Source organism: Candidatus Atribacteria bacterium, from assembly GCA_011056645.1.
GTDB lineage: Bacteria > Atribacterota > Phoenicimicrobiia > Phoenicimicrobiales > Phoenicimicrobiaceae > Sediminicultor > Sediminicultor quartus.
In genome coordinates, this window is the sequence record DSEL01000184.1 from 1 (window position 1) to 57,671 (window position 57,671).

Annotated in this window: 51 protein-coding genes and 1 tRNA gene (1 of these 52 running past the window's edge); 9 read left to right on the forward strand and 43 right to left on the reverse strand. The window is 39.0% G+C overall.

The features are described 5' to 3' along the window. Positions 1–339: 339 nt before the first annotated feature. The 5 genes from ENO17_08170 to ENO17_08190 all read left to right on the forward strand — a co-directional run bounded on the left by ENO17_08170 (position 340) and on the right by ENO17_08190 (position 2,483). On the forward strand, positions 340–567 hold the full coding sequence (locus tag ENO17_08170; GenBank protein ID HER25007.1) for a DUF1659 domain-containing protein: 228 nt from the start codon (positions 340–342) through the stop codon (positions 565–567). A 201-nt stretch (positions 568–768) separates the two neighbouring features. Then, the gene (locus ENO17_08175) at positions 769–1,041 is read left to right on the forward strand and encodes a DUF2922 domain-containing protein (GenBank protein ID HER25008.1); all 273 of its coding nucleotides are present in this window, start codon (positions 769–771) and stop codon (positions 1,039–1,041) included. A gap of 169 nt (positions 1,042–1,210) precedes the next feature. After that, positions 1,211–1,591: a hypothetical protein gene (locus ENO17_08180; GenBank protein HER25009.1), complete on the forward strand. Its 381-nt coding sequence runs from the start codon at positions 1,211–1,213 to the stop codon at positions 1,589–1,591. A 166-nt stretch (positions 1,592–1,757) separates the two neighbouring features. Beyond that, positions 1,758–2,132: a DUF882 domain-containing protein gene (locus ENO17_08185; GenBank protein HER25010.1), complete on the forward strand. Its 375-nt coding sequence runs from the start codon at positions 1,758–1,760 to the stop codon at positions 2,130–2,132. A gap of 87 nt (positions 2,133–2,219) precedes the next feature. Then, entirely contained in the window at positions 2,220–2,483 is a 264-nt protein-coding gene (locus tag ENO17_08190) for a hypothetical protein (GenBank protein ID HER25011.1), read from the forward strand. 173 nt (positions 2,484–2,656) lie between these two features. On the opposite strand, the gene ENO17_08195 is transcribed toward ENO17_08190, so the two are convergent. The 4 genes from ENO17_08195 to ENO17_08210 all read right to left on the reverse strand — a co-directional run bounded on the left by ENO17_08195 (position 2,657) and on the right by ENO17_08210 (position 6,332). Continuing rightward, a tRNA-Ser gene (locus ENO17_08195) sits at positions 2,657–2,744 on the reverse strand. A 199-nt stretch (positions 2,745–2,943) separates the two neighbouring features. Then, positions 2,944–4,215 (reverse strand): serine--tRNA ligase, encoded by a 1,272-nt coding sequence (locus ENO17_08200; protein ID HER25012.1) that lies wholly within the window; start codon positions 4,213–4,215, stop codon positions 2,944–2,946. 100 nt (positions 4,216–4,315) lie between these two features. Then, positions 4,316–5,776, reverse strand: a complete 1,461-nt coding sequence (locus ENO17_08205; GenBank protein ID HER25013.1) for an RtcB family protein — start codon at positions 5,774–5,776, stop codon at positions 4,316–4,318. 130 nt (positions 5,777–5,906) lie between these two features. Further along, on the reverse strand, positions 5,907–6,332 hold the full coding sequence (locus tag ENO17_08210; GenBank protein ID HER25014.1) for an archease: 426 nt from the start codon (positions 6,330–6,332) through the stop codon (positions 5,907–5,909). A gap of 548 nt (positions 6,333–6,880) precedes the next feature. Here ENO17_08210 and ENO17_08215 point away from each other — a divergent pair. From ENO17_08215 to ENO17_08230, 4 genes are all read left to right on the forward strand, one after another. After that, positions 6,881–9,649: a hypothetical protein gene (locus ENO17_08215; protein HER25015.1), complete on the forward strand. Its 2,769-nt coding sequence runs from the start codon at positions 6,881–6,883 to the stop codon at positions 9,647–9,649. A gap of 15 nt (positions 9,650–9,664) precedes the next feature. After that, positions 9,665–10,477 carry an outer membrane lipoprotein-sorting protein gene (locus ENO17_08220; GenBank protein ID HER25016.1) on the forward strand — a complete coding sequence of 271 codons (813 nt, stop codon included), beginning with the start codon at positions 9,665–9,667 and terminating at the stop codon, positions 10,475–10,477. 274 nt (positions 10,478–10,751) lie between these two features. Continuing rightward, entirely contained in the window at positions 10,752–11,996 is a 1,245-nt protein-coding gene (locus ENO17_08225; GenBank protein HER25017.1) for a hypothetical protein, read from the forward strand. Then, positions 11,996–12,583, forward strand: coding sequence for a TetR/AcrR family transcriptional regulator (locus tag ENO17_08230; GenBank protein HER25018.1), 588 nt, complete (start codon positions 11,996–11,998; stop codon positions 12,581–12,583). Before ENO17_08225 ends, ENO17_08230 begins: the two co-directional genes overlap by 1 nt. 27 nt (positions 12,584–12,610) lie before the next feature. Here the strand turns inward: ENO17_08230 and ENO17_08235 are convergent, their stop codons facing one another. The 39 genes from ENO17_08235 to ENO17_08425 form a co-directional block, all read right to left on the reverse strand. Beyond that, positions 12,611–13,465, reverse strand: coding sequence for an ABC transporter permease (locus tag ENO17_08235; GenBank protein HER25019.1), 855 nt, complete (start codon positions 13,463–13,465; stop codon positions 12,611–12,613). Then, positions 13,462–14,316 carry an ABC transporter permease gene (locus ENO17_08240; GenBank protein HER25020.1) on the reverse strand — a complete coding sequence of 285 codons (855 nt, stop codon included), beginning with the start codon at positions 14,314–14,316 and terminating at the stop codon, positions 13,462–13,464. Before ENO17_08240 ends, ENO17_08235 begins: the two co-directional genes overlap by 4 nt. Beyond that, the gene (locus tag ENO17_08245; protein HER25021.1) at positions 14,303–15,418 is read right to left on the reverse strand and encodes an ABC transporter ATP-binding protein; all 1,116 of its coding nucleotides are present in this window, start codon (positions 15,416–15,418) and stop codon (positions 14,303–14,305) included. Before ENO17_08245 ends, ENO17_08240 begins: the two co-directional genes overlap by 14 nt. A 74-nt stretch (positions 15,419–15,492) precedes the next feature. After that, positions 15,493–16,563 (reverse strand): extracellular solute-binding protein, encoded by a 1,071-nt coding sequence (locus ENO17_08250; GenBank protein ID HER25022.1) that lies wholly within the window; start codon positions 16,561–16,563, stop codon positions 15,493–15,495. Between the two features lie 243 nt (positions 16,564–16,806). Further along, entirely contained in the window at positions 16,807–17,751 is a 945-nt protein-coding gene (locus ENO17_08255; protein HER25023.1) for a hypothetical protein, read from the reverse strand. 103 nt (positions 17,752–17,854) lie between these two features. Next, on the reverse strand, positions 17,855–19,573 hold the full coding sequence (locus ENO17_08260; GenBank protein HER25024.1) for an ABC transporter permease subunit: 1,719 nt from the start codon (positions 19,571–19,573) through the stop codon (positions 17,855–17,857). Between the two features lie 13 nt (positions 19,574–19,586). Beyond that, complete coding sequence (locus ENO17_08265) at positions 19,587–20,657, reverse strand: ABC transporter ATP-binding protein (protein HER25025.1); 1,071 nt, start codon at positions 20,655–20,657, stop codon at positions 19,587–19,589. 79 nt (positions 20,658–20,736) lie between these two features. After that, positions 20,737–21,771: an ABC transporter substrate-binding protein gene (locus ENO17_08270; protein ID HER25026.1), complete on the reverse strand. Its 1,035-nt coding sequence runs from the start codon at positions 21,769–21,771 to the stop codon at positions 20,737–20,739. Between the two features lie 471 nt (positions 21,772–22,242). Then, complete coding sequence (locus ENO17_08275; GenBank protein HER25027.1) at positions 22,243–23,448, reverse strand: transaldolase; 1,206 nt, start codon at positions 23,446–23,448, stop codon at positions 22,243–22,245. Positions 23,449–23,473: 25 nt separating this feature from the next. After that, positions 23,474–23,923, reverse strand: coding sequence for a ribose 5-phosphate isomerase B (gene rpiB, locus ENO17_08280; GenBank protein ID HER25028.1), 450 nt, complete (start codon positions 23,921–23,923; stop codon positions 23,474–23,476). 17 nt (positions 23,924–23,940) lie between these two features. Next, positions 23,941–24,897, reverse strand: a complete 957-nt coding sequence (locus tag ENO17_08285) for a transketolase (protein ID HER25029.1) — start codon at positions 24,895–24,897, stop codon at positions 23,941–23,943. Further along, positions 24,894–25,709, reverse strand: coding sequence for a transketolase (locus ENO17_08290; protein HER25030.1), 816 nt, complete (start codon positions 25,707–25,709; stop codon positions 24,894–24,896). The genes ENO17_08285 and ENO17_08290 overlap by 4 nt, the downstream gene beginning before the upstream one ends. Positions 25,710–25,777: 68 nt before the next feature. Then, complete coding sequence (locus ENO17_08295) at positions 25,778–26,878, reverse strand: histidinol-phosphate aminotransferase family protein (protein ID HER25031.1); 1,101 nt, start codon at positions 26,876–26,878, stop codon at positions 25,778–25,780. A gap of 91 nt (positions 26,879–26,969) precedes the next feature. Next, positions 26,970–27,734, reverse strand: a complete 765-nt coding sequence (locus ENO17_08300; protein ID HER25032.1) for a GntR family transcriptional regulator — start codon at positions 27,732–27,734, stop codon at positions 26,970–26,972. 307 nt (positions 27,735–28,041) lie between these two features. Then, positions 28,042–29,364, reverse strand: a complete 1,323-nt coding sequence (locus tag ENO17_08305) for a TRAP transporter large permease subunit (protein HER25033.1) — start codon at positions 29,362–29,364, stop codon at positions 28,042–28,044. Beyond that, on the reverse strand, positions 29,357–29,872 hold the full coding sequence (locus ENO17_08310; protein ID HER25034.1) for a TRAP transporter small permease subunit: 516 nt from the start codon (positions 29,870–29,872) through the stop codon (positions 29,357–29,359). Before ENO17_08310 ends, ENO17_08305 begins: the two co-directional genes overlap by 8 nt. A gap of 134 nt (positions 29,873–30,006) precedes the next feature. After that, positions 30,007–31,023, reverse strand: a complete 1,017-nt coding sequence (locus ENO17_08315) for a C4-dicarboxylate ABC transporter (GenBank protein ID HER25035.1) — start codon at positions 31,021–31,023, stop codon at positions 30,007–30,009. A 412-nt stretch (positions 31,024–31,435) separates the two neighbouring features. Next, positions 31,436–32,776, reverse strand: a complete 1,341-nt coding sequence (locus tag ENO17_08320) for a TldD/PmbA family protein (protein HER25036.1) — start codon at positions 32,774–32,776, stop codon at positions 31,436–31,438. Then, positions 32,773–34,209, reverse strand: coding sequence for a TldD/PmbA family protein (locus tag ENO17_08325; GenBank protein ID HER25037.1), 1,437 nt, complete (start codon positions 34,207–34,209; stop codon positions 32,773–32,775). The genes ENO17_08320 and ENO17_08325 overlap by 4 nt, the downstream gene beginning before the upstream one ends. A gap of 136 nt (positions 34,210–34,345) precedes the next feature. Further along, entirely contained in the window at positions 34,346–36,151 is a 1,806-nt protein-coding gene (locus ENO17_08330) for a DegV family protein (protein HER25038.1), read from the reverse strand. 54 nt (positions 36,152–36,205) lie between these two features. Then, positions 36,206–37,015, reverse strand: coding sequence for a transposase (locus tag ENO17_08335; GenBank protein ID HER25039.1), 810 nt, complete (start codon positions 37,013–37,015; stop codon positions 36,206–36,208). Between the two features lie 103 nt (positions 37,016–37,118). After that, on the reverse strand, positions 37,119–40,439 hold the full coding sequence (locus tag ENO17_08340; protein HER25040.1) for a hypothetical protein: 3,321 nt from the start codon (positions 40,437–40,439) through the stop codon (positions 37,119–37,121). Continuing rightward, a complete protein-coding gene (locus ENO17_08345; protein HER25041.1) occupies positions 40,432–43,524 on the reverse strand; it encodes a PD-(D/E)XK nuclease family protein in 3,093 nt (1,030 codons plus the stop codon). The genes ENO17_08340 and ENO17_08345 overlap by 8 nt, the downstream gene beginning before the upstream one ends. 49 nt (positions 43,525–43,573) lie before the next feature. Next, positions 43,574–44,047 carry a Cys-tRNA(Pro) deacylase gene (gene ybaK / locus ENO17_08350; GenBank protein ID HER25042.1) on the reverse strand — a complete coding sequence of 158 codons (474 nt, stop codon included), beginning with the start codon at positions 44,045–44,047 and terminating at the stop codon, positions 43,574–43,576. A 2-nt stretch (positions 44,048–44,049) separates the two neighbouring features. Continuing rightward, positions 44,050–44,598 carry an NAD(P)H nitroreductase gene (locus ENO17_08355; GenBank protein HER25043.1) on the reverse strand — a complete coding sequence of 183 codons (549 nt, stop codon included), beginning with the start codon at positions 44,596–44,598 and terminating at the stop codon, positions 44,050–44,052. A 56-nt stretch (positions 44,599–44,654) separates the two neighbouring features. Then, positions 44,655–46,670, reverse strand: a complete 2,016-nt coding sequence (locus ENO17_08360; protein ID HER25044.1) for a hypothetical protein — start codon at positions 46,668–46,670, stop codon at positions 44,655–44,657. Positions 46,671–46,695: 25 nt separating this feature from the next. Beyond that, entirely contained in the window at positions 46,696–47,400 is a 705-nt protein-coding gene (locus tag ENO17_08365) for a DUF4230 domain-containing protein (GenBank protein HER25045.1), read from the reverse strand. A 60-nt stretch (positions 47,401–47,460) separates the two neighbouring features. Further along, a complete protein-coding gene (locus ENO17_08370) occupies positions 47,461–49,518 on the reverse strand; it encodes an ABC transporter ATP-binding protein (protein ID HER25046.1) in 2,058 nt (685 codons plus the stop codon). A gap of 2 nt (positions 49,519–49,520) precedes the next feature. Next, a complete protein-coding gene (locus tag ENO17_08375; GenBank protein HER25047.1) occupies positions 49,521–51,251 on the reverse strand; it encodes an ABC transporter ATP-binding protein in 1,731 nt (576 codons plus the stop codon). Between the two features lie 110 nt (positions 51,252–51,361). Further along, the gene (locus ENO17_08380; GenBank protein ID HER25048.1) at positions 51,362–52,090 is read right to left on the reverse strand and encodes a tetratricopeptide repeat protein; all 729 of its coding nucleotides are present in this window, start codon (positions 52,088–52,090) and stop codon (positions 51,362–51,364) included. A 166-nt stretch (positions 52,091–52,256) separates the two neighbouring features. After that, positions 52,257–52,499, reverse strand: a complete 243-nt coding sequence (locus tag ENO17_08385; GenBank protein ID HER25049.1) for a NifU family protein — start codon at positions 52,497–52,499, stop codon at positions 52,257–52,259. Positions 52,500–52,560: 61 nt separating this feature from the next. Next, positions 52,561–53,097, reverse strand: a complete 537-nt coding sequence (locus ENO17_08390; protein ID HER25050.1) for a rubrerythrin family protein — start codon at positions 53,095–53,097, stop codon at positions 52,561–52,563. A 141-nt stretch (positions 53,098–53,238) separates the two neighbouring features. Continuing rightward, positions 53,239–54,414: an FprA family A-type flavoprotein gene (locus tag ENO17_08395; GenBank protein HER25051.1), complete on the reverse strand. Its 1,176-nt coding sequence runs from the start codon at positions 54,412–54,414 to the stop codon at positions 53,239–53,241. A gap of 2 nt (positions 54,415–54,416) precedes the next feature. Beyond that, a complete protein-coding gene (locus tag ENO17_08400; protein ID HER25052.1) occupies positions 54,417–55,133 on the reverse strand; it encodes a High molecular weight rubredoxin in 717 nt (238 codons plus the stop codon). A gap of 88 nt (positions 55,134–55,221) precedes the next feature. Next, complete coding sequence (locus tag ENO17_08405) at positions 55,222–55,608, reverse strand: desulfoferrodoxin (protein ID HER25053.1); 387 nt, start codon at positions 55,606–55,608, stop codon at positions 55,222–55,224. Next, positions 55,601–56,020 carry an Rrf2 family transcriptional regulator gene (locus tag ENO17_08410; GenBank protein HER25054.1) on the reverse strand — a complete coding sequence of 140 codons (420 nt, stop codon included), beginning with the start codon at positions 56,018–56,020 and terminating at the stop codon, positions 55,601–55,603. The genes ENO17_08405 and ENO17_08410 overlap by 8 nt, the downstream gene beginning before the upstream one ends. Positions 56,021–56,223: 203 nt before the next feature. Beyond that, positions 56,224–56,805 carry a hypothetical protein gene (locus tag ENO17_08415; GenBank protein ID HER25055.1) on the reverse strand — a complete coding sequence of 194 codons (582 nt, stop codon included), beginning with the start codon at positions 56,803–56,805 and terminating at the stop codon, positions 56,224–56,226. A gap of 133 nt (positions 56,806–56,938) precedes the next feature. Further along, positions 56,939–57,403 carry a hypothetical protein gene (locus tag ENO17_08420; GenBank protein HER25056.1) on the reverse strand — a complete coding sequence of 155 codons (465 nt, stop codon included), beginning with the start codon at positions 57,401–57,403 and terminating at the stop codon, positions 56,939–56,941. Between the two features lie 102 nt (positions 57,404–57,505). Then, positions 57,506–57,671, reverse strand: partial view of a hypothetical protein gene (locus ENO17_08425; protein ID HER25057.1) — the final stretch only. Its footprint extends 734 nt past the window's final position; only the last 166 of its 900 coding nucleotides appear in the window; its start codon lies beyond the right edge, outside the window; its stop codon occupies positions 57,506–57,508.

Here is a 57,671-nt window from a genome sequence, read left to right on the forward strand (position 1 = left end):
CCCTTACCCAACAGGCGATAAATTATATTAGAAAGAAAGGAATCAATAAATTAAAAATATTTTGAAATATTTTTAATTTCCTTTTGTAAAATCACCTCCTTTTTGCAATGTATTAGACAGAAAGCAAGTTAGTTGTTAGCCAGAAAAACGAGAAAGAAAAAGAGCAGGCTAATAACTATAAGCTAAAAACAGTAACCAGTGATGAGTAATGAGTGAAGTGCGAGAAAGGTAAAAATCAAAAAAGTAACTAGTCCTCAATTTATAATGACTTATTACTTATCACTTATCACGCTCATTGACCAATAGGTCAATGAGCTAAGAAAGGAGGTGAAAAAAATAATGGCCACAGTCATAACCGTTCCCCGTGACTCCAGCCTGCAGTTCAGATTAGTCGTAGGTACTAACCCGGATAATGGAGCTCCGATCATCCAGAGCAAGACCTTCGGCAGCATCAAAGCGGCTGCCTTAGAGCAAGACGTCTATGATGCAGCGACCGCTTTAGTGGGACTGCAGAAATACAGCGTAGATGAGATCAGATTAGGAAAAGAATCGCAACTTACGGAGTAGTCGTTAGTCTTTAACCAGAAAAGATCAGTAACCAAAATTAAAAATAGCTTAACTAATTTACCTTTTCCACAGGTTCCACAGGAAATGTAGGGGATTGATTCATCGAACCCGTCTTTGCGGGGCGGATGAATCCGCCCCCTACCTAATTGGCTAATCGGTGAATTGGTAAATTGGTTAATCGGAAAGGAGGTGAAAAAATAAATGCCAACCGAATTAGGAGAAGTAACCAGTTATAAGAGACTGTATATGCAGTTTAGAGATAGTGCGGCCAAGACCATCAATCTAACCTTGAATAACCCCAAGAATGTTGAGGAGGGAGACTATGCCGATTTTGCTGCCCAGGATGCTGCTATCCAGGGGGTAATGGATACCATCATCACCAAGAACATCTTCCATAATGACGGGAATGATTTGGTCGCCAAGGTCAATGCAAGGATCCTGGATTATAAGTCTACCGATGTAATGGATGTGTAACTCCTTGGTATAAGGGACAGGATTTCCTGTCTATCCAAAAGTAGGGGCTCGATTCATCGAGCCCGGTATTCCGGGGCGGATGAATCCGCCCCCTACTTAATCGGTCAATTGGTGAATCGGCCAATTGATCAATCAACTATCAACTAAAGATTGAAAGGAGTTTATGATCATGTTAGAAGCTATCTTAAGTAAATATCTATTGAATGCCCTATTATTATCTCTCGTCTCTATTTTCTATAGTTTCTTAAAGAATAAGGTAGGAGAGGACAGAGCCGCCACCATCAAAGAGGCTATTCTTTCCGCCATGCTCTGGGCAGAAGAAGAGTTGGGGATAGGGAATGGAAGTAAGAAATGGGAGATCGCCTGGCAGAAGTTGACCGAGATACTAGCAGATAAGAAGATCAGTTTAAGGAAGTCTGAAGAAAAGGCCGTGAAAACCATGATGAAGGCCAATATAGGAAAGATCAACCGAGAGTCTTATGACCTCCTGCTGAAGAAAAAATTAATCAAGGATAAAACCATAGTTCAGCAGTCACTGTTGGCTAAATAACCTATCGTAGAACGGGCGTCTCTCCTGTCTATTTAAGTTTAGGGGTTTGATTCATAAAACCCGTCTTTGCGGGGCGGATGAATCCGCCCCCTACCTAATTGGCTAATTGGTAAATCGGCCAATTGGCCAATCAATTAACGACGGAAAGGAGTTAGTTTCCATGCAGATGCTAAATGAGATCAATAACATTATTATCGCCCCCTACTTTCACCTATTCGAATTTGCCTGTCCCTGCTGCAGACGGGTGATGCTCCATCCCAAGCTGCTTACTAAATTAGGGGAATTAAGAGGGAGGGTGGCAAGGCCGGTTACTATTACCTCGGGCTATCGCTGTTTTATTCATAACCAAGAGGTAGGAGGGGTAGATAACAGCTACCACTGTATCGGACTGGCAGCAGATATCAAGGTAAGAGATATCAACCTAATCGAACTTTTAGAGATCTGCGAGAAGATAGACTTTGCCGGCATCGGATTCTACGAGAAGAGGCAGTTCATCCATCTGGATGTCCGCCCAACCAAGCGCACCCGCTGGCGGGAATAAATTAGTTGTTAGCATCACCCCTACCTTAATCCTCCTCCACCCCTCAAGAGGGAGGATATTGTAATTGGTAAAAAGGAGAATTGTTATATGGATATAAAAACTTTATTGGATATCATCGCTAATCAGGGATTCCCTATCGCCTTGTCGATACTACTCATCTTTCGCATCGATAAGTTTATGCAGGAAATCGTCATTGCCCAGAAAGAGGGATATCGGCAGATCCTGGATAATACCAAAGAGATACATAATACGATCACCAGTCTGAACCAGCAGAATCGTGAGCATTATTCTCTTCACTTTTCGGAGGTGCAGAAAGAACTCAACGGTATAAAGTTAAGATTAGGGAAATAAAAAAGATGGACTATAAAATTAAAACTCGCCCTACTTTACGCAAGGCGAGTTTTGGAGGTATTAAAATGAAAAAGCTATCTGTTTTGTTACTCGATAGTTTTCAAATTAGGGAAATTATATCATATTCTAAAATAATGTCAAGCTCTTTTAGTAAATTTTTTTAACATTTTTTTTGGCGGAGGGGGTGGGATTTGAACCCACGGATACTTGCGTATCGCCGGTTTTCAAGACCGGTGCATTCGGCCGCTCTGCCACCCCTCCGCTTCCTATTTATTTTTTACTAATAAAGGATAACACCTCTTATCTGGTTGGTCAAGAAAAACTTAGCAAGCATCAGGTTCAATGAATTAAATCCCTACATTAACATGAACAGTTGGGACGCCCTTCCTACTAACAACTATCAACTAATTTAATTGGTCAATCGGCGAATAGGTAAATTGGTCAATTATTTAATTATTTACTATCGAGTTATCTTTTCAACTCCTCCCATATAAGGACGAAGAACATCGGGAATAATTACGCTTCCGTCTTTTTGTTGATAGTTTTCCAAGATGGCAACCAGCGTCCTCCCCACCGCCAAACCAGAACCATTTAAAGTGTGGACAAAATTCACTTTCTCTTTTTCTTTTGAGCGATATCTTATCATCGCTCTCCTGGCTTGAAAATCTTCACAATTACTGCAAGAAGAAATCTCTCTATATCTTCCTTGAGCCGGCAACCACACTTCGACATCATAGGTCTTGGCTGCTGAAAAACCTATATCCCCGGTGCAAAGAACAATGACCCGATAGGGCAGCTCTAATCTTTTTAAGACTTCCTCGGCATTTTTAGTTAAAGACTCCAGCTCATGATAAGAATTTTCCGGCGTACATATTTTTACCAACTCCACTTTGTTAAATTGGTGCTGTCTGATCAAACCCCTTACATCTTTACCATAAGAACCGGCTTCTTTGCGAAAACAAGCCGTATAGGCGGTATAATAAAGAGGCAGGTCATCCTCATTTAAGATCTCCTGCCGATGAAGATTAGTTAAAGGTACTTCGGCAGTAGGCACCAGGTAAAGACCATTTTCACATTTAAATAGATCACTTTCAAACTTGGGCAGCTGTCCGGTGCCGGTCATCGTTTCGGAATTGACTAAAAAAGGAGGGAATATTTCTTGATACCCGTGTTCATTGGTATGAAGGTCGAGCATAAAATTAATAAGTGCTCTTTCCAATTTAGCCCCCATCCCTTTTAATACGGTAAAACGGGCGGAGGCTAAGGCTGCTCCTCTTTCAAAGTCGAGTATATTCAGGGCTTCCCCGATATCCCAATGGGCTAAAGGAGTAAAATCGTATTCCCGCGGCTTTCCCCATTTCCTTATCTCTATATTACTCTTTTCGTCCTCTCCCAATGGCACACTTTGATGAGGAATATTGGGGATTTCCAGTAATATTTTAGCCGTCTTTTCCTCTGTTTCTTTTATCCGGGCATCTAATTCTTTGATCTTTGCCGATACTTCTTTCATGGCTAAAATCTTTTCCTGCGCATCCTTCTTTTCTCTCTTTAATTTTCCGATCTCTTCACTGACCGTATTTCTTTGTTCTTTTAAGGCATCCGCTTCTAATAATAGCTTTCTCCTTTTCTCGTCCAGGTTTAATACTTCTTCTAAATCCATTTTTTCTTTTCTCTTCTTTAATGCTTCTTTTACTTTTTCCGGATTTGAACGGATAAGTTTTATATCTAACATTTTTTCTCCTTCTTTAATCATATTACTAATAATATAGCTATCGTGAGTAGCGTTTAGCGTATAGTGACAGGCGATACGCCTCTCCTACTAACGACTAATTTTATCCCTTAATAACTCCCAATGGCCGCATCCGCACCACTTTTCTGGATATCCCGGTCTGATGCATCACTTCCACCACTTCGTTTACATCTTTATAGGCATCGGACATCTCTTCGACTAGGGTTCCCCGGCTTTCCGCTTTTACAATGATCCCCTTTTCTCTTAATTCCTGCTGAATGTCTCTCCCCCGCGCTTCTTTTTTGGCTTTCATTCTACTCATGATCCTTCCTGCTCCATGACAGGTTGAACCAAAAGTCTCTTCCATGGCTTTTTCGGTCCCTACCAAGCAATAGGAGCAACGTCCCATATCCCCGGGAATTAATACCGGCTGCCCTATCTTCTCATATTTTTTCGGAATATCTGGATGAAACGGGGGGAAAGCCCGGGTAGCACCTTTCCGGTGCACGCACAACTTCATTTTCTTTCCCTCAACATGATGTTCTTCTATTTTGGCAATATTATGAGCTACGTCATAGATGAGCTTTAATCCTAATGTTTCCGGAGTGCTGCTAAAAACTTTGGCAAAAACTTCACGAGTCCAGTGCATGATACATTGACGATTAGCCCAGGCATAATTCGCCGCACCGGCCATAGCAGCATAATAGTTTTTTCCTTCCGGTGAAGATAGAGGTGCACAGGCCAATTGCCGGTCAGGGAGTTGTATTTTATATTTCTGTACAGCTTTTTGCATCGTAGTCAAATAATCGGTACAGACCTGATGCCCTAATCCCCGGGAGCCGCAATGAATCATGACGGTAATCTGGCCTTCTTCCAATCCCAATTCCCGGGCGATTTCCGGTTCATAAACCTGATCGATCACCTGAATCTCCAGGAAATGATTTCCCGAGCCAAGAGTGCCCAATTGAGGTTTCCCTCTTTCCAGGGCATGCTGGCTGACCAGATCGGAATTCGCCCCTTTCATGCACCCTTCTTCTTCGGTAAATAAGAGGTCATCTTCCCAACCAAAACCCCGCTCTATTGCCCACTTAGAACCTTTTCTTAATACATCTCTCATTTCATGAAAGCTTATTTTTATCTTTCCTTGTGAGCCGACACCGGAGGGTATCGCTCTAAATAGTTCATTCACCAGGAGTTCAACTTTCGGTTTTACTTCTTTTAAAGTTAAATTAGTCCTTACTAATCGCACGCCACAACTTATGTCAAAGCCCACTCCTCCGGGGGAGATGACTCCCTCATCATCGGAAGCAGTAGCCGCTACGCCGCCGATACAAAAACCATAGCCCCAGTGGATATCGGGCATGGCCAGTGAACGCCCCACAATCCCCGGAAGACAAGCTGTATTGGCGACTTGCTCCGGAGCCTGATCCTGGCGTATTTTTTCTAATAAATTTGAAGAGGCATAGATCAGTCCGGGGACTCTCATGCCGGCATTATAAGTTTTAGGAATTTCCCAGCGATACGCATCTATCCTGTTTAAAGGTCCGTCCCAAGATTCTTTCATATTAATCATCTCCTTTATATAGACGATTACATAGATTTAAGAATATACTTATAACAAATAAATCATAAATAATAATAAGGTTCTGCTTAAATAAATTTCTATTTTTATAAGAATGTGACCCGAGCTGTATTTAAATATCGAAAATGACCTGGGCTCTCCAGAGTCCGCTTTCCTCATCTTTTTTAATTTCCAAATGATGGTAAGTTGCGGCTTTTATCTCTCTTTTTATTTTATGGCCGAGTTGGTCAATAGTCCTTCCCTTAATTTCTGCCCTGATTTGATTTTGAGATAAATCTTTGATGGTAAACCTATTTAAGATCACCCATTTTGTATCACTTATATATAAAAGTTCGTTAAGCCAGGCGAAGAGCAGGCCTTCCGGATTATCCGCTTCCAGTTTTATTTTATCAGCAAAGTTTTCTTTTAAATTCCTGGTGTCTCCGGCAATAATTTCAAACATTCCCCTGGCAGCATTAATAAAAACTTCTTTTTCGGTTTTCCCGTAGGCTGCTATCCCGATATCTGCTGTATGCTCAAGGATCTCAAATTCTTTCATAGATATTTATTACCTTTTTCACCCCTACCCAAACCCTCTCCCCTCGAACGGGGAAGGCGGGGAAGGGTCTTAACTTGTTGAACTTTTCAAATAAACAAAAAAACTCTCATCGCTTAGTAATATCTACTACTAGGGACGAGAGTTTGATCACGTGGTGCCACCCTGATTCAATAGGAAATTTCCTATCCTTCATTGGCTTATGTTTTAACACATCTTGTAGATGCGTTTCCGGATATTTTAATTTCCCCGGAAATATTAAAAAAGGGCGGAATTCGATAAAGCCCATACTGATTCTCACCAGCCATCAGCTCTCTGGAAATAACCCTTATCTACTTTCCCTTTCAATTTTTTTCTTGTATGGTATTTTGTTACCAATATTATAGGTTTTAATCACTCTTTTTGTCAAGCTTTGTAAAAGAAGGTTTCGAGTATCGAGTTAAGAAAAATAAAAAGAGACAAAAAACTGTTTTCATCTTCTTGACATTCGACTGACCGGTCAGTTAAAATATTAATCGATTAATCATTTCGAGAGGAGCAAAGGCTACACCATGAAAAAAATTGCTGATCTGGTTATAAAATACGCCTGGCTAATAGTGATAATTACGCTTGTTATCACCATTTTGGCAGGTTCACAAATAAATCGGTTAAATATCGAAGATGATATTACCAAATATATGCCGGAGGATGACCCGGAAATTAAGTTTTATCGGGAGGTCGTGGATAAATTCGGCGGTTCACAAGCAGAAACGGCAGTAATCTCTCTGGAATACGATGGACTTTTTCAGGTAGAAAATCTTCGGAGCGTAAAAAACATTATTGATGAATTAGAGGGTATTCCCTATATACAATCCGTCACTTCTTTTTTAAATATGCCTGAAATTATCAGCACTGAATACGGATTAGAAGTCAAGGATCTGGTAGAGATCTTTCCGGAAAACAATGAAGAGGCCGGGAAGCTTAAAGATCGGCTTCTAAACAATAATATGGTGAAGGGCAAATTTATATCTGCAGACGGCAATGTCACCCTATTAATCATAGCATTAAAAGAAGGTTATTCGGCAACAGGAAGCGAGCTAAAAAATAGTTTAATCAAGGTCATTGAACCTATAAAAGGAAAGGCTACAAAAATATATTACTCCGGCCTGCCCTTAATGAGCGCAGAAATATCCCAGAGTTCCCGGAGTACTATGAGTTTAGCTATTGCCGCTATCCTTATCATGCTCTTTGTCCTTTTCTTCTGCTTTCGAAGTGTTCGGGGAGTCGTACTACCCCTTTTTGTCGCTTTATTGTCTTCGGTGTGGGTTTTGGGATTAATCGCTTCTACCGGTAGAAATGTCACCATGGTAGCTGCCATCCTGCCGGTTATCATGATATCTTTGGCCACTGCTTATGGGATACATTTTGTCAGCCGTTATTATGAAGATAGATACCGCTTTGAACCGCTAACAGCAGTTAAATTGGCTTTTCGACATACTTTTTTACCTATAATGATGAGTGCTTTGACCACGATGGCTGGTTTTTTATCTCTTTCCGCTGCCATCGTAAGGCCGATTACCGAATTTGGTATTTTTTCTACCCTGGGAATATTTTTTGCCTTTATACTGGCAACTTTCTTCCTGGGTGCTTTTTATAGACTTTTTCCTCCTCCCAAAATACATAAAAAATTCTCTTCTGATTCTAACGATCTGATCAATAAATTATTGAACCTTATTTTTTATCTGGTTTCAGAAAAAAAGAAGACGGTTATCGTGATTTTATTAGTGGTGGTTTTAGCAGGAATCGGCTTTGCTACCCGGATCATACCCGATTCTTCCATGGAATCAAGATTGGGAGAAAAGAACCAAGTGGTAAAAACCTTGAATTATTTTAAAGAGAAATTTGGCGGGGTCGATACCCTTTATATTTACACGGAAGCTGATAATGTCAAGAACCCTTACGTCCTAAGACAGATAAAAAAAATTGAGGATTACTCGGAACGGCTCCCTTCACTAACGGAACCATCTTCGATCAGCGATTTTTTAATCGACCTTAATGATGCCATGGAAAATAAAAAGATCATCCCTGCCAATTTGGGAAAGATCGATAATCTCTGGTTTTTTGCCCAGAATAATGAATACCTTACTTCTATGGTGGGAGATGGGGATAAAGAAACGCTGGTATCCCTTAAGGCAAAAGAAATGACTTCTGATGCCCTTGATCTATCCATTGCTAAAATACGGGCATTTATAGAAACCATTCCCAAAAATGTAAAAGAGGTCGATCTTCAATCATTAGAAAAAGAAGAAGTCAAAAAATATTTCCCTTATATTGCAGAGGAAATTATTTCTTCCCTTCAGGCTAAAGGCATACAGATAAAAGATGTTGACGGTTTCAAGAACGAACTGATTCAATTGGCTGCTCAACCAAATAGTGAATTTGAAAGAAAAGACCCGGCATTTATTGCTGAAATATTGTCTCTTTCTACTTTAGAAATTGAAGATTTAGGATTGACCAAGGAAGAGATTGCACCTTTACTTTCATCTTATATCCAAGATGAGCAAAGCGCAGACCTCTTTATAGATGAACTGATGAGTCAAATAGGCTTATCAGAAGATGATGCTCTTTATTTACAAGAAATATTGGAAGTTTCTCGGGATATGGCACAGGAAAGAGAAAAAGTAAAAGAGGCACAAATAAGAGCAGAAAAATATTTAGATGCGCCCCTAACCGATGAGGAAAAGGATATCTTGTGGTATTTGAATGATAAAGTGGTTTTTGTACCTGATGATCATGAAGCTTCCAAACTCTCTTTTCGGCTGAGCGGAACACCGGTCATTATGGATCGGGTGAACCGCAGTGTGTTCAGGGGACAGATCAGGAGTATCATCCTGGCCTTTTTGCTGGTGTTTACCATGTTGGTCATTCAATTTAAATCGGTTAAAATCGGATTATTTTCTATGGCCCCTCTTGTTTTAACTATTATCACTACTGGTGGTGCTATGGGCTTCTTTAATATACCCTTGAATTTTTCTACCATGATGGTAGCAAGTATCGCCATAGGAGCAGGGATAGATTATACCATTCACTTTATTTCCCGCTATAAAAATGAAATAAAGCACAAGGATGCAAGAGAGGCACTAAAAATTACTCTGACCGGAACCGGAAGAGCGATCCTCTTTAATTCCATTTCTATTGCAGCCGGGGTTCTTGTACTCAGCTTTTCCAACATTAAGATGATGGCCTCTTTCGGCCAATTGATCGGAAGTGTTATGCTGGTAAGTGTTATATATACTCTATTGCTTCTTCCTATATTGTTGGCTAAAATCGATTTTAAATAAAAAGGAGTGAAAATAGTGAAAATAGTGAAAATAAGAAAATATGGTTTGTTGGTGATTACTGTTTGCTTGCTTGTTTTTGCGTTAAGTATGGTATCTGTGTCCTATGCAGAAGGAGCGGAGGCAGCCCTTAGCCTTAGCGCGGATGAAATTATAGATAAAGTGGAAGAGTACTCCCCTGATTATACTAATCAAAAAACTCTTTCCGAAATGATTCTCCTTGACCAGAAGGGAAATGAAGAAGTCAGAGAGATGGTGATGTTTTCTCAAGAAGGGGAAGAGGGAAAAAGCAGTATACTTGTTAGGTTTCTCTCTCCTAAATCGGCAAAAGGAGTTACGCTTCTAAATATCAATGATGGAGAAAGAATAGAGTTATATATGCCTGCCTTTGGCAAACCCAGGCGAATCGCCGGGGCTATAAAGGGCGAGGAATTTATGGGTACCGGCCTTTCCTATGAAGATATGAGTTTTGATTATAAAGATAAAGACTATGAAAAAACACTTTTGGAAGAAACAGAAGGAGAATACATTGTAGAAGTTTTACCGAGTGGAGAAGATGTGTCTTATGAAAAAATCATTATTCATGTAGATAAAGAAAAGTTTTATGCCAGAAAAGTAGAATTTTACAAAACAAGTAATGAGTTAACCAAAACCTTGACCATCAATAAAATACAAATTGACGATAAAGGTAAGATCACGCCGATGGAGATAGAATTTACAGATATAGCAGAAGGAAATAAAACCAAAATAGTCATCAAAGAAATAGAGTACGATGTCGAATTGTCATCCGATTTCTTTAGTATCAGGACCCTGTCAAAGCCGACACTTTGAGTCAGTTGTTAGTGAATAGTATTTGGCAAATATAGTAACAAGTAATGTGTAATGAGTAAAAAAGAAAAATTCAGGAAATGGAATAAAATAGTATTACCTATTGAGTATTGCGTTAGGGAAATAGTTGCCAAGGTCAAAAATCGTATCTTGTAAAAAAGATAGAATTTAGAAGTTAGGAGTAGGGGTTCGATTCATCGCACCCGCCGCTGTGCTATACTCTATAATATACCCGATATTCAATACGATTAAATAAGATTAAATAAGAGGAGGAAATATGATTCAACAAAATAGGATTTTTTTAACAATTTTAATCATTTTGTTGCTTTCTACTTCTGTATTAGCCGGAAGTTTTTCCGGTACTTTAACTTATTCCGGGCAATATAATTTTGCCCAAGATGAGCTGTCAAATACTCTAAATTTGGACCTTGACTATATTCATAGCCTCACCGACGATATCTTTGTAGAGGGAGATCTGCTCATTAGATATTCTGACAGTTCTTCTACCAATCCTCTGATGATTGTACCCAAGGAACTGTATATTGGCACTTATGACCTTATTATTCCTAATTTAGATTTAAACGCAGGCAGGCTGATTGTAAGCTGGGGTTCATCGGATATGTTTAGCCCTTTGGATAACTTTAATCCTTCGCCTCCCGGGATATCTTTTGCGGATAGATCCTCCAGAAAGAGCGGAGTCTGGGCGGTTGATGCAACTTATTATCTCAATGATATCACCTATCTGCAGGGACTATATCTTCCTCATTTTACTCCCTCATTCATGCCTGCAGGGTATGAAGAACAATTATATCTTTCCATGTTTTCTCCGGGATTTCAGGCACAGGGAATAGAAATAGATTCTATTAATTTAGACCGTAGTCTTCCCAAAAAACCAGCATGGGGAGTGAAACTGGGAAGAAGTTTTTCTACTTTTGATGCAGCGATCAGTTATTATAACGGATATTATCCCTTTGCTTATCCTGCGTCGGTAGAGCTCACTCCCGGAACTTCCGGGACATCTTTGAATTTAGGGTTGGAGTATCCCAAGAGAGATATCTTTGGATTTGAATTCCAGGGAGATTTCCCGGGGATTGAAGGGGCTACTTTAAGAGGGGATTTAGCCTATATCATCCCACAACCCTGGCAAGTACAGGGTGAAGATATGCTAAAAGATCCTTACCTGAAAGCAATAATTGGTGCGGATTATACTACTTCTTTTGACCTCTACCTGAATGTAGCTTTTATTTGGGGATTTATCCTTGAAGAAGGAAAGCAATGTTCCCCTTATATTTTACTAAATGCCGAAAAAGACTTGAAAGATTCCAAGCTCACTCCGAATTATGTAGGAGTAATAAACCTTCAAGACGGAAGCATGATAAATTCTCTCGGTGCCAGTTATGATTTCACCGATGATTTTTCAATGACCCTCTCTTACGTTAAGATTTTTGGGGACCAGGATTCAAAGCTGGGGCAGGTAAAAAGCGCAGAGGGATTATATGTCTCAGCAGAGTGGTGTTTCTAATGGATAGTGAAAAGATGAACAAAAAAGAAAAAATTTTAGAGGCTGCCCGGGATACGTTTTTTAGCAAGAGCTTCTACGAAGCCACCATGGATGATATCGCTCAGCTTTCCGGAATAAAAAAATCTACTATCTATTACTATTTTCCTTCTAAAATAGATTTGGCTTCAGAGCTTTTGGAGCAACATATAAAAAATATTTTTGAAAAGACCAGCGAAATAATTGATACCACCCATAATATTAAACTACGGATTAAAATGATCATAGACTTTTATCTAAAACTTTTAGCAGAAAATTCCAAAATATTTATTATTCTGGAAAGAATTGCTTATGATTTTATGCAAAAAGACCACAGCAAAAAAAAGATAAATAAGCTCTTCGAAAAGTTAAGAGACAAACAGAAGAAATTGAGTGACCTCTTTGGAGACATCATCTTATCTTCCGGTAAAAAAGTAAGCGGAGATCTATTTTTATATTCCCTGGTTGCTGCCCTGGGAAGAGTTATTTTTGAAAATGTGTCTCAAGGAAGAACTCCCAAGAAAGAGGATCTCCTGGCTATCGGCGATATTTTCATCGCCTCAGTAAATTGATACAGAGAACCGTCCCCTGTATCAATTCTATTCTTCTTTGCTTTTGAAATAAAAATTTCCGACGGCAATAATGGAAACAGTTACGATTAAAATAAAAGATATGGCATTGATAACCGGGGTAGACCCATCTCTTACCTGTTGATATAAAATGATAGGCAGGGTGGGTTGAGAGCTAATCAGGAATGTGGTGGTATTAAAATTCTCAAAGGACATCAGGAAGGCTATGGCTGCACCTCCTATAACCGAGGGCTTGAGATACTGAAGGGTAATAAACCAGATAACCGAAAATCGATTGGCGCCAAGATCGGACGCGGCTTCTTCAAGCGTTCTATCAAATTTTCTTAACCTTGCTGAAATAACCATGGTTACGATAGTGGTAATAAAGGAAAACTGACCAAGAACTATAAGCCAGAAACCTGGCCTTAGTATTTTTATATCAATCCCAAAAACATTCTCAATAAATAATCCTACTGTAGTCGAGAATAAAAGTATGGATATACCGAGAATAACTCCCGGAATAACCAAGGGAGCGATCATTAAGAAATATAAAGCACCCTTAAATTTGAAATCTTCCTGTTCAAAGAGAAAAGCAGCCATCGTTCCGACAATAGTTGAAAAGATAGAAACTGAAATTGCTACTTTAAAGGAAGTAGCTATCGCCCTTAAATTCATTTTGTCATAAAATATACCAATTTTTTCAGGCCCTTTCCCAAAAAACCAATCAAAAGTAAACCCTTTCCAGGGCAAAGAGGGGAACATAGAATCATTAAAGGCCAGAATCATGGTGATAACCAGCGGAGCAAATAGAAAAATAAAATAGAAAAGTGCAAAAAGCCTGTAACCCGATAAATAACTTTTAGAATTTGGTAATGTTCTTATCATCTAACTACCTTCCTGAAATCCTGTTTGGTTACTTTCAAGGCAATCCATATTATTAAAGAGGATAAGGCTAACAATAAAAACCCAAAGGCAGCTCCCTGATTCCAATTAAAATAAGTGATGATCTGATTGTATATCTGTTCGGTAAACCATAGAGAGTTCTTGCCCCCCATGAGTTTCGGGGTCAAATAGCTGCCAAGAACCAGCATAAATACAATGATACTTCCGGACATGATGCCAGGCATTGAATAGGGAATAATGATTTCACGCCAGATGGCTATTTTCTTTGCTCCCAGGTCATAGGCTGCTTCGATAAGAGAATCATCAAGACTTTCCATAACCCCTATAATTGGTATAATCATAAAAAGCATGGAGGTATAAACCAGCCCCATTATCATGGTAATATCATTATAGAGCATCTCTGTGGGCTGTTTGAATAAACCGATACCTACCAAAAAATGGTTAAGTACTCCGCTTTCCCGCAAAAGTATCATCCACCCGTAAACTCTGATTAATTCACTAACCCAAAAAGGAACTAAAAGCAAAACCGATAATACTCCCTGTATTCTTAAATTAACAACTTTAGTAATAAAAAAGGCGATAGGAAGCGCAATAATCAGTACAATAAAGGTTACCATTATAGAATACATTGCGGTCCGTACGAAGGTAAGCCAATAAATCGGTTCGGTAAAAAAAGCGCTATAATTTTTAAGGGTAAATCCTGACCTTCCCAAGAATGACATTCTGAGCAACTCAAGATGCGGAAGTACGATCAATAAAAATAACCATAAAAAAACCGGGATAAAGAATATAACAAAACTCCATCTTATTTTAGATATTTTAGAGCTCCTCATATATCTTACCATCCGTTTTATTGAAGCATACCGCAGCTTCAGGATCCCAACCTATTTTTATCTTGTCCTTGGCTTTGATATAATCAAATTGCTTGTTCTGCGGCAGAGAGACAATAAGCTCTTGTTCTGAATTTTCAGGTACGACCAGCAGCTTGCTGTTCGCGCCATCAAAGAGTATTGCCTTGACACTAACATTCAAGACGTTCAGATTACTTTGCCCCATCTTTGGATTAATAATTACCGCCTCCGGCCTGACGTACAATTCGATAAGATCATCATCCTTTTTCAAATCAATAGGCTTGCTTAATTTAAAGCTTTTACCGTCTACGGTATCAGCGAAAAAGTTGCCCTTTTCATCTTTTCTTTGTTTTACAATAAATTTATTATTTTTTCCTACAAATTGAGCAACAAAAGCAGAAGAAGGATTGGCATAAAGGTGTTGAGGGGTATCAAGTTGTTCAAAATGTCCGGTATTCATGACCGCTACATAGTCGCTCATCACCATAGCCTCTGATTGGTCATGGGTTATATATACAAAGGTGGTACCTACTTCCACCTGAAGTTTTTTGAGCTCAATTTTCATATGCTCTCTCAATTTGGCATCAAGAGCTCCCAGGGGTTCATCCAGAAGAAGAGCCGATGGTTCAAGAACCAAGCATCGCGCTATAGCCACTCTTTGTTTTTGTCCGCCGGAAAGTTGAGTAATTTTTTTTAATCCATAATCCGGAAGCCCTACCCTTCCCAACATTGAATTGACTTTTTTTTCGACACTTTTACCTTTTTCCCCTCTCCTTCGAAGGCCAAAAGCAATATTGTCATGAACATTCATCATGGGAAATAAAGCAAGGTTTTGAAAAATAAGGTTTACCGGTCTTTTATTGGCTTCAATTCCCAGCATATTCTTTCCGCCAATTTCGACTGTTCCGCTTGTTGGTTGAAGAAAACCGGCAATCATTCTTAATAAGGTAGTTTTTCCGCAACCAGAAGGTCCCAGTATTGAGAAAAATTTTCCGTCCTCAACATCGAAGGAAACCTTATCCACGGCCGTGAAATGACCAAATTTTTTAGAAATATTTTTTACAGATAGTGCAATCTTCTGCATTGTAGCACCTTCCGTGCATCCATATTTATTATAAAAGAGAAGCAGGCAGTGTTTTCACTGCCTGCTTAATTTATTTATTTTGCAGCTTGAATTCTATCCATTACTTTACCTTCCATTTCTTCAAGTCCTGGAGGTACGGTGGGATACCAGTTTATATTCGCAAGAACTTCGGGAGGTAATCCTCGGGCAAAGTTGTCGGCAATTTCCGGATCAAGATATTTTCCGGCATCTTTTGAGGCTGTGCCATAGGTTTCTACATTGGTAAACACTGCTGCATTTTCCGGTCTAAGTATAAAGTTTATCCATTTATAAGCGCCTTCAACATTTTCAGATTTTGCCGGAATGGCAAAGGTATCAACCCATGCCAATGCACCACTGGTCGGAGCAAGATAATCGATATTTGGATTTTCCTTATGAAGCTTCCATCCTGCTTGCTCCCATGCCATGGCTGCCCAAACTTCACCTGATCTCATTGATTCAAGCAATTGATCACCGTTGTCCCAATAATTTCTTAGAACAGCCTTCCCGGCAATAAGCTTTTTGGCAATTTCATCAAGAAATTTTTGATAACCTACCGGGTCATTGTATAGAGCAAAGGGATCGTATCCGAATGAAAATCCCATGGCAATAAGTGTAGGTCTTTTCATCCTGTAGGAAACTCTTCCGGTATATTTCGGGTCAAGTAAATCTTTGTAATCTTTTACATCCGGTGCTTTTTCAAAGTTAACCACCAGACCTGAGGTGCCATAAACATGGGGCACTGCATAAGATTTACCATCAACAAGGGTATTCTTTTTAACGGCTTCAACCAAAGAAGGATCAAGCTGGTCAAGATTCACTTTGGAATAATCGATCGGTTGATAAATACCATACTCAGCCACTACAGAAGAAATTCTATCCTGTGAAGGTTGTGCAAGATCAAAGCCGCCGCCTCTGGTAGCCCTTAATTTTGAGATCATCTCCTCGTTATTACTCAGAATAACCTGAACTTCTATCCCTGTCTCTTCTTTAAACTTTGCTACAAGCTCTTCCGGTGCATAACCTGCCCAGGTAATAAGACGTAATACATTGGGAGCCGATAGCGCTATGATCTGACTACCGACACCGAAAAGCACTAAAGATACCAGTAACAAAAACACTGTCAATTTAATGGTCTTTTTCATTATTTTCCTCCATGTAAAATTTTTTTTAATTAATTTGATGCTTGATGCCATCAATTATGAGAGACACGATGTCTCCGAAAAATAAATTTTACTTGTTCTGCCTCCCCCCTCCTTTCTTTCTTGTTTTACGGTTTGTTTTCCCTCATCTACGGTACTATGATTGCTTTATATTACGGGTGGCAAGCCTCTCGTGGAAATGATACAGAGAACCGTCCCCTGTATCATTTATACACCATATTCTTCCTGAATAAATTTGATATTATTATGAGCATTTTCAAATTTCACTTTTCCGTAATTATAGAAATCGAATTTGATCTTGGAAATATTATTCTGGATCATGCTCCAAATGAACCAGAAAATGTCGGGAAAGGGTTTAAAAATATCAATCAGGTAGAGGGTTTTTTCGAACTCCTTGTCCTCACAGTAATGCCTTACTATACTTTTCTCTACATCTCGCGGAACTAAAATCTCCTGGAACATATCCGCCAGATCATAATAGCGAGGTGCCATCCCCGCATACTCCCAGTCAATAAGATACATCGGTTCAGGATATCTTCCCCGATCAGCCTCATCTACCAGCACGAAATTATCCGCTAACAGATCATTATGGCTTGCCGTGTATTCACTCTCCGGAATATTGATCGTTTCGGCGATCTTTTCCAGGTTTTTAATTATACCATCAATATCAAACTCCGGACAACTAATCTCCAGATTGTTTAAGATCCTGTGCATCTCTTTCACTTTATTTAAAGGATTAAAGATTTGAGGGAACTCAACTCCACTTTGGTGAATTTTTCGTATTGGCCTGGCAATCTTTTCATGAAGCTCTTCCTTTAAGAAATCAGAGTTTTTTAATACATACCCCGGAATAAATTCTACAATGGTAACCCTATATTCAGGCATATATTTTACTAGTTTAGGTGAAATGCCTACCTTGGCTACTCTCCTCATGATTTCTGCTACGATGCTTCTACTAATGAAAGTCTCTGTTTTATCACCGTAGATTCTTATGGTAAGATCCCCTTTTTCAGAACGCACCCGATACAATTTATTAGTAATACCACCACTTAATACACCTATCTTTATTGCTGTGTTCTTCCACTCTGGCATGAGTTTAAAAAATAGTTTTTCGGTAAACTCTACATCTAAAAGATTCGTGACTTCGCTCATCTTGCCTCCATTTTTTATAAATTTTTTAAATTTAGATTTTTCAAAGAAAGTATGCTACTTCTACTTTGTCCTAATATAAATTATGAGGAATAGATCTTTTTTATTAGGATAATTCACCTCCCGGCTGGTTAGTTTGTTCTCTATTTTTCTTACTGAAAAGGTTTAATACAAATATACTGACCATCACGACTAAAATGATCAAGAAAGACATAGCTGATGATGCCCCATCTTTGCCATCCTTTTCCAGGTTCACAACCGATATAGCAGCCAGATGAACATCCGGGGAAACTAAAAAAATAACAGCACTGATGGTGACCATGCTACGCATAAAATAGTAGTTAAGATTACCAAAAAACGAAACCTTGTTTAGAGGAAAAACTACTTTGGAAAAGCTGGTGAGTACAGTAGCTCCCAGACTGGTAGCTGATTCATCCATTTCTTTATCGATATTTTTCATATTGGTAATACTTGACAAGGTGCCCAGAGTAAAATTACAGATCACTACACTGATAATTACCAAAGCGGCTTTACCGTAGAGAAGGTCGCCAATATGGAGAAAACGAGTATTAAATATTAAGATATAACTTAATCCCATCACCAGTCCGGGTATAGCAGCCGGAATAACTGACAGCAAATAGAGAGGCTGGGCAAAAAATGGATTCTTCTTTTCAATAATATAACCATTTACCATAGTCAAAAAAGAAGCTGTAATGGCAACGATAATGGATATCCATAAACTGGTCCATAATACCCCCATACCGCCCGGTATCCTGAAATTAAAATGCTTGAGAGTGGGAGTCCAATTGTACATCCAGAGACTTATAAACGATTTGCAGATTATCACCAAAATTACGGAAAGCAGTATGAGGGTGATAACCCAGCAGTAGCTTGTAAAAATCCTTTTTTTAAAAGCACCGGAGGGGGTCAGGGTGGGTTTGGCATGACCACTGATCAAAGCAGTATTCCTTTTTGTAAAATAGTAATTTAAGAGAAAAGCAATGACCGAAGGAACCAGCAAGACTACCGCAATGGTGGCACCCATATCAAAGCGCTGCATGCCTATGACCTGAAGGTATATCTCGGTAGCCAGTACTTTGTAGTTCTGTCCAATAATAATGGGGTTACCGAAATCTGTAATAGCTAAATTAAAAACTAAAGCTGCTGCGGAAATGATACCATAGCGAGCTGTGGGAACAGTTATTTTGTAGAAAATTTTTACATCGGAAGCACCGAGGCTGGATGCGGCTTCATCAAGCCGGGAATCAACCGCCGAAAGAGTAGTATAAAGGATGATCATAGCATGAGGGAATGAATATAAAACCTCTGAAATAATGATGCCCGTTGCTCCGTAAATATTCCATTCTGTATGAAGTAGTCCGGTAATCAGACCATTTCTGCCAAATAGGGATACCAAGGCCATTGCCTGGAGAAGGGATGGGGCAACAAGAGGCGCCATAGCCAGAAAATAAAGTATCTTTTTCCCCGGTATGGTGGTCCTGGTCAGTCCATAAGCAAAGAAGAAAGCCAGAATGGTGGTGATCAAGGTGACCCACAAGGAGACATTTAAGCTGTTATACAGAGACTGCACTATAGTAGGAGTAGAGAAGTAATGAATAAAATTATTAAGGGTTAATCCTTTGCCAAAAAAATGAGTTTCCGGATTGTAGGGGGTAATGCTCAGGCGTAGAATATTACTTACCGGAACCAACATAAAGAGAATAAGGAAGAGACCTATTAGTCCTCCCGCAATATATATTACTAATCTGTCATCAAGTATCTTCCGTTGGCTTAATTCAAGTTTTTCCACTTTTGTATTGGGCATCTGCTTCTCCTAATTATTCATCTTTAAAAACCATGAACTCTTCAGGGGGGAAGTAAAGGGTTAAGGTCTCGCCCCGTTTAATTTTCATCTCTTCAAAACCTCTTTCCAGGCAATCAATGACTATTTCCATCTCTCCGACTCTGAATAATAGTCGTACCATAAGTCCCAGATAGTTTACCACGATAAGTTTTCCTTCCAGTAGATTCTCTTTAGGCCGTTCTTTATCAGGGCTGCCTACCATTATTTCAACTTTTTCCGGCCTGATGGCACCGTATACGCTATCAAAATTTGATTCTTTAGTTTTTGTTGTTTTTATTTTGAAGTTGTCCCCTACAATGTAGCCGTCTTTCAGTTTGCCTTTAAAAAAGTTACTGGTTCCTACAAAATTAGCTACATACTGGGATAAAGGTCTTTTATAGATAGAAATGGGATCGCCAATCTGCTCTATACTTCCCTGCTTCATAATAACTATCCTGTCAGATATAGCTAAAGCTTCTTCCTGATCATGGGTAACATAAATGGTGGTAATGCCTAAATCTGCTTGAAGCTGTTTAATTTCGCCTCTTAGTTTTAGCCTGATCTTGGCATCCAGAGCGCTTAAAGGCTCATCAAGAAGAATTACCTCAGGATTAGGAGCCAGGGCTCTGACCAGGGCTACCCGCTGCTGCATGCCGCCGGAAAGCTGAGGAGGATATTTTTCTTTGTGCTCCAGCAGCCCGACCATATTTAAAAGTGAATCAACCCGGTCTTTAATAATATTTTTAGGACGTTTATGCATTTCCAGACCGAAAGCCACATTTTCCTTTACTTTCATATGGGGAAAAAGCGCATAAGACTGAAAAACTATCCCAAAGTTCCTTCTCTGGGGAATGAGGTCATTAATGATTTTGTTATTATAGATTAATTTGCCTGCATCAGGTTTTTCGAATCCTGCAATCATTCTTAAAGTAGTAGTTTTACCGCAGCCAGAAGGACCGAGAAGGGTCAAAAGCTCCCCTTCTTTAATTTCTAAATCCATATCTTTTACTGCATATTTATCGCCATACTTTTTTGCGATACCTTCAAGAACAAGATTTTTTGTCATCTAAATTTCCTTCTAACTAATAAAATTTAGAGATAGGGCAACAACCGCCCTATCTCTATTTAGTTAATTATAATAATACTTATTTGGGTTCTGTTTTGGCCACAAAGAGTGCATTCCATTTTTCCATAAGTTGTGTTTTATTCATTGCACTCCAGTCAAAATCCATTTTAGCCAACTTTACCTCTTCAGGTTTAGGAAGGGGTAAGGTAGCTTGAGAAGTAATACCTTCTCTGGTAACCATTATTTTATATTTGGAATAGGCTTTCATAGCGTTTTCGCTGATCGCCCAGTCAAGGAACATTTTTGCTGCTTCAGGGTTTTTCGTCCCTTTGAGCAGAGCATTAGCTTCCAGTTCATAACCGGCTCCCTCTGCCGGGAAAACCATCTCAACGGGATAACCTTCGCTTTTCTGTCTGGCTACGCGATACCCGAATGATATGCCAATGGCAATTTCTCCTGTGGAAGCCAGCTTAGCAGGGGCTGAACCGGAATTGGTATATTCTACTATGTTATTATCCAGTTTTTTTAGATATTCCCAGCCGTCTTCTTTGCCTTCTTTAATTCCACCCATTAGGAGTAGAGAGGTAACCTGCAAGTACCCGGTTCCGGAACTTGCCGGATTAGGCATAATAATCTCGCCCTTGTATTCCGGCCTGGTTAGATCAGCCCAGCTTGTCGGCATAGTTAGATTCTTTTCGGATAACCGTTTAGTATTAACACAAAAAGCAGCTACATACATATCAATTGCTGTCCAGTAACCATCAGGATCCTTATATTCCTTACCGATTTTATCGATATCTTTAGGTTTATAGGGTTCCAAAATATCCTTAACCCGTGCAAGTTCGGTAACTGCAGTGCCATATATAACATCAGCCTGAGGATTATTTTTTTCAGCAAGCACTTTAGCCATCAGCTCGCCGGTGGAATATCTTATCCATTTGATATTTAGGTCGGGCAATTCTTTTGCTGCAAGTTCAAAATAATCAGCACTCTCATCTTCCTCCAGCGCTGTGTAAACAACTACTTCATTTGCGGCAGTCCATCCGCTGTTAAAGACAAATAGAATACTAAATACAACGAGTATCAACATTAAGGTTAATCTTTTAGTTTTCATTTTTTCCTCCTTTTATAATTTCGAATTTATCGGCAGACACATTCTCTGCCCGAGCCAAAAAATGATTCACCACCTCCATTCATAATTACATAGCATGTCCGAAAACTTCGAGAACAGATAACTTCAGAAACAACCTAATTTAATCTTGAGCTTAGATTGTTGAGTATAAGAAATTATAAATCTTATATAGATTCTTAAATATTTCTAATCTTTCTTATCTTATATATAGATGGTTTTTAAAATGCAGGCCCTTGGCTTTTAACCTAACCTTAATTCAGTTAGCTTTATTTTCTTTAGAGAAAGTGGGTATCTTTTCTGTATATATCTTGTTTAATTTTAACATAAATTCCAGTAGTAATAAAGGGGATTTTAGTCTTATAGCACTTTTTTTATCATTTAAAGTCATTCTCGGCTCAGATTATAAGAATAGATGCCCACGGTCATACCCGGGGGCATCTATTCTTATTGATTCTATCTCTTTTTCTCCAACCGAGCAGAAACAAAGTTTAGCATGCCAAAAGTTCTGTTGGAAAATTCTTTCGCTGTGGCAATAAGAGCAGGATGATTAATGAATTCATCTGCAGAAAGTCCGTCTTCCGAGTAAGCCTGTTCAAAATAAGGGATCTTGAGTAATTTATCTAAGACTTCTTTGGGCGGTTCTTCCTCAATTTGATGGCTAAATTCTAATTCATCACATTTTAGGATTAAGGCTTTGATAAATTTTGGTGGACAGGTATAAACAAAATTTCCACCGGCTATCTTTTCCAGGTGCCAGACTGCAACTTTTTTATCCTCAACTGGGGGAGAAACTCTCATAGAGCAGGCCAACATCTTGCTGGGATGCTTTTGTTCTTTTAGTATTTGATGCGCTTTTTTAATGATAGCCACTTCTGCCCATCTAACATCGGCTTCAGAAAGTTCGATTCCACTTTCACGTCCCTTTCCCGGAAGATCTCCTAAATCTCCGTATCGGGCCATCATATCGGTTATGACGGATCTCCATTTACTTAAGTCTACTTTATTTTTCTTGGCAATTTCCAGACCCTCTTTAACCGCATTGGCACAGACTATGAATTGAGGAAGAATAAAAGATAAAGTATTATTGGTTGCTATTCCTTTAGAAGTTAATATTTTGATTACCTCATAGCCTTCTTTCGTCCCGGGAACTTTGATCATTACGTTGGGAGAAAGCTTCGCCAGATCATAGGCTTGTTCCAACATTTTTTCTCGATCCTCGATATATCGGGGATCTACCTGAGCAGATATATATCCATTCTTATAATTGGATTTTTCAAAGAGAGGCATATACATCTGTGCTCCCCGTTTCACTATTTCCTTATAAGTCATCCAAAATAGCCTTTCTTGGTCTATGTGCGGATTTTTATCTATCAGGCTGTCTACGAATTTTTCCCAGTAGGCTTTTTGTATCTCAAAAACAGCCATGGACAAAGAAGGATTGGTGGTAACACCCCTGAAAACCATACTTTGTGGATCTTCTGGATTATAAAATCTTTTCAGCTGTTTCTGAACAATCTCTTTATCTTCTGCCGGTATTTCTTTTAAAACTTCTTGTTTCCAATCATCATAAATGATCGGTGAGGAATCCCACCATATTTCTGCTTCAGGATTTATTGCTATTAATCTTTCTAATACGCTTTTTTCTTTTCGATTAGTCACTTCTTAAAACCTCCAATATTAATATTTAATTGAAATTCTCTTTCTCTATCTCCATGATCTTTTGTACTTTTCTTTCTGATCTGCCACCTTGAAATTCTGAATTCAACCAGGCATTCACTAACATTTTAGCCAATTCTATGCCAGTAACTAGAGCTCCCAGGGTTATTATTTGAGCATTGTTGCTTTTTATGGCTCTTTCCGCCTGATAAACATTACAACAGGTAGCTGCCCTGATCCCTTTTACTTTATCAGCAGCCATCGCCATCCCCAAACCCGTTCCGCAGATAAGGATACCTCTTTCGAATTTTCCTTCAGCAATGGCATAAGCTACTTTTTTTGCTATATCGGGATAATCAATCGGATCTCTGGTAAAAGTACCAAAATCTTTATACTCTACTTTTCTTTCTTTTAATAAATCAATGATTGCATTCTTTAAATCTAACGCATTAAAGTCACATCCAACAGCTATCTTCATTACATTTCCTCCTTAGGTTAATTTGAATAAGAAGATTTCTTTTTCTTAACAAGGTTGATCACATAATCTACAATGCCGCTCTTGGAAAGATGATATTTTTCCAAAAGGTCCCCATAGCTACCCGTAGTACTAAATACATCGGGAACTCCTAATCTGACCACTCTTATAGGATTTTCCTGGGAAAGGAATTCGCTGACTGCACCGCCTAAGCCACCTACAATACTATGGTCTTCGATAGTGAGAATTATATCTGTCTCTTTGGAAACTTGAAGAAGAAGCTCGTAATCCAGCGGTTTTATGGAAGGCATGCTGATCACTCCGACTTCAATTCCCAATTTAACCAGTTCCTCTGCAGCTTCCATGGTTCTCCATACCATCCCTCCCATGGTAATTAAGGTAATATCCTTTCCTTTTTGAAGTGCTTCCCCTTTTCCGAAGGAAAAATGGTAATCTGATTGATGAAAAGTAGGTAATTTTTCACTGCCAATTCTGATATAAACCGGTCCGGTGTATTTAGCCGCTTCATTTACGCAGGCTCTTATTTCAATGGCATCAGAAGGCACAAGCACTTTCATATTAGACAAGCTCCTCATTACTGCTATATCTTCCAAAGATTGATGGGTATATCCCAGGTAAGAATAATCAAGTCCGGAGTTACGCCCGGCAATTTTGACATTGGCAAAAGTATAAACTAAATCATCTCTAACCTGCTCAAAACAACGCATGGTAATAAAAGGAGTTATGGCACAAAAGAAAGGTATCTTCCCGCTCAAAGCAAGCCCTGCACAAAAACCAATCGCTGATTGTTCTGTTAAACCAAATTCTAAATGCCTTTCCGGGAAACACTCTTTAAAAGGGCCGAATCCTGAACTGCCTGAAGAATCAGTCGATACGGCTAAAATTCGCGGGTCTTGTTTGGCCAGTTCTAAAACTTGGTTACCGAATACTTTTCGTGGATCGTTTAATTCTTTCATAAATAATTCATCCCCAATTCAATAAAAGCTTTTTTCATTTCTTCATCTGTTGGTTTCCAATAATGATATTTGTAATTATTCTCTGCAAAAGAAAGCCCTTTCCCTTTTATGGTATTAGCTATGATACAGGTAGGACACTCTTTTTTAAGGGGTAAATTTTTCAGTGCTCCAAATATATCTACAAAATCATGTCCGTCAATCTCAAGGGTTTGCCACCCAAAGGAACTCCATTTCGCTGTCAACGATTCTGTGTTTAAAACATCTTTGGTATTTCCATGTATTTGAAGTCTGTTTCTATCAATGATAGCTATCAGATTATCTAATCTGTAATGACTGGCTATTTCAGCTGCTTCCCAAACAGAGCCTTCGGCAATTTCACCATCACCCATAAGGACATAAACTTTGTAATCTTTCTGATCTATTTTCCCGGCAAGAGCCATTCCACCCCCTATGGCAAGGCCATGCCCTAAAGAACCGGTATTGGCCTCCACTCCGGGTAGTTTGTGACGATCGGGATGGCCAGGCAGTTTACTATTTAAAGAGTCGTAGGTAGTAAGTAGTTTTTTATCGAAATATCCTTTTTCTGCCAAAACAGAATATAAGGCAAGACACTTATGCCCTGCGCTTAGAATAAATCGATCCCTATCTTCCCATTGAGGTTCTTGCGGGTTACATCGTAATAGGGAAAAATACAATGCGGTAATCACTTCTATACACGAAAGACTACCGCCGACATGGCCACCCTGTCCGGATTGAATCATTGTGATAATATTTCTTCGTAAATTTAGAGCTGTTTGCTTTAAATTGTTAATTTGTGTATCCGAAATTTCCACTTAAATCCTCCTTCCACTCGAACTAAAAAACCAAACGACTTGTAGGATTATTTTGCGCAAAACTCTTTTACCGCCTCGACCATCATCCTATTCTCTTCTGCCGTCCCGATAGTAATTCTAAAGAAACCATCATTATCGTACATTTTAGCTTGCGGTCTCAAAATCATACCCTTTTCCTGGGCATAGGCCACTATCGCATCACCGGTTTTTCCGGTTCCTCTGGCATCGAGAAGTATATAATTACCATAAGTGTGGAAAACGACCATGCCGGGAATAGCGCCGAGCTCTTGCTCGATATACTTGACCTGCTCATTATTAAATTTTACTCGACTTTCTAATGCTTTGGTATCCTCCAAGGCAGCCAAGGCAGCCCACATCGGTATAGTACCGACATTCCAGGGGATAAGCGTAGCAGAAATCTGGGCTATGACCTCTTTATCTCCCATGGCATAACCAAATCTCAAACCGGCAAGACCATAAGCCTTTGAAAGGGTTCGGGTGACCAAAACATTCTTGAATTCTGCGATCAGCTTTGTCATCGATTTTTCATAGCCGGCATATTCTACATAGGCTTCATCTACAATAAAAGGTATGCCCAGAGCAGCAATTTTCCTAAAGTCCTTTTCATCCATGAAGTTACCGGTCGGATTATTAGGATTAGCAACGATAATAGCTTTGGTCTTGGGTGTTACCGCTTTAATAATTGCATCCGCGTCAAAGAGTATTTCATTATTTCGGTAAATCATGGGCACCGATATTAACTTCCCTCCTATGATAGCACAACGTAATTTATAAATACCAAAACAAGGCGTATGTTGAATTAATTCTTCTCCGGGCTGCAAGAAGCTTCGTAATAGCATATCGTAAATCTCACTGGTTCCATTGCCAACCATTACATTCTCCGGACCGGGCAGATTATTTATCTCAGCGATCTTGCTTCGAACTACCATCCCCTGATCAGGATATCGGTTGGCCATCTTTGCATATTTATTGATGGCCTCTAATACCTTCTCAGAAGGATTATGAGGATTTTCATTAGACATCATCCGGTGTAGCTTCGGTTCCTTCCAGGCTAATTCGATATGGGGAGAAATATACATCTTAATATCTTTAATCCAGGGCACAAAGTAATCTTCAACTTTCTTCATTCTAAATACTCCTTTTCATTTTTAGTTTTATTATATATTCAGGTTTTTCCTGAACAACTTAACAGTTCAATACTATTTCATTTATTTTCTGTCAACTTAAGCTATTTACTATTTGGTACTGTCCGGTCTCAACTTTAAACAGGTACCTGTCACCACGATAAAAAGACTGAAGCACTTCAATACAGATGTTTTGCGAGTTATAGGCTAAACTCTCTAAGAAAAGACAGGGGGTGTTCGGATTTATTTTCAGCACCCGGGTGATTTCTTTTACCTGATTTACTGCGCGCAGGGTTTGGATGGAGTAATTAAGATCGGCAGCAAAATGTTTGGTTAAAATTTGGTACATGGAACCTTTTATTTCCATTTCAAGAAGCTCTCCAAAATCCCTGAAGGAATAGAACTGCCTTTCAAATATCAGCGGAGTTTTATCCGCAATCCTCACCCGATCTATTTGTACCACCTCATCTTCGGGTTTGATATCCAGCTTTCCGGCCAGTTCATCTCCCGCTGTAATCTTCTTTTTTAGAATAACGTTATCCTCTATCACTATATTATCAAGGTTAAAGTCATCAATAAAACTTGCCATTCTGCCGAACTTATGAATAGGTAACAAGGGAGATTTCCTCTTAACAAAGGTACCTACCCCTTTCTGTTTCTCAACAAAACCTTTTTGTACAAGCATTGAAATAGCCTGACGAATGGTGTTTCTATTAAGCTGAAATTTCTGAGCCAGATCACCTTCAGAAGGAATTTTGGTATTAATCTGATACCTTTCCTCTTTAATCATGCTCTCAAGCCAATCGGCAACTTGAACATAAAGAGGTAAGGGGTTAGTCTTATCAAGGATATGCTGCATAATGTGTTCACCTCTCTATTTTATCTGTCTACCTATCTACCTGTCTACCTATCTATTTAAAGATTATAACAAAATTTCTCTTTTGTCAAATAAAAAATGAAGAAAAATTAAAAAAAGATGACCTTCCTTGCTGTCTATCGACTTAAACCTCGAGCAGCTTTTTTCAAGGCAACGAATAAGGAACCACGATACCGAAAGTATTGATCAAATCTTCTGAAATATAAATTTTATCCCCTTTTATCTTCCGTAAAAGTTATTCAATTATTGAGTTAAATCAATGGTTCCCCGTATCATTATTTTCTTTATTTTATTTCCCAAAATATAAATTGGGCAAAAATAAAGCTATTTGAGGGAAGACCATTATAAGGCCTAAACCAAGAATCATAAGCAGTACAAAAGGTATTACCGAACGGTAGATATCTCCCAGTGTTATCTCTTTGGGAGCCATTGCTCTCATAAGAAAGAGGTTATATCCAAAGGGAGGCGTCAGGTAAGCTATCTGGCAGGTTATAGTATAGAGAATGCCATACCAAATCGGATTAAAGCCCAGCTTAATTATCAGGGGAACATAAAGAGGGGCAACAATGATAAGCATGGCTGTATCGTCCAAAAACATCCCCATTAAGAGGTAGGAAAGCTGCATCATGACCATGATTCCCCATCTACCGAACCCGTATCTGAGAAATAGCTCTTCTATTGCATGTACAGCGCCAAGACCATCAAAGATAGCACCAAAGGAAAGTGCTGCCAGAATAATCCACATAAACATGCAACTTACGCTAAGGGTTTCACGCAGTACTTCATTCATTATCTCCCAGGTCAAGCGCCGTTTAATAATAGCGGCAAGAGTAATGACTGTTGCCCCTACGGCGGCACTCTCGACTAAACTGGTTATCCCCAAGAAGAACAGTCCGGACATCATAAAAATAATTAATATAGGAACTACCCCGGCTTGGAGCAGCCTTACTTTCTCTATGAAAGGAATATTACGCTCTTCCTTGGATAACGCCGGACCCATCTCCGGCTGAATCAAGCATCTGATAAAAATATAGATGATAAACAAGCCTGCCAGCAAGAAGCCCGGTAAAAAACCGGCCATCCAAAGCTGTCCGACCGGCTGCCTGGCGATCATTCCGTAAAGAACCAGGACAACACTGGGCGGTATCATGATACCTAATGAACTCCCCGCCTGAATTACACCGGTTATCATTTGTTTGTCATATTTTCGTTTGAGCATTTCCGGTAAAGCGATAGTACTTCCAACCGCCATACCTGCTACACTTAATCCGTTGATAGCAGATATTATGGACATTAAGAGAATGGTTCCGATAGCTAAACCTCCTCTGACCGGCCCCATCCAGACATGTATCATTTCGTATAGATCATCCGCTATCCCTGATTTAGAAAACATATACCCGATGTAGATGAATATAGGAAGAGTTAGGAGGGGATACCAAACCAACAGCTGAAAGCTTGCATGGTAAGACATCCCTACACCGCCCTTCCCCCACAGGAGAAGAGAAAAAATAGCGGAAACACCACCGATAACGGCAAAGATATGCCGCCCGGTAAGAAGCATAACAATCATCGAAGCAAACATAAGAATAGCCATAATCGCGAAATTACTCATATATATTCTCCCCTCTCAGCACTGCCAGATCTTTGATAAATTCGGCTATTAATTGTAAAAGCATCATAACGATCCCTATCTGCATAATAATCTTGATGGGAGCTACCTGGGGTGCCCATGCAGAATAAGTCACCTGTTTATATTTAAGGGCATATTGAATACCCTGCCATCCACCGTAGGTAAGTACCACAAGGTATAGAAGAGCGATAAAAAAGGTAATTACATCGGCAAGAGCTTTTTTCTTCACCGACCAATTATTATATAAAAGGTCCATTCTAACATGGCTCCCGATAAGCAAAGAATATCCGCCTCCAAGTAAATAATAGCCCGCCATAATAAACTGTGCGCTCTCCACTGACCAGATATGCGGCTGGTTAAAAAGGGTCCTAGACACAGTTTCATAAAGCAAAATGGCTATCATTCCAAAAATTAAAAACTTCACAACCCCACCTACTGCCCGGCTGGTTGCGTCCATGTAACGGACGTAGATTTTTACCGTTTTATTCATTATAATTTCTCCTATCTTTCAAGCAAATTTTTAGAGGTTTCCCTTTCCTAACTTCCCCCTAGTCTTGACATAGAGCCAGATATAAAAGGGAAACCTCTATATTAATCTAAATTATAACAATATTACCCAATTAATTAGTATCGGTAGGGAGCACCGGCTGCTTTCATGGTCTTTTCGTATTCTTTAAGTATCTCTACCACTTTGGCACATCTGGGGCTTCTTTTAGCAACCTCGTCCCAGTATTTTAAGGCTGCCTCTTCCACTACTTTCCACTCCTCTTCGGGGATGGTAGTAAGCTGCATCTTTTTCCCCTGTGTTCGGTAACGAGCTTCGCCAGCCCAGTACCAATGTAGTCGATAGTAATGGGATTTGTCTATTGCCAGCAGGAACAATTGCTGCAGGTGAGGAGGCACTTTCTCCCAGGCTTCGGTATTAACAAACCAACCGCCTGACCAGCCTCCGGATATAGGATTGGTCAGATAATAATCGCAAACATCAGCCCATCCCACGGTATAATCCTCGGTGATACCGGACCAACAAACTCCGTCTAACATACCCGTTTGAATGGCCATTTCAACGTCCTCATAGGGCATAACCGTTGGGACAACACCGAATTGTGTCATGAAATCGCCCCCGGTGGGGAACATGTACATTCTCAGTCCCTTAAGATCTTCCATGTGACGGATGGGTCTGGTAGTTGCAAAATTGCAGGGATCCCAGCTCCCCTGGCTTAACCAGGTGACACCTTCTATCTCATCATAGGCTTCCTTCCAAATTTCGTTCAGCCCCCACCAATTCCACAGCGCATTAACATCTATTCCGTATCGTACAGCCATAGGGAAATAAGCGGCAAATACAGATACGTCTACAGGAGCAGCCATGGAGTCATCGTCACTAACCACTGCATCAACCGTTCCTTCCTGTAATGCTCGGAATAGCTCACCATGAGGCACCAGCTGATCAGCGGTGTATACTTCGATGAACATCTCTCCGTTGGCAGCTTTATTAAACTCATCTATGGCATTTTTACAGACATGTTCATTCAGGGCAGGGCCGGCGTAGGATTGAAGTCTCCACCTGATGGTTTCGGCAGCTACTGAAGTACTTAAAATAATAAGCAATAAAAGTGTAACAAAAATTATTTTTTTCATTTTCACTCTCTAAGGCATATTAAAACAGAGAGGAGTAAAAGAAGTAATAAATAATAGTAGTAGTGATCTTCTCTTTCTTTGTCTCTTTCTTCGTTACTATCCGCAGAAAATTATGGATAACCTACCGGATAGAAAAGAAAACTCTCTATCTACTATACCTTGGTTACCCTCCTTTTAGATTTTTTGGTTCTTTGATAATTTCCTGAAATTAGATCACATTAGACAAATAAGCAAATTTTGCAGGTCTGTACAGGTTCAAAAAACATTTCAAGCTAAAAATCTACCCTTTTCTCTTATATTTCCAGATACATCACCTCCTTAAAAGACCTTTTTTAGCTAACTATTCTATATAATGATAATGTCCGCTCAAAAAAATGTCAAGATTTTTTATAGATTTTTATATCCTATCATTTCAAAAACTTGTTTTACTGGAAAAAGTGAAATGGGTGGTTCGAAGATAGGGGGCTACCACCGGACCGACAAATCCTGGCTTGGTCTGTCTTTCTTGAGAGATCATATCCACTGCCTTTAACATATCTATTACGCTGGTGTTAAATCTCATATTTTTAATGGCCTTTACCATCCTTCCCTCTTCTATCAGAAAAGTCCCGTCCCTGGTCATTCCGGTTAATTGAACACTCATCGGGTTGACTATATTGACATAATGAAAACGTGAAATATAAATTCCTTTTTTAGTAGAGGATATTATCTCTTCGAGAGAATTGCTCCCTTCCTGCATCACCAGGTTAAAAGGGAGGGCTCCGAAAGAAGCCTGCTCCGGTGATAAAGTATTCCCGGTACATTTTTTATTATATTTCAAGGCAGTCAGGTGATCATAAACACCATCTTTTACTACCCCGTTTTGAATAAGGGCAGTCTTTTCCCGGGGATATCCCACCAGATCAAAGGGAATAGGCAAGGTCAATTCATCAAAAGGATCATCAGAAACCGTTATCATTTCCGGAAAGATCTTCTTGCCTTGATTATGGTCCACGAAACTCTTACCCTCCATAATCGTTTTACCGTTAAAAGCAGTATAACCGGTATAGTTTAAAATTTCTGCAAGGGCTTCCGGAGATAGAATAACCGTATAGATTCCCGGGTCAATCTCGATCTGTTCGTCATTTTTTAAGGCAGCGGCTAATAATTCATCGATGTTTTTATTTAAGTTAAAATGATTAATATCGCTATCGATAAAGGCGATGTGGGCAGTGGAATTATCTCGAGTAATAACACAATTGAAATCTACTTTAGTTCCCCGGTCAAAAGCAAAAACTCCTTCCGAGTTGGCTACTAAAAGAGTCGATTCTTCTGTTTTAAAGGCTCCCGCCGCACTATATTCTTTTTTATTTACCTCTTTTATCAATTGGCTTATCCATTGGGCTCGATTTAAAGGGGTAAAATCGGCTGTATCTTTAGAATATTTGCTTTTTATTTTGTACGACTGGGGTTTTAATAATTGATAATGATAATCCAGTTTAGGGGTGATCTTGGTTGCTTCCATTGCTTTTTCTATATTTTTTGCCATGGTGTGGTGGTCCATACTGTTCATTTCGACCGTACTGATCCTATCATCATTTATTATCTTTACAATCAAACTTAGATTGGTTTCCGCCACATTTTGGTGGATGTAAGATTCGGCAAATCGGGTCAGTTCACTTTTCACTTCTGAGGCAATTATTTCGAATCCGGTATTTTGTATTAAGCTTTTTATCTTATGAGTAAGCTCTTTCGCTGAATTTATATCTTTCATTTGGAAGCACCTACCTTTACCTTTCTGAATCTTGCCGGGGAGGTGCCGTGTGCTACATGCATTTCCTGATCCGGTTGTCCTTTGCCACAATTTGGCAATCCCCAGACCTGCCAATATTTTTCAGAGCTTATCCCATCGCAAGATTTCCAAAACTCCGGTGTTATTCCTTGATAGACCGCGTTTTTATAAATTTTTCCTAATTTCCCATTTTTTATTTCTCGGGCAATCTCGGTACCAAATTGGAAGTTTATCCTTTTATCATCAATACTCCAACTCCTATTATAATCTAAATATAAACCTTCTTTGATGTCTCCGATAAGCTCGTCCAGCTCTAAATTTCCTGCTAATAGATTGATATTGGTCATCCTGACCAGGGGAATTCTATTCCAATTTTCTGCCCGGGCTGCACCATTACTCTTTAATCCTAATTGGCCGGCATCTTCTCTGGACATCAGATAACCCACAAATTTTCCTTTGTCTACCAGGTAACTTTTAGAGGCAGGGACCCCTTCATCATCATAAGCGAAAGTCCCTAATCCACCCGGAACCGTTGCATCAGCCACGATGCTCACCTCCGGACTTCCATAGCTAAAATTATTTAATTTATCCAGAGTTAAGAAACTCCCTCCGGCGTAGCTAATTTCTTTTCCCAATACCCGGTCTAATTCTACTGGGTGTCCACAGGATTCATGGACCTGAAGCGCAAGTTGAGACCCTCCCAATACAATATCCCTTATCCCTTCCGGAGCAGGGGGAGCAGTTAATAACTGATTGGCTTCCTCGCTTATCCTTTCGGCGTGGTCTAATAAATTCATCTCTTCGATAAATTCATATCCCCGTGTAGCATGATCCCCTTCAAAACTGGAAGGATAAGAACGTTTTTGGAAATCTTCGTAACCGATAGCATAAGCAGCGATTCCGCCGCCTGATTCCAAGATAGTCTGTTCTATTTCCGAGCCTTCACTGGATAAAAATATTTTATGCGTCTTGTAAAAATTGAATGAACCCTCGCTTCTCTTTACTTTATCTTTTAGCATCATCCTGGTAGCCTTTACCAAAAGGTCTATCTTTTCTGCGGGATTTACGCCAAAGGGATCTTTGATGATCGGTGTAACATAAACATCGATGTATTTATCTACGGGGGCAAGTCTGATTGCTTCTTTTTTAGTTAGAGCAGAGGCTCGGGCAATATCCAATGCCTTGGCAGCTGTTTTCTGCAAAGACGCCAGACCTAAATCATGGGAAGCCGCGAATCCCCAGGCACCGTCCGCCAATACCCGTATCCCTACTCCTCTATCGGTAGAGACATTATAGGAAGAGAGGATGCCATTTTCTACTTTAATAGACTCCTTTTCGGTCTGAACAAACCTTAGATCAGCATAGCTTATCTTCGGTTCCAACCAATTTAGAATATTTTTTAGTACTTCTTTCATCGTTTCTTAATCACCACCTATTTATTACCTGTATTATAATATATCTTCTACTCACTTATATATTAAAGAGCCTTTCTTCTTTAGAAAGGCTCTTTTTCTGTAAAAACGATAGAGGACAAATACCTTTTATCACTTTTTAAGAATCCCCCAGGACGGCAATGGCCGCTCCGCCAATACCTATATGGATACTCAAGGCAGGCGATGCTTCGGCGATCATTATTTTTGAAGTATTAAAGATGGCTCGAATTTTATTACTATACCATCCAGCCAATTCCGGTGCTGCTACATGAGCAATTGCAAAACGGGGATTTTTAACTCTTGTAGCAAACTGAATCGCCAAATCTACGGTCTTAAGAATTACTCTTTTTTGCCCTATCACTTTAGCTGCTTCGACAATGTTACCGTCAGAATTTAGCGTTAAAATGGGTTTCAGGTTAAGAAGCGTACCCAGAATTCCTTTGGCGATATTCAAGCGCCCGCTACGCATCAAATATTTTAAGGTAGGTATGCTGATAAAGATTTTAACATTTTCGGTAGCATCTTTTATCCGATCAATGATTTCTTCAAGGTTAAGTCTTTCTTGAATTAATTGAGCTGCCTCGGCCACTAATAATCCCAAAGCAACCGAACTTGTTTTGCTATTTACAATGTGAATTCTATTGCTGTAATGCTTATCCTGGCAGCCCATACGCGCACCCTGGATCGTTCCGCTTAATTTTTCAGAGATATGTAAAGAAATTATCGATTGATATTTTTGGACAATTTCCTTATAAGCTTCGGCAAAAAAAGCGGGAGGAGGCTGGGAAGTGGACAGCTTTTCCTGCGAGGTCTCTAAAATATGAATAAAATCTTTTGGTTTAATTTCTACCTGGTCCAAATAACTCTTTTCCCCAACCTGAATCACGACGGGTACAACTTTAATATTATATTTTTTAATGATCTCCAGCGGTAAATCACAAGTTGAATCGGTAACCAATCCTATACTTTCTCCGTGAGCATCCGCTTTAATCTTGGTATGTTGTTTACGCATATCATCAACTTTGGTTTTCACGATAGTTCCGCATTCAGACAATTCAGTAAATACATCCTCGGGGTTATCGGTGTGAATATGGATATGGGCTTTGTGTTCAGAGCCGGCAATAATCAGTGAATCTCCTAGGGAGGAAAGTTTTTGCCTCACTGTTCCCAGATCTAAGTTAATTCCTTCCAGCAAGCATTCAGCACAGAACCGGAAATTAATTCCGGAATCAATTTTATCTAAATTAAAACTCCTTATTCTCTCGCCGGTAGAGCTAAGTACCTCTAATGATCTTACTTTACCGTATTCAATAAAATTAACGATCCCTTCCAAGATATTAACGAAACCCTGAGCTCCGGCATCAACTACCCCTGCTCTTTTTAATAGCAGCAGTTTATCGGGCGTTTTAGCCAGGGATTCCTTTGCTTTCGATAATGATTTTTTAAAAAGTTCCACAAAATCAGGGGTATAGGGAGCATTTTTTACCAGATGCTCCGCCCAGTCTTTCATTACCGTAATAATTGTTCCTTCTTGAGGCTGAGAAATGGCTTTCCGGGCTTGTTCCGCAGCCTTGATAGCTGCTTGAGCAAAGGATTCTGTGCTAAGACGTACTTTATCCTGGGTTGCTTCTGCCAGGCCTTGAAAAAATTGAGCCAAGATTGCTCCAGAGTTACCACGTGCTCCCATTAAAGCCGAATCGGCAATCACGCTGCTAACCCTGGCAAAAGAAGCATCTTTACATTTTTTTACCTCTTTTACAATATTGCTCATGGTTGCTGCCAGATTCGTACCGGTGTCTCCATCAGCTACCGGAAAAACATTAATATCATTCAGATACTGCTCCATCTGATTGATACGTTGGGCGGAAGTGATAATAAAACGCTTGAAGCGGATACCATTTATATATTTGATTTGAATTTTCATTTAAAGCATCATCACCCCATTCTGATACAGGGGACGGTTCTCTGTATCATTTTATTATTTTATTATTTGAACTGTTACCGGGCTAACTCTCAAAATATTTGCTATCTCTCGAATGGATAAATTAGAATTCAATTTCAAATAACTTATCAGTTTGTTTCTATGAAATTGATACTTTCTTTCTTTTAAATTAGATAAACCAAAGTTATATTCTTTAAAATAATTTTGGATATATTGCTTTGCTCCTTTCTCATTAATCAAACTGTGGCTATATTTCTTGTCTTCTTCTGGTAATTCAATAATATTGCTTTTTTCTAGTCTATTCTGATGATGGTATCGAACAAATAAATCAATCGCTTTGTCTTTATCCGGAGAAAATAAAGATAATATATGTTCAAGCTCAATTAAAAAGTTTTTCTGCGGTAATTTTGCAATATACAAACAGTAACTGCTCCAAGTATATTCTTCTAAATTATTAACCATAAAGGCATTTAATGGATTGTTATGAATATAACTCAGTACTGCCAATAAATAATTCTCATTTTCAATTGGTTCACTTTTAAAACGATCTTGAAAAAGATGACCAATCTGCTGATATTTCTTATTGAAGTAATTCACGTAGCTCACATTTATTCTTTTCATTGTCTGGGAAAGCTGTTCATCTTTTTCTTTAATTAACAGATGGACATGATTATTCATTAAACAATAAGCATAAATTATATATTCCCTTTTTTGTTTTACTTTTTTCAGTACTTTTATGAACTTGAATCTATCCTCATCTTCTAAAAATATATCTTGTTTCCGATTGCCGCGAATCATAACATGATAAATATTTGTTGAACTTAATTTTCGAGCTTTTCTTGGCATAATAATCTTCGTGCTACCTTTAATTGATTTTATTATTTAACATTATATCATAATATCATATTAATATATTTTTATCTTTTGATACAGAGAACCGTCCCCTGTATCATTTTCCTACAAAATATATGCTGGTTTGTTTCACGGGCTCTCCGGAGATTTCCTGCCATACCCGGTGGTAAAGAGTGATCTGCTTTTGATAGACCTCGACTAATTTAGGGTAATCCTTCTCCTGTTCGGGCCGATCAGTTTTGTAATCGATCACTACCCAGCCATCGGCTTCCTTAAAGACCAGGTCGATCGTCCCAGACAGGATTATAGGGCAGGAATCATGACCCTCTAATTGGCTAAAAAGAGGATGAGCGGGTCCGATATGGAGTGTAAAGGGGACTTCGCTATATTTAAACTCTGCTTTTTTTAGACGCTTAAATAAATCACTCACTTTAAATTTTTTGACCAGCTCTTCTAATTCTGCTTTTCTCCGGGGAGATATTCCCTGATTTTCCAGAACTTTTTCTATCTGTAAAGACAATAACTGTTCATCAGGCTCTTTCTTCACTAAATAATCAAAGATTTTATGAACGGCAGTCCCCCAGGCAGTCCCGCCAACATCAATGGTAGTAATCTTTAGGTGTTTTTCTTCATCCTTAAAATCCGTCGGGGTCTTCTCATCATAACTAATTTTAGATAGATCCTTCAGCCATTGCCCGCATTCCTTTTGCATTTTTGCATAATCTTCAAGCAAAGATTCTTTTTCTTTGGCTTTTTCTTTTCCTTTTCCTTCTATTTCCCCCATTTCCCCCGGAGACAACAATTCCGCTTCCGGGACAGCGATATTCATCTCATCTCTCATATTTTTCAATAAAGGCTGCCAGGGATTATGCTTATTGCCCTTATGATTTAAACTGCTGATAACCAAAAGATTCTTAGCCCGGGTGGCCGCTACATAGAGCAGTCGGATATCCTCTGCTTCATGGTAAGAGGTCTCAAGCTGACCATAATCATCCCAATTTTTAGGTTGAGCTAATCTTTTCCCTTTATGGTAAGCATTGGAACGGCATACCAAAAAATGGCCGTACGGTTGCTCTCCCGTTCTTTCCACATGATAAGTTGGTTCATGGACAGCAGTATTATAAGGAATAGCTAAAAATACTACCGGAGATTCCAGGCCTTTAGCTTTATGTAAATTCATAATCCGGACAGTATTTTCTTCGGTTAGTATATCCAATTCCTCTTCGATCCCGGCTTCTAACATCTTCTCCAATTGGTCTACCATGGCAGCAAATCCTATCATTTCTTCTGTCTCTGCTTTTCTTAATTTCTCCAGAATAAAATAGAGCTCCCCGCATCGGTTTAGGTTATAACCTTCTAAACAGGAGTGAGGAAGTAAGCCTGAATCAATCATGATCTTTTCCATTGTTGTAACCGGTGGCAGTTCTTGAGACCAGAGATGGAATTGTCTCAGCCGGCCAAAAACTCTCCTAAAATTCTCTTTTAGTTTTGGACTTAGCTTTTCCGGTATCTTTTCATAAAAATCAAATTCTCCGCCTGATTCTTTAAAATGATATAAGTCATCATCAGAAAATCCAAAGAATATCCCGCGCAGAACGGCGATGATCAGCACCTGATTTTCTATATCCCTCAGTAAGCGAAATAACTTTAATAATTCTTTTACCTGTGGGGATGCATTTAAAGAGGCGTATCCTGAGATCGTAAAGGGTATTCCCTGCTCTGCCAGCGTGCGGGCATAGATATCCATCCCTCCTTTATAGCGTAGAAGGATCATAAAGTCCTTATAAGTGGCTTGCAGTGAAGTACCTGCTTTTATCTCTTCTTCGGTCCGCCCTAATTGAAATCCCTTATCGACCATAAGACGAATAACCCGGGCAATCAATTGGGCATCCTGCCGGATCGTATCATTCTTGTTGGATTCTTTTGAAATAATGAGCTGCCTTACCCCGGAAAGATAATGGTTTGGGTCATCTTCCCGAATGGTCTGCATCGGTGAATATACCGCCTGAAATTTTTCCTGACCACCGGAAAATAATTCTTCAAATAGAGGGTTGAGATAAGAACCGATAGAATGCAGCGAGCGAAAATTAGCCTGCAATTTTAAAACCTTTCCTCCGCTTCTTTCAATCAACTCCCTTACCCGATTATAGATGGCAATATCTGCCCGACGAAAGCGATAGATAGACTGCTGGGGATCCCCTACCACAAATAAGGAACCGGGATGCGGTATCAATTTAGTCCAGTTCTTTTCCTTAAAATCCGAACCGGTAAGATAGAAGATTATTTCTGCCTGAATAGGGTCGGTATCTTGAAATTCATCTACCAGCAGGCATTTATATTTTTGCTGAAAATATTGGCGTACTTCAGGATGTTCCCTTAATAGCTGAGAGGTCTTTAAGAGCAAATCCTGAAAATTAAGCATCGAGATCTTCTGGCGCAATTGGTGATAATATTCCACTGCGGGCAGAAGGAATTTGATGGTATCGGCATAACAATATTCCCGCCATTGCTGCAAGGTCGGATTAATCACTTTTTCCTGAAGTTCTAAAACAAGGGAATCTCTATACTCTTTGGCCTTTTCTTTGGAAGTCCAGCGGTTTAAAGTAATATGGTTCGATTTAGGGCTAAAATCACCTGCAAAATTTTCCAGTAATTTTATCTGATTAAAATCTTCTCTCATATAATCATAAAACCCCTTCATCCTTTTAACGCTTAAAACGGCTTCTTGTAATTGATCATAACCCATTTTCGGTTCTTCCTCCGGGATATATGGGCTGGCTTCATCACTAAAAGATATGATCTCTTTGACCGCTTTTTTTATATCCGGTTTTGGTAAAACGGGGAAAGAAGGATTAACTTCCGGATAAGCGCACAGCGTTTTATAACAATCGGTCAGTTCGGAGGGCTTTATGCCTAATTCTTCCAGATGGAGGAGAGAAGGAGATTCTTCTATCTTAAGATTAAGCAGATACCTTTTCCAGGCTTCTTCTTTCAATAAAATATCATCAAGGTCATCCAGCTCGGCAAATTCCGGGTCGAGCCCGGCTTCGATCGGCCTTTCCCTTAATAGGCGGGCGCAAAAAGAATGAATAGTCCCCAGGTAACAGTGCTCAATATTGGAAAGGGCTTCCCGCAAATAAGCCTTTTCCTTTTGGTTTTCTGTTTCACGAAAACTCTCTTCAATTTTTTTTTGAAACCTTTCTTTTAATTCGATTGCTGCTTTTCTGGTGAAGGTAATAGCGGCCACTTCATCCACTTTAAATTTTCCCGACTTAATTAAAGCAGTCATACGCTGGATCAAGCTGGAAGTCTTCCCCGAGCCGGCACTTGCCTCGACTAAAATATTAGTGTTTAATTCTTGTACAATTTTTTCCCGAGCTTCCTGATCAATTAATTTTTGGGGGGAATGATCATTCATATTCTTCTTGCAGCCTCCTTAAATTATCCAGAGCGGGTTCTTGGCTATATTTTTCTCCTTTTTTCCCGCCTACTTTCATCACTTGATTTTGTTCCAGGATATCCCGGTAATCGGCACACTTCAGATCATCTGCTTTTTGAGTCATGGCAAAATCTCCTTGAGCAACACTATCCAGCAACAAATCAATGATCTCCAATACTTGATCTCTTTTTTCTTCATCGTAAAAATATTGCCTTCCCTGGCCAGATAATGTAGGGAAATAATAACCTGCTTTTGGGATCTTAGGACAGGCAGATATTCCCGCTTTAACCAAGATCTTTTTTAGGGACAAGGCATAGAGGGCATGTTGAATCTGTCTTCCGTTTTGAAAATATTTACTTCGACTAAATTCATAAGGGGTACCGGTCTTGTAATCAATGATGCGATAGGTATCCTCGCCTATTTTATCTATTCGGTCAATCTTTCCCTGAAAACTGATCGATTTTCCACTGGGCAGAGATAGCTCCACTGCTTTTATCTTGCCTAACTCCCGGTTCTTGCTATCCCGGGTGCCAAAAGCAAGTTCCAAATAAACTGGTATTTCTCCTTTGTATTTCTTTTCTTCGCAATGGAGAAAGAAGCGGCAGGAATTTAATATTTCTTTGCACTCGTGCTGATAGATCAGATTGCTGGGAGGGGCTAACCTCTTCTTGGTTTGTTTCAGCCGGGAAAGAGTAAGGGCTTCTAAAATAGGCCAATGATCGGTATAAGATGGCAAGACAAAGGTTCCGGTTGGTGAGCGCTCTTTTAACTTTTTATAAAACTGCTCAAAAATTTGATGGAATACAATACCTTTTTCAGAGGGGTTCAGCCATACCCCCGGGTCTTCGATCATCTCTTGCGGCGGCGTTATTTTTAAGATAAATTTTAAAAAATACAGATAGGGGCAAAAGGCAATCAATTCTAATCTGGAACTGGAAACCACCAGCCCCCGGTTGAGGCGGGGGTCTACCCATTTCGGGTCACTGTTTACTTTTCCGTTGAAGCAATTGAGTTCTTCTTTTCCTCTCTGTCGAGCGGCATAAAAACCTTCGGATAGAGCGGGATAAAGATCTTCAAAAAGGGAAGTAAGATCTGAAGAATTATATCTGATAGAATATAAGAACCAGTCTGCGGCATCAAGAATTTCCTGAGGCTTTCCCGAAATAAACCCGGAGGTCTCATGAAAACTTCGATAAAAATCAGAATAATCCTTTTCCTTATCTCCGGATATCAAACGGTACAGCTGCAGCATTAATCCGGAGGGGGATAATTCCCGATTATCCCGGGTATCGTAACGGGAATAGGAAAGAATAATTTTGCCTTTAAGAGAAGTAAGCAATTGAAGCATTTTATATCGGCTTTCTTGATCTTTCCCTTTATCCTGATTCATGCGGCCGGTATTTTTTTTCTCGCTATCTAGCAAGATAGATCCGTCATGCACTGAAGATGAATCAGGAAATTTAGTCGCATCCATTCCTATAATAAAATTAGTGGGACGATCAAGCCAAATTCCTTTTTTGTAGCTGGCCGTATGCAGAAAACCCCCTCTTGGTTCCGAGCAATTAATCCTTTCATTCTTGATGAGATCTGCTATCAGAGTAAGGGCTTCATTTAAGGGCATATCGGGAAAAGGAGCTTCACTTTCTATAAAAACAGTCAACCGTTCTTTTATTTTTGTCAGCGCTTCCTGGTCTAAATTACACGCCTCATCTATCCTGCTGTAATGGGTCACACTACTTATAAGCCCCCGGGCAATCTGTTTTGCTGAGACAGTATAATCAAAATTTTCTTGAGGTATTTCATGAAAAATGTGGGAAATAAATTCCTTGATCCGAATCAGGTCTTTTATCTTTTTATCCACCTTCTCTTTCCTGCTTTCGGACACCTGCTTGATCTCTTTTTTTAACTGTTTAATGCTAAAATTCAAGCCCTTAATATATCGATCCCTTTTATGCCCAATAGGGGAATTTCGCAGTAAAGAAGCCGCTTCTTGGGGAGTGGGCATATCCGCATCCAACTGCTGATTTTTAAACTCAAAATTACCTCCGGTAAGCAAAAAATATAATTTTGCGATACTATAATTATCTCTTATCCAATCAATCAAAGCAAAAAACAGTTTCGCCGGAGAAGCGTTTTTAATGCTGATACCACTGCCCAAAGTGATAGGAAAAGAGTATTGTCTGGACAGCTGATAAAGATATTGGGAATAGGGTTCTTGCACTGTATAAAAGATACTTACCTCATCCCAGGGAATATTTTGGGATTTGATCTTTCGGATAATTGTTTTTACTTCATTAAATTCTCCCTGGGATTGGATCAACTCTATTTCCGGTTTTCGGGGCAGTTGAGGCAGACTTTCCTGATAATTTTCTTCTTCCTTAACCGGCTGGAAAAAATAAAAAGAAGCCGGTTTCTTTAAGTTTTTCGGGGCAGGTAAGGTAATCACCTTTGCTCCCGGTAATATCATCTTCCGGAAAAAGATTTGCTCCAGATAATTTAATTCGATATTAGAAGGGACGATGAAGATCTCTTTTTTCTGCTGATCCTTTTTCTGGGATTTAATGGCCAGAAGATAGACATCCGCTTCATCAATATAATTTTGCTCTTTTAATATTTTCTCATACTCCTCTATTATCTTCCGCAGGTCTTCACTCTTGTGGGAATTAATCATAGCCGAGTGGGGAAAATTTTGAGAAGAGAATCCGGCTGCCTTCAATTCTTTTATTGCCAGATACACCGAGCGGCTGATTCCGGGCGAAAAGGCAGGCAGTTGAAAATACTTCAGTTCTTTTTTCCGGGATAATTTTTTCAATATCTGAAAAAGAAATATCTGGCCTAAGGCATGATCTAAAATTTTTAATTTATTTTTCAAGAGTTGATCATTACAGTGATCTCTGGCCAGGTCAAAAAGTGTAGTGATATTAAAGTTCAAGGCAAAAAAACCTTCTCGGGATAAGCTTTTTTTAAGGGTATTGCCATCCAGGTAAGAAGGCATAATTAAATTTTTACTACCGGTGAGATTCTCCCGGCAGATCTCCTTTAGGGGAGCTAAAAATGGATGCATAAATTTTACTCTCTTCCGGTAATAGGGGATGACCCTTGAGGGATAAACATTATTTCACAGCTAATTTGCCAGAAATTAATTGCAATGCTTTTAATAAATGATTAGGATCAACTTTTAATTGTAAACCCCTAACTCCCGCACTGAATATGATAAAAGGAAATTGGAAGGCACTTTCATCAAAATAAGTAGGGTAATTTTTTTTCAATGCTAAAGGAGAAACGCCTCCTCGAACATAACCGGTTAATGATTTTACCTCTTTTAAGTGTACCATTTCCACCTTTTTGTTTCCACTTATAGAAGCAAGGGCTTTCAGATTAAGTTCCGCTCCTCCGGGGATACAGGCCACTAAAATTCCGGTCTTATCCCCTCGAATTACCAGTGTTTTAAATACCTGTTTTAAGGGCTGCCCCATTTTCTGAGCGGCATTTTCTGCACTGAGGTTCTGTTCGTCCACTTCATATTTTAAAATTTCATAGGGAATTTTTAATTTATCTAAAATTCTGGAGGCATTAGTCTTTTTCATTTCTATAACTCATAACTATTATAACTTCTGATCTGATTTATTTCTTTGCGTTCTTTAGGTTGTATTTCGTCAGACATCGGATAGCCTATAGTTATAATAAGTTCAACTCTTATTTGTGGGGGAATATTAACCAGTTTTTTGACCCCCTTTTCATTAAACCATCCCAGCATACAAGTTCCCAAGCCTTCTTCTGTGGCCTGAAGACAAAGGTGCTCGGCAGTAATTCCGATATCGATTAAACTAAATTGCTTATCCTTAAGTATGCTCCCAATTCTACTAAAAAAACTTGGTCTTTCTGAAAGTAAAAGAATTAAAGCAGGTGCTTGCAAAGAAAATCGATTGAAAGATATCACTCTATTAAACGTTTTTCTTGCTACTGCTTCTTTTAGTTTCAGGTCATCTATTACAATAAAGCTCCAGGGTTGAGAGTTATTAGCTGAAGGAGCAAGCCGCGCTGCCTCCAGACAGCTCTCAATCTTCTCCCGCTCAACAGCTTTATCCAAATATTCTCTTACACTTTGTCTTTTTTTTACTAAATCTAAAAATTTCACTAAATCCCTCCGGGAACAGAAAACCGTCTTCTGTTCTTTTTTCTTTTTTTGTATTTTCACGCTCTTTGAATTTCAACTAAACAATTATGGAAAGCAGTCCCATAACCTATATCACTGATATATTCTCCGGTGAGTTTATTGAGGTTGGCTTGGTGTACTCCATCCCACCAGCCAAAATAAGCATGCACTATTCCCGGTGCGACTTTTGAGGTAATAAAAACCTTTAAAGTTATATTCCCCCTATGATTATAGACTTGTACCCTATCATTTTCATTAATTCCTCTTTTAGCTGCATCCTGAGGATTGATCCAGACAAAAGGTTCTTCTTTCAGAGTAGATAGATTTGAAAATTGAGAATTCATTTTATCACAGGCATGGCTGGTGATCAAAGATAAAGGATATTTACTAAAGATATCGGGAGAGCTATTCCTATTTTCTGCCGGTTCCCTATAGGCTGGCAGGGGGTCTTTGCCCCATTTATCTTTCATTCTCTGGCTGATAAATTCTATTTTTCGGGTAGGAGTATTAAATTTGTGGTCACTAAAAGCCCTCTCTTGATATCCGGGGTAAAGATAGGGCGTATCTTTTAGTTTATCGATATCCATATCTAAATGAGAGCTGTTAATTATTTTTTCAATGGTACTCAAATCATTTACCGGTAAATAATCTAAGTTGAAATCAAACTTTTTAGCTAAAAGCCGATAGATCTCACTTTCATGTTTGGCTTCACCTGGCGGTTCGATTATTTTTTGCTGTAATTGAAGGTAAGAATGACCGTACCCGATAATCAAGTCATAGTATTCAAACATCGAAGCTGCCGGCAAGATAATGTCTGCCATCCTGGCGGTATCGGTTAAAAAAAGATCGGCCACCACAATGAAATCCAGTTGATTCATCGCCAGGGCAAGGAGATTGGTGTTGGGGTTGCTGGTCATAGGATTAGCCTGTTCAACCCACAAAGCTTTTATCGGAGGATCGGCTTGCCGATCCAATTTACTGGCAAGTGTTGCAACCGCTATAGAATGACGGATCCTCTGGGGTTTGGGCGGGGAAAAAGGCCAATTTAATTCGGGTACCTGCCTGTCGCTGAAGTAAAAACCGCAGCCCTTTTTACCGATACTTCCGGTCAACGCCGGCAAAAGAGCAATGGCTCTGGTAGTCTGACCCCCATTGGTATATCTTTGAATCCCTATTCCGCAGATAAGAGCATATCGGGGATTTTCTTTTAGCTCATTGATCAAACGATTAATCTTAGCGATAGGGACTCCAGTTATAGCCGACACTTTTTCCAAGGAATAATCCTGAACCAATTCCTTAAATTCAGTAAAGCCAAAAGTATGTTGCTCAATAAAATAGTCATCAATGATATTATTTTTAATAAGCTGGTTGGCTATCCCCAGGGCAAGGCAGCCATCGGTTCCCGGCCGAGGATTTAAATAAAGGCTGCTTTTGGCTCCTGATTCATTTTCCCGAATATCTATGGTTATTAATTTCGCTCCCTTATCTACTGCCTGGTTCAGGTGATGCATTAAATGAACATTGGTATGGGCTGGATTTGAACCCCATAAGATGATTAATTTTGAGTTTTCCAGGTCAGAAATCTTATTATGTTTTACTTCTCCATAAGTTAAAATGATGGCCTCCTGGCCTGCAGTATCACATAGTCCGCCATATGTGCTGGTAAAGCCGCCAAATTGATACCAGAAACCATAAGCACAATTTTTCATCACTCCCAAATTAGCAAATCTATTAAAATATAAAACCGATTCCGGTCCATATTGCTCTTTAAAATTTCTCAGCTTTCGGTATAGGATATCTAAAGCCTGTTCCAAGTTTATTCTTTTAAACTCGCCGCTGCCGCGCTTGCCAACTCTTTGTAAGGGATATAATAATCTTTCCGAACTATAGAGCAAATTGGGATAGTGGTTCCCTTTAGAACATATTCTTCCTTTATTCACCGGACTATTACGATTTCCCCTTACCTTTGTTATCCTTCCTTTTTCTACCTCAACTTCCAATGAACAGGACCCAAAGCAATCCTTGGGACAAACAGAGTTGATGGTTTTGAACATATTTTGCTCCTTTATTTAAATAAAGCTATTTTTTACTTTTTTCCCCTAAAAGGATGGGACCAAGCTGGGATTGGATCAGTTTTGAATCAGTAAAATCTATGGCAACTTTTTCTGCTCCAAAATTTTTACTTAGAGCCTCTAGGGTTTGCCGAGCAGAATTCTCTACTTCCGAACGCATTTTCCGTACTAAATGATCAGCCATTTGGGTGGCCTGATATTTAGCCTCTTCCAGAAGCAAATTTTTATCGCTTTCATTGAATCCTGAACCGAAAGCCCGATTGAGGAGGTCAGGAAGTAACCAGGGAAGAAACTTTGCATTTTGTTCGTCATAAAAACTGATATCTCTGATATGAACTTCGTAAAAGCACTGGGGCATTTTTAATCGGAAATTCTTTTCCCCTTGTTCCTCAATAACAAAGTCCGAACTACGAAGATTATATCTGAAATCTATATCAAATTCGAAAATCATAGCCATCTTTTTAGTGGAAATTAACCATTGGAAATATTTTTTCCCTTTCTCTCCCAACCAGTGCATTGAAGTAGTAACAATCTCTTTGGTAACCACTTTAAATACCACCAATTCTCCTACCGAGCGAAGTTCTTCAAGAGAAGTATGGATATTTATTGTTCTGCCCGGTGCACTGTATTTTAATTTAAAAATCCAAAAAATAATAAATATAATGACCGCTGTACCGAACCCGATCAGTCCGGAAATAAATATTATTTGCATTGGTTTATTCTCCTTATTTATTAAATTACTATCATCATAACAGAAAACGGCTATCGTCTGCTATGTTTTTAGGTATTGGTATTTGTACAGCTCGTTGTAATAACCTCGTTTGGCAATTAACTGCGAATGATTTCCCATTTCTACGATTTTACCTTTATGCATAACATATATTCTATCAACATCCTGAATGGTAGATAATCGATGGGCGATGGCGATACTACTTCTGCCTTTCATAATTTTTTTTATGGCATCCTGAATAAGATATTCGGTTTCGCTGTCTATACTGCTGGTAGCCTCATCAAGGATGAGTATTCTGGGTTCTTTGGCCAGTGCCCGGGTAAAGGCAATGAGCTGCCTTTGGCCGGTGGAAAGATTTGACCCTCCTTCGGAAACTATGTTCTCATATTTTTTCTTCAATTTACTGATAAATTGGTGGGCATTAACATATTTTGCATATTCGATCATCTTATTATCCTCTATTTCATTATTAAGGATAATATTATATTTAATGTCCCCGGCAAACATAAAAACGTCCTGCAAGACTAATCCGAAATAGTTCCTTAAAAATTTTAAATCCATATCTTTCAGGTTAATTCCATCAATAAGAATTTCCCCCTCGGTAGGTTCATAGAATCTTAAAAGAAGGTTAATGAGGGTTGTTTTCCCTGCCCCGGTCGCCCCCACAAAAGCAACCGATTCATTTGGTTCAACTATAAAAGAGACCCGGTCAATAACCTTTTCCCCTTCTTTATATTCAAAAGATACTCCTCGAAACTCTATCCTCCCTTCTATCTTGCCAGGATGCTCAGGCACTTCAGGAGAAGGTATCTTGTCATCCTCCTCAAAAAGTAAAAATATTCGCTCCGATGAAGCCATAGCGGATTGTAATATATTATATCTTTCCGAAAAATCAAAAATCGGCCTAAAAAACATATGGATATAAGATATAAAAGCAATAAGCACTCCCAGGGAAATTTCCTCTCCCAGTACTCCCTTACCCCCAAAATATATCAAGGCACCTAGGGCAAAATAAGATAACACATCAATTAATGGCCTGAATATGGCAAATATCAACAGTTGATACATATTGGCACGATAATAATTCATCCCGGTTTTATTAAAATTATCTTCAGACCTACCCTCTTGATTGAAAGTCTGAATCAGTAAGACTCCCGAAATTGCCTCTGATAGAAAACTATTTACTTTAGCCAGGGCAATTCTTACTTTTCCGTAAGCCTCCCGAGCATATCTCTGAAAAAAGTAGAGTATCATCATCATGACCGGAATAAGAATAAATATGATCAAACTTAATCGGCGTGATAGTTTGAATATTACCACCAGTATGCCTATTACCATAATAAGATCTTTGGCAGAATAAACAAAGACATCGGTAAACATTTCTCTTAAAGCATCAACATCATTGGTTAGCCTGGTTACCAATCTACCGATAGGATTATTATTAAAAAAGTTCAGAGAAAGAGACATCAGATGTCTTATCAGATTGCCCCTTAGGTCATACATGACCTTTTCACTGACCACTGCCATCATTACTACCTGAAGATAATTAAAAACAAAAGATACCAGTAGGAGCCCTACATATAATAGGGCAAATAATTTAACCATTTTTAAATCATCAACTCTTAAGATTTTAAGATTATCCGAGGGAATATTTTGCATTTCTCTATAAGGGACAAAATAGCCTTTATCCGTTTTGACCAGGTTAAGTTGATATTGCTTCAATTTATTTAGCTCTTCTTCCTCCCTGATCATAAAATATTTTTCCGGCAGGATGAGCGAATCTTTCTGCAGCTCCAGGTATTCATCCTTGCTTAACAAGTTCGAGGGAATGAAAATAAAGCTATTAGACCTCACCCGGTAGGCTATATAGCGGTCGGTAACTTCCACCGTTCTATCATTAAGAATTAACTTTAAATAACTTTTTTCAATATAATTATCGACCACATTTTTGGTAATTAAGGGAAGGGTAATCTCTATACCACTTATGGCAAGAATAAGAAGGAAGATGATGATAATCTTCCCGGCGTAAGGTTTTCCATATTGCCATAGTCTGGAAAATATCTTTCTGTCCAGACCAGAATATAATTTTTCTTCTTTCATCTTTATTCTTCCAATTTTTGAATTTTATAAATACTTTTATAGATATCAGATTTTTTGATCAGTTCCCGATGAGTGCCGCTGCTTTCAATTCTTCCCTTATCCAGGACAAATATCTTATCCGCCTTGATAAAGGAAGATATACGGTGGGATATGACAATGGTAGTAATGCCTTGAGAATAGTGTTCTAAATTTCGGATGATCTCCTTTTCGGTGTTAGTATCCACTGCACTTAGAGCGTCATCAAGAATAAGTATTTGAGGTCTCCTGATAATCGCCCGGGCAATACACAGCCTCTGTTTTTGACCCCCGGATAGGGTAACCCCTTTTTCTCCCACTGGTGTTTTATATTGCTGCTTTAATTCCCTGATATTTTTATCTATCGAGGCCACCCGGCAAGCTTGAACTATCTCTTCTAAAGTTGCTTCGGGCTTGCCAAACCGAACGTTATCCTCTATGGTGTCCGAGAAAAGAAAAGAATCCTGGGGAACATATCCTATGCTATCCCTTACCGCAGCTATCCTGATCTTTCTATAATCGATGGAATCGTAAAATATTCTTCCCTGCTGAGGCTGGATAATCCTCAAAATCAATCTGGCTATGATACTTTTTCCGGAGCCTATCTTCCCGCATATGCCGATAAACTGCCCTTGTTGTATATCAATATTGACATCGCTGAGAACAGCTTGTTCCCTATAAGAAAAATGGATGTTCTCCAATTTTATATTGCCTTTCAGCGTATGATACTCCGCACCGGGGGCATCATAAAGTACCACTTTTTCTTCCAGAAGTTCAAGAATACGCTTATAAGAAGCATTGCCTCGCTGATATACATTGATCACCATTCCCACGGCCATCATCGGCCAGACAATAATCCCCATATAGGAAAGAAAGGCAACTAATTCACCGATGGTAAGCTCATTAAGGATCACTTGCTGACCTCCGACCCAGAGTAAAATAGCTATTCCGACCTCGGCAAATAAAAATATCAACGGGTACATGGTTCCCCAAATTTTAATCAGGGAAATATTTTTCTCCAGATACTCCCGGCTTAATTGGTCAAAGTTCTTAGATTCCGGCTCTTCTTGCTGAAAGGCCTGTATAATCTTTATGCCGGATATCATTTCCCGCACTTTTTCGGTCAGAAGAGAAAACAATTCCTGAACATTTTTGAACTTTCTGAATAATAGCTTGACAAAGAATAAGGATATCAGGGCAATAATAGGAAGAGGGATCAGGGCATAAAAAGTAAGTCGTGCATTAATAGTTAACATAAATACCAGGGTGGCTAAAAAAAGAAAGACGGCATCAAAGCCGGCAATTACGCCGAAGGCACAAGCTCTTCTTACTGCGGTCATATCATTGGTCATGTGAGCCATAATATCCCCAATCTTTGTTCTGGTGAAAAAAGAGTTGGAGAGCAAAAGCAGATGATTAAATAGCCTGTTCTTAAAGTCCATCTCCATAAAATGGGACATTCCAATAATGATCATTCTCCAGAAAAATCTAAAAATCCCGATGGCTATAGCCAGGGCAAAGATTAAGAGGGTAAATTTCCCCAGATATTCATAACTGTCCCCGGGGGTGCTGTAAATACTAATAATATAATCTATCGCTCGTTGGACTATGCGGGGCGAGATAAGCTGGGCAATGTCTACCGCCACCAGCATAAGAAATCCAAATAACATTTTTAAGGGGGCTTTTTGATAGTAAGAAAAAATAAATTTAATTAACATGATTTTATTATAATAACCTTTGGCTGATATCCTTGTCAATCAAAAGGGTAGCGGAAGGAAGAGAGTAAGAAGGGGGATGATTCCCCCTTCTTTTTTATTCTTTTTCCAAATTACAAATCTTCTAATAATCTTTTTGCCCAATTACTGTAGTAGGGTTCATCACCGGCAATTGCCATCTCTAAGATAGGTCTTGCTTCCTTCTTTTTCCCTCTATCTATCAGCAATTCTGCGTAATAAACCAAACCTTCGGGATCGTCAGGAAAGTATTGATGATGTTCTTCAAGAAATTTTTCAGCTCTTTTTTTATTTCTAAAAGGGATGGGGAGTTGATGCCAGAAACGTCCTATAGCTAACATTGGGCCTCCTATATCATACATTTTGTCTATATCATAGGCTTTATAAAAGGCATCTTGAGTACTTCCTTTTAATCCTTCTTTTAGGGCTCTAAGGATACTAACCCCGTCAGAGTAAGTAGCTGCACTCAATCCATAATAATATTGTCCCTCTACTTTATCAGGTTCAAGCTCTATGGCTTTTTCTGCATACCCCATAGCAATTTTTCCATAATCTTTACAAAGGTCTTTCCACCCTTCTAATTCATGCTCAAGGTTATAATCCGCATATTCCCGGTAAGCCCGAGCACATTTCCAGTTGGCCTCATAACTGTCCGGATTGGCTTCCACTGCCTTAACATAAAGAGGAATGGAAGCAAACATGCTATCTACAGTCTTCTGATCAAAAAGTGCATCGGCTTCCGTCAGAGGGTCTTGAGCCAGGGAAATAAAGTGGAAGGAAAAAAGGAATAAACAAACCAGTAAACACAACAAATATCTCTTCATAGTAACTCCTCCTAAATATAATATAGAAAATAGAAAATAATTTTCATCCATTATAAACCATTTTACTAAAAAAGAAAAGAATTAATAGGTAATCTAACTTGTAAAAAAAATATTCGAGTATTCCTAAACTGTATTGAACTTCTGAAATTTCCCCAGCCTCAAATGTTTATACTTCTACAACATCCTTCACTTCCGGAACTTCCTTTTTTAAGGACCTGCCGATGCCCATCTTTAAAGTCATCTGGCTCATTGGGCAGCCGTAGCAGGCACCGGTTAATTTAACTTTTACTATTCCCTCCGGGGTAACTTCCACCAGATCCACATTCCCTCCGTCGGCCTGAAGGGCTGGTTTTATCTTTTCTAAAGCAATTTCAACTCTTTCTTTTAAAGTTTTTTTTTCTTGGACCATATTAACCTTTATCCTCCCCAAATAGTAAAATATTTTTACCTATTTTTGATGACGGTTTAATTTAATAATTTTCAAGTTTTACTTCAAAATATGCTCGAGGATGCTTGCATACCGGGCAGATCTCGGGTGCTTCCTCCCCCTCATAGATATTGCCGCAATTCCGGCATTTCCAAAATATTTTTCCTTCTTTTTTAAATACCTTTTCCTGCTCTATATTCTTTAACAGCTTCCGATAACGTTCTTCATGTCCTTTTTCAATTTTAGCAATTCCCTCGAACATTTTAGCAATCTTTTCAAATCCTTCTTCTTTTGCTTCTTTGGCCATACGAGCATACATATCGGTCCATTCGTAATTTTCACCGGCTGCTGCTGCTTTTAAGTTCTCAACCGTATTTCCTATCCCGGATAATTCTTTAAAGTGCAGCTTGGCATGTTCCTTTTCATTTTCAGCTGTTTCCAAAAAAATAGAAGCAATCTGCTCATATCCTTCTTTCTTGGCAGCGGAAGCAAAGTAAGTATATTTATTGCGGGCTTGGGATTCTCCAGCAAAGGCTTCCATTAAATTTTTCTCGGTCTTTGTTCCTTTTAGATCTTTCATTTTCTATCCTCCTAAAATATTTTTTTAAAAGGTGTTTTTAAACCCATTAGCTTTAGTTTAATTATAGAGCAGAGTCACTATCATTCATTATACCACATACCACTGCCTTATAATTTTGTGGCGCTTTAGGGATTGCCAACCTTATAAATTTTTATGTTTTTCTGCTATTTCTCCGGCTAATTTTATTAAAGAATTATAATCTTCTTCTTTGGGATAGCCTTTTATGATCACCGGAGAAAGAATCTCTACTTTTAAATTTCCTATCATTGCACTAATGTTTTCCAGCATCTTTCCTCCCCACCCGTAAGAGCCGATAACCGAGGCAAATCTTAATTTTGGCCTTAAGGCGTTAGCCAGATAAACTGCTGAGATCATCTGGGGATGTGCACCGGCTAAAACCGTAGGGGAGGCAATGACAATAGTGGCGGCATCTACCAGGGCAATAGCCAAAGCGCCTATATCAGTCCTGGAAAGATTAAATAGTTTCACCGTTATCCCTTTTTTCATTAATTCTTCACTTAAGATATACACCATCTCCTCGACACTGCCATGCATAGAGACATAAGGAATGATTACTTCATTCTCCACCTCATCGGAAATCCAATCTTGGTAAGCTGACAAAATGAATTCCGGATGAGAATAGATCTGGCCGTGACTGGGTGCAATAGTTTTAATCTCCAATTCGTTTAATCTCTCTAAATGCTTTTTGATATTGTTACGGAAAGGCATCATGATCTCTGCATAATAACGTTTGGCAGAAAAATAAACTCTGGGTTCATCATCCACCCATAAATTACTCTCGGCAAGATGTGCTCCGAATAAGTCACAGCTGAACAAAATTTTATCTTCTTCCAAATAAGTTAACATGGTTTCCGGCCAATGTACCCAGGGAGCAATGATAAATCTCAGCGTTTTTTCCCCTAAATCGAGAGTGTCATTATCTTTTACGGTTATTACCCGATCTTCCGTCACAAAAAGATGATCTTTTAACATGTTTTTGCATTTCTCATTGGTTACCACTTTTGCTTCTGGATACATTTCCAATAATAGAGGAGCAGCCCCGGAATGGTCTTGTTCAGCATGATTTACCACGATATAGTCCAGATGCTCTATCTCCAGATCATCCAAATTGTCTAATAAATCATCTTCTTTGGTCGGGTCTACCGTATCGATTAAAGCTGTTTTCTCTTGCCCTTTTATTAGATAAGCATTATAACTGGTACCCTCGGGAAGGGGAATGAGTTCATCAAATAGCCTTCTATCCCAATCAATTGCTCCTACCCAGTAAATATCTTTTTTTATCTTTTTTACCGCCATTTCTAATTCACCTCTTCAAATTCATCTTTACTGGCACCACATACCGGGCATACCCAATCATCAGGCAGGTCTTCAAAGGGAGTTCCTGGATTTACTCCTGATTCAGGATCTCCTTTTTCAGATTCATAAATATATCCACAAACGGTACATTTAAATTTAGACATTTTTTTAAACTCCTTTCTTTCTGTATTTATTTTTTCCCTCGATTTTTCCTCTTTAGGAATATAAGTAGGTGCATTCTTGGGAGAAACGCCTTTCTGCACCTGATGGTAATAATCATAAGTCAATGGTTTCCCTGGTTTAATATTCTCTGCTTCCACCACTTTCCCGATAAACAGGGTATGAGTTCCCGCATCCATTTCCCCTATTACCTCTGTCTCGATATAAGCCAAGGTATTTTCCATAACTATGGGCGAACCGCTTCTCCCTATCTTATAGTCTACTCCCTTAAATTTGTCTTCATCTCTTCCTGATTTAAAACCAAATCTTCCGATAAATTTCATATCAGTGTCCTGTTCTAATACCGAAACGGCAAAGACCCTACTTTTGGTAATAAATTCATGGGTTAAATTTTTTTTATTAATGCAAACTGCTATAGTAGCCGGTTCGGAAGTAGTCTGAAAAACTGTATTGGCAATCTGTCCATTGATACGATTCTCTTTTTTTGAACTGACTATATAAATACCATAACTAATATTGTAAAGTGCTTTTAAATCCATTTTCTTGTTCCCTCTTTAAAAAATTAAAATTTTAAATGAAAAAAGGTGTAGTAGGGACGTATCGCGATACGTCCCTACAATCCCCGTATTATTTGCCTTCTGTATGTTCCCATAAACCATGGACATTGCAATATTCTCTAATCTTTTTCAATCCTTCCACATCTTTAAAGAAGGATTCCGGTTTATCCCCGGGTTTCAAATATTTTCGGGAAGTACCTTTCTCAGTAACCACCTGGATCCATTCGATATAATGTTTCTCTTCCATAGGATGTAGAGTTGAGCCGATTATCGCCTTAATCCCGGAAGGAATTTTCTCCATCACCGGTACATGTTTTTCGGTCGTCTGATCAGCAGTCTGTTCTTTCATCAACTTCATTTCCTGTCCGCAACAGACTAAAGCTCCTTTCCCCTCATGCAGCACCTCAACAATGTTTCCGCAAACCTCACACTTATAGATCTCTAATTTCTTAGTCATTTACCTTTACCTCCTTTTTTGTTATAGACGCTATGGTTATGGATTTTAATTTTTCCTTAACCTCCTGTTCTATCTCGTCTATCTTTTTCTTTAAAAGACAATCGTTGATAAAAGGACAATCGTTTTTTTTAAATTTATGTTCATTTAATCTTATCGATCCCTGAAATATTTTCATGATATCAAATAGGGTTATTTTCTCGGGAGACGCAGCCAAAGCAAAACCTCCGCCCTTGCCCTTAGATGAATTAAGTAACCCTTCTTTGTTTAAAGTTTGTAGTATTTTTCTCAAAAAGGGGCGGGGCATCTCCAATGATGCCACTAATTGGTCACCGGAGATGACTTCTTGTTTTTGTTCGGTAATATAACAAAGCGCCCTTACCGCGTAATCGGTGTTTCTGGTAATAAACTTCACTTATCCATCACCCTTTGCTTGTTTGATAAAAACGCCTCTTATTATAACTCTCTCTTTCACTTTTATTATGATACTATAATTGTATCTTTTTGTCAATCTGTGGTTTGAAAATGATTTTCAACCAAAAAAGCCCCCTTACTCTTATCAGTAAGGGAGCTTTTTTCATTCATTAAAATTAATTATTTTTTTGATAGTTTAAAAATTTATTCGGCTGATAATGTTTTTACTCTTTCTACAATCTCCATTATCTGGTAAGGCGAAAAACGATATTCTCCCCTTAAATCATCTATAGTATTGTTAAGAGTATAGGTTTTAGTAAGTTTAAATTCATTCTTAATTCCCTCTAATAATTGATTGGCATCTACCCCCCAAAGATTAGCAATCTTGGCAATGGTCATAGTCTTCATTTCCATTCCACTTATATGAACTTGTAATCCAGAAATATTATCTGTAGAATTTCTTCTCCAACCATTCCCCTGGGGTACACCCTCACAGGTACCATCACATTCTTCCTCACAATTATGCAGTACATAATCCGTATCCTGTCCGTTGGGGATACCATCTCCATCCTCATCGGGTGCATTTTTATTATTCCCCATTTTAGCATTAATTCCATTATTTGGGCTCCCTATACAGTCTGCACAATTTTGGTTTTGCCCCTGGAAAGAGTTCCCCTTTCCTTTTAATCCATTACCGTCCGCTAAAACCAAAGCGGCGAAAATTCCTACTGCCAGCGCGATGATCAGCAAGATAGTTCCTGTTTTTAAAATTCTTCTACTTATCATTCTGTTCGTTCCTCCTTAAAATTTTTGTTGACAATTTTTTTGTCATTCACTTATTTATACGTGAAAGGGAGGAACTTTCTTTCATTGCCGAAAAAATATTTTTTAAAAAATCAGTCTCTTACTTTCGGGCTGATTATATAGTTTCCTTCCAAACCTGCTCTATTCTATTATAATGTTCCCCGGTAGCCACGGCTAAATCAAGTAAAACTTGTTTAATTTCTCGGCAATCAGGCTCAAAGACTTCGAAAAATTTCTTCTCTATCAAGCCACTTTCGATGTCTCGAGCCACTGATAAAGCATATTTATTTGATATTTTATTGTTTTGCGCTTCAGCTATTTGATTTTTAATGTATTCCAGTGATGTTCTTATCGCTTCCACTTTAAATCTTCCTTGTTTAAAAAACAACGACCCTTCCTTTGCTTTAGAGTGAAGCTTGAAGATCCATCTAGCGTGTTCTAATTCTTCTCTTGCTATTTTAGACCAAAAATCCTTTTGTTCGGAAAATTGATGAGCATATTCTCTATAGAGGCGGCCAATCTCTTTCTCATGTTCCGCCAATAGTTCTATTATTTCAATTTGTTTCTTTTCTAAATCCATGAACTATTCCTCTTGACTACTTTTCTATCTCTACTTGCTGCCCTTACCTTTATCGGATAACCTCCGGAAAATATTTTTATTCCCAAGCCGCATCTTTTCAAATTATTTCATCTTACTCCCATCGAAAAGATCATCAGAAAGACCGGTATTAACTTTTACATCAAGCGTATCTATGCTGAAAGAGCCCATTCCCGACATCATGGACTTCATCATCTGCATTGCCTGCTCTTGTTCCTTTTTTTCTTGCTCGCTTAAACCGGAGGTATCT

What these genes read in the sequence shown, in the direction of transcription:
- ENO17_08170 (HER25007.1), top strand. Translation starts at nt 340, where the DNA reads ATGGCCACAGTCATAACCGTTCCCCGTGACTCCAGCCTGCAGTTCAGA.
- ENO17_08175 (HER25008.1), top strand. Translation starts at nt 769, where the DNA reads ATGCCAACCGAATTAGGAGAAGTAACCAGTTATAAGAGACTGTATATG.
- ENO17_08180 (HER25009.1), top strand. Translation starts at nt 1,211, where the DNA reads ATGTTAGAAGCTATCTTAAGTAAATATCTATTGAATGCCCTATTATTA.
- ENO17_08185 (HER25010.1), top strand. Translation starts at nt 1,758, where the DNA reads ATGCTAAATGAGATCAATAACATTATTATCGCCCCCTACTTTCACCTA.
- ENO17_08190 (HER25011.1), top strand. Translation starts at nt 2,220, where the DNA reads ATGGATATAAAAACTTTATTGGATATCATCGCTAATCAGGGATTCCCT.
- ENO17_08200 (HER25012.1), bottom strand. Translation starts at nt 4,215, where the DNA reads ATGTTAGATATAAAACTTATCCGTTCAAATCCGGAAAAAGTAAAAGAA.
- ENO17_08205 (HER25013.1), bottom strand. Translation starts at nt 5,776, where the DNA reads ATGAAAGAATCTTGGGACGGACCTTTAAACAGGATAGATGCGTATCGC.
- ENO17_08210 (HER25014.1), bottom strand. Translation starts at nt 6,332, where the DNA reads ATGAAAGAATTTGAGATCCTTGAGCATACAGCAGATATCGGGATAGCA.
- ENO17_08215 (HER25015.1), top strand. Translation starts at nt 6,881, where the DNA reads ATGAAAAAAATTGCTGATCTGGTTATAAAATACGCCTGGCTAATAGTG.
- ENO17_08225 (HER25017.1), top strand. Translation starts at nt 10,752, where the DNA reads ATGATTCAACAAAATAGGATTTTTTTAACAATTTTAATCATTTTGTTG.
- ENO17_08230 (HER25018.1), top strand. Translation starts at nt 11,996, where the DNA reads ATGGATAGTGAAAAGATGAACAAAAAAGAAAAAATTTTAGAGGCTGCC.
- ENO17_08235 (HER25019.1), bottom strand. Translation starts at nt 13,465, where the DNA reads ATGATAAGAACATTACCAAATTCTAAAAGTTATTTATCGGGTTACAGG.
- ENO17_08240 (HER25020.1), bottom strand. Translation starts at nt 14,316, where the DNA reads ATGAGGAGCTCTAAAATATCTAAAATAAGATGGAGTTTTGTTATATTC.
- ENO17_08245 (HER25021.1), bottom strand. Translation starts at nt 15,418, where the DNA reads ATGCAGAAGATTGCACTATCTGTAAAAAATATTTCTAAAAAATTTGGT.
- ENO17_08255 (HER25023.1), bottom strand. Translation starts at nt 17,751, where the DNA reads ATGAGCGAAGTCACGAATCTTTTAGATGTAGAGTTTACCGAAAAACTA.
- ENO17_08260 (HER25024.1), bottom strand. Translation starts at nt 19,573, where the DNA reads ATGCCCAATACAAAAGTGGAAAAACTTGAATTAAGCCAACGGAAGATA.
- ENO17_08265 (HER25025.1), bottom strand. Translation starts at nt 20,657, where the DNA reads ATGACAAAAAATCTTGTTCTTGAAGGTATCGCAAAAAAGTATGGCGAT.
- ENO17_08270 (HER25026.1), bottom strand. Translation starts at nt 21,771, where the DNA reads ATGAAAACTAAAAGATTAACCTTAATGTTGATACTCGTTGTATTTAGT.
- rpiB (HER25028.1), bottom strand. Translation starts at nt 23,923, where the DNA reads ATGAAGATAGCTGTTGGATGTGACTTTAATGCGTTAGATTTAAAGAAT.
- ENO17_08285 (HER25029.1), bottom strand. Translation starts at nt 24,897, where the DNA reads ATGAAAGAATTAAACGATCCACGAAAAGTATTCGGTAACCAAGTTTTA.
- ENO17_08295 (HER25031.1), bottom strand. Translation starts at nt 26,878, where the DNA reads ATGAAGAAAGTTGAAGATTACTTTGTGCCCTGGATTAAAGATATTAAG.
- ENO17_08300 (HER25032.1), bottom strand. Translation starts at nt 27,734, where the DNA reads ATGCAGCATATCCTTGATAAGACTAACCCCTTACCTCTTTATGTTCAA.
- ENO17_08305 (HER25033.1), bottom strand. Translation starts at nt 29,364, where the DNA reads ATGAGTAATTTCGCGATTATGGCTATTCTTATGTTTGCTTCGATGATT.
- ENO17_08310 (HER25034.1), bottom strand. Translation starts at nt 29,872, where the DNA reads ATGAATAAAACGGTAAAAATCTACGTCCGTTACATGGACGCAACCAGC.
- ENO17_08315 (HER25035.1), bottom strand. Translation starts at nt 31,023, where the DNA reads ATGAAAAAAATAATTTTTGTTACACTTTTATTGCTTATTATTTTAAGT.
- ENO17_08320 (HER25036.1), bottom strand. Translation starts at nt 32,776, where the DNA reads ATGAAAGATATAAATTCAGCGAAAGAGCTTACTCATAAGATAAAAAGC.
- ENO17_08325 (HER25037.1), bottom strand. Translation starts at nt 34,209, where the DNA reads ATGAAAGAAGTACTAAAAAATATTCTAAATTGGTTGGAACCGAAGATA.
- ENO17_08330 (HER25038.1), bottom strand. Translation starts at nt 36,151, where the DNA reads ATGAAAATTCAAATCAAATATATAAATGGTATCCGCTTCAAGCGTTTT.
- ENO17_08335 (HER25039.1), bottom strand. Translation starts at nt 37,015, where the DNA reads ATGCCAAGAAAAGCTCGAAAATTAAGTTCAACAAATATTTATCATGTT.
- ENO17_08340 (HER25040.1), bottom strand. Translation starts at nt 40,439, where the DNA reads ATGAATGATCATTCCCCCCAAAAATTAATTGATCAGGAAGCTCGGGAA.
- ENO17_08345 (HER25041.1), bottom strand. Translation starts at nt 43,524, where the DNA reads ATGCATCCATTTTTAGCTCCCCTAAAGGAGATCTGCCGGGAGAATCTC.
- ybaK (HER25042.1), bottom strand. Translation starts at nt 44,047, where the DNA reads ATGAAAAAGACTAATGCCTCCAGAATTTTAGATAAATTAAAAATTCCC.
- ENO17_08360 (HER25044.1), bottom strand. Translation starts at nt 46,670, where the DNA reads ATGTTCAAAACCATCAACTCTGTTTGTCCCAAGGATTGCTTTGGGTCC.
- ENO17_08365 (HER25045.1), bottom strand. Translation starts at nt 47,400, where the DNA reads ATGCAAATAATATTTATTTCCGGACTGATCGGGTTCGGTACAGCGGTC.
- ENO17_08370 (HER25046.1), bottom strand. Translation starts at nt 49,518, where the DNA reads ATGAAAGAAGAAAAATTATATTCTGGTCTGGACAGAAAGATATTTTCC.
- ENO17_08375 (HER25047.1), bottom strand. Translation starts at nt 51,251, where the DNA reads ATGTTAATTAAATTTATTTTTTCTTACTATCAAAAAGCCCCCTTAAAA.
- ENO17_08380 (HER25048.1), bottom strand. Translation starts at nt 52,090, where the DNA reads ATGAAGAGATATTTGTTGTGTTTACTGGTTTGTTTATTCCTTTTTTCC.
- ENO17_08385 (HER25049.1), bottom strand. Translation starts at nt 52,499, where the DNA reads ATGGTCCAAGAAAAAAAAACTTTAAAAGAAAGAGTTGAAATTGCTTTA.
- ENO17_08390 (HER25050.1), bottom strand. Translation starts at nt 53,097, where the DNA reads ATGAAAGATCTAAAAGGAACAAAGACCGAGAAAAATTTAATGGAAGCC.
- ENO17_08395 (HER25051.1), bottom strand. Translation starts at nt 54,414, where the DNA reads ATGGCGGTAAAAAAGATAAAAAAAGATATTTACTGGGTAGGAGCAATT.
- ENO17_08400 (HER25052.1), bottom strand. Translation starts at nt 55,133, where the DNA reads ATGGATTTAAAAGCACTTTACAATATTAGTTATGGTATTTATATAGTC.
- ENO17_08405 (HER25053.1), bottom strand. Translation starts at nt 55,608, where the DNA reads ATGACTAAGAAATTAGAGATCTATAAGTGTGAGGTTTGCGGAAACATT.
- ENO17_08415 (HER25055.1), bottom strand. Translation starts at nt 56,805, where the DNA reads ATGATAAGTAGAAGAATTTTAAAAACAGGAACTATCTTGCTGATCATC.
- ENO17_08420 (HER25056.1), bottom strand. Translation starts at nt 57,403, where the DNA reads ATGGATTTAGAAAAGAAACAAATTGAAATAATAGAACTATTGGCGGAA.